The organism is Isoptericola sp. 178 (assembly GCF_030586525.1).
In the GTDB taxonomy this organism is placed as follows: domain Bacteria; phylum Actinomycetota; class Actinomycetes; order Actinomycetales; family Cellulomonadaceae; genus Isoptericola; species Isoptericola sediminis.
The window spans coordinates 342927-399641 of sequence record NZ_JAUQYN010000002.1 but is presented as its reverse complement, the minus strand read 5'-3'; the positions used below and the strand labels follow the sequence as shown (position 1 = coordinate 399641).

Sequence of the window (56715 nt, the reverse complement as noted above, 5' to 3'; positions counted from 1 at the left end):
GGGACTGTCGCCCTCCTCGTCGTCGGCCCCCACGACCGCGGGGTCGAGGGTCACCAGGGAGAACTCGCTGGCCACGAAGATCGCGGTACCGGCGGTGAGCAGCACACCGACACCGAGCATGAGCACGTCGGTCAGCACGGCAGACTCCAGCTGCTCGGCGGACCGGTATATCGACTGTCGTCCATCGTGACCAGATCGTATCGGCTCCGCGGCAGCGCCCGCCACGCCCGCCTCTGCCCAGCGAAACCTGAGGTTGTGCGTGCAAGATAGGGGTCATGACCACCACTGCGAGCGGGCCCGGCCAGGGCCAGCAGAACGCCACCGTCCTCGTCGTGGAGGACGAGCCGGCCATCGCGACGGCCATCGCACAGCGCCTCTCCGCCGAGGGATGGCGGGTCGAGGTCGCCCGCGACGGGCTCGCCGGCGTGGACGCCGCCGCCCGCCTGCACCCGGACGCCGTCGTGCTGGACGTGATGCTGCCGGGGCTCGACGGGCTGGAGGTCTGCCGCCGGATCCAGGCCGAGCACCCGACGCCGATCCTCATGCTCACCGCCCGGGACGACGAGACCGACATGATCATCGGCCTCGGCGTGGGCGCGGACGACTACATGACCAAGCCCTTCTCGATGCGCGAGCTGGTCGCCCGGGTCAAGGCCCTGCTGCGCCGCGTGGAGCGTGCCGCGCAGGCCGCGGCGTCGGCACCGGCCGAGCCTCCGCTCGTCGCCGGCGACGTGACGATCGACCGCGCCCAGCGGCGGGTGCACCGTGAGGGCGAGGAGGTGCACCTGACGCCGACGGAGTTCGAGCTGCTGGTCATGCTGGCCAGCGCGCCCAAGACGGTCCAGACCCGGGAGAAGCTGCTCGCGGAGGTCTGGGACTGGGCCGACGCCAGCGGCACCCGCACCGTCGACTCCCACATCAAGGCGCTGCGTCGCAAGCTCGGTTCGGAGCTCATCCGCACGGTGCACGGGGTCGGCTACGCGTTCGAGCCCCCGGCGGACTGAGCGTGGGAGCCGCTCACGACGACGGCGGTGACCGACGGCGCGAGCACCGCCTCCGGGACGTCCGCCCCCTCGACCCGATCCACTCGCTCAAGGCCAAGCTGGGGCTGCTGGTGGTCGCCAGCGTCACCGTCGGGGTGCTCATCACCTGGGTGGGTCTGCGCAACGACCTCGGCCCCAGCCGCACGTTCCCGCTGGCGATCATCGTCTCGCTGGTGCTCACCCAGCTCCTGGCCCGGGGCATGACGTCCCCCCTGCGCGAGATGACGGCCGCGGCACGGGCCATGGCGGACGGCGACTACTCGATCCGGGTGCGCTCGACCAGTCGCGACGAGGTCGGTCAGCTCGCCGAGGCGTTCAACACGATGGCGGGCGACCTGGAGTCGTCCGACCGGATCCGCCGTGACCTGATCGCGAACGTCTCGCACGAGCTGCGCACGCCCGTCGCCGCCCTGCAGGCACAGCTCGAGAACCTCGTCGACGGGGTCTCCGAACCCACCCCGGCGACGCTCGAGCTGTCGCTGCAGCAGACCGAGCGGCTCACGCGGCTCGTCACCTACCTGCTGGACCTGTCGCGCGTCGAGGCCGGCGCGTCGGCGCTGACGCTGACGCAGTTCTCGGTGGGCGACTTCCTCGAGGAGTGCGCGGAGTCCATGTCGATGGTGGACGCCGCCAAGGGGTTGGCGTACGTCGTGGACGTCACCCCCGAGGACCTCGTGCTGGAGGCCGATGTCGAACGGATCCGGCAGGTGGTGACCAACCTGCTGCAGAACGCGATCCGGCACTCGCCGCACGGCGGCACGGTGCGCCTGGACGCCTACCCGGAGCAGGACGACGTCGTCATCGAGGTGAGCGACGAGGGGCCCGGCATCGCGCCCGAGGACCGCGAGCGCGTCTTCGAACGGTTCGCCAGCGGCGCCCCGAGCGTCCGGTCGGTGGCGAGCACGAGCGGCGGCACCGGCATCGGTCTGGCGATCGTGCGGTGGGCCGTGGACCTCCACGGCGGTCACGTCGCGGTCGCCGACACCGAGTCCGGCGCGACGATGCGGGTGACCCTGCCGGCCGAGGCGCGGCCCGCTCCGGGCGTGACCACCGAGTAGGAGCACCCCGCCGATCGTGAGATCGGTCACACGGGCCGCCGTCCGACCCGCGGCCGTGAGCCGGTCATGACGCCGGACGAGACAACGACACCCGCACCTTTGACGACCGATTACCCACCCGTCACGCACGGGTGGGCAAGACCTTGTCCACCGCGCCAAGGCGCCGACCCCGGGCGCTGCAGAACCGGCAGGACGGCTTACGCTGGTGGGGTCCGACCATCGGACGGCAGTACCAAGCATGCAATCTGGGAAGTGGGCGATCCGGGCGTGGTGTCCCCCAAGGCAGGGTCAGAGTCGATCAGCGCCGAGAGCGCGTCGTTCGGAGCCAACGAGTGGCTCGTCGACGAGCTCTACGAGCAGTACCTGAAGGACAAGAACGCGGTCGACCCCGCGTGGTGGGACTTCTTCGAGGACTACACCCCGGGCGAGTCGGACGAGGCGCCGTCGAACGGCTCCCCGGCGCCGACCGAGACGACGGCGGCCTCGGCCGCGTCCGCCCCGGCCGAGGGGGAGACCGAGACCGAGGAGCCCTCGCGTGCTGAGCAGGGGACCTCCTCGGCCGCGGACGGGACCGCCGCGGCGGAGGTCTCCCAGGCGTCCGCGCCCGCCCCCGTACCGGCCGACCCGGAGATCTCCGCGGCCGACGCGCCGGTCGCCGAGGCGCTGCCCGCCACGGCTCCCTACGCCGAGGTCGCCCGCACCGAGCCGGCGTCCGACGAGGACGAGGCCACGGACGACGTGCAGAAGCTGCGTGGTCCCGCGGCGCGCGTGGTGACGAACATGGAGGCCTCGCTCGAGGTGCCGACCGCGACGTCGGTGCGCGCGGTCCCCGCCAAGCTGATGGTCGACAACCGCATCGTCATCAACAACCACCTCAAGCGCGGCCGCGGCGGCAAGATCTCGTTCACGCACCTCATCGGCTTCGCACTCGTCGAGGCGCTGGCCGACATGCCGGTCATGAACGCGCACTACGAGCACACCGACGGCAAGCCGCACGTGGTCCACCCCGCGCACGTCGGGTTCGGCCTCGCCATCGACCTGGCCAAGCCGGACGGCTCGCGCCAGCTGCTCGTGCCGAGCATCAAGAAGGCCGAGGAGCTCGACTTCGCGGGCTTCTGGGCCGCCTACGAGGAGCTCGTGCGCAAGGCGCGCGGGGGCAAGCTCGGCATGGACGACTTCGCCGGCACCACGATCTCGCTGACCAACCCCGGCGGCATCGGCACCGTGCACTCGGTCCCCCGCCTCATGCAGGGGCAGGGCACCATCATCGGCGTCGGCGCCATGGACTACCCGGCGGAGTTCGCCGGCGCCTCCGAGGAGCAGCTCGCCCGGATGGGCGTCTCGAAGGTCATGACGGTCACGTCGACCTACGACCACCGCATCATCCAGGGTGCGCAGTCCGGCGAGTTCCTCAAGATCCTGGCGGGCAAGCTGCTCGGCCTGGACGGCTTCTACGACCGCGTCTTCGCGGCGCTGCGGATCCCCTACGAGCCGGTGCGCTGGGTCCGCGACAACACGGTCGACGCCGACGTCGAGGCGGCCAAGCCCGCCAAGATCGCCGAGCTCATCCACTCCTACCGCTCGCGCGGCCACCTCATGGCGGACACCGACCCGCTCGCCTACCGCCAGCGCAAGCACCCCGACCTCGACATCCAGAACCACGGGCTGACGCTGTGGGACCTGGACCGGTCGTTCCCGACCGGCGGCTTCGGCGGTACGCCGAAGGCGACGCTGCGCGACACGCTCGGCCTGCTGCGCGACTCCTACTGCCGCTCGATCGGCATCGAGTACATGCACCTGTCCGACCCGACCCAGCGCAAGTGGTTGCAGGACCGGCTCGAGCACGGCTACGCCCGCACCCCGCGCGAGGACCAGCTGCGGATCCTGCGCCGGCTGAACTCGGCCGAGGCCTTCGAGACGTTCCTGCAGACGAAGTACGTCGGGCAGAAGCGGTTCTCCCTCGAGGGCGGCGAGGCCGTCATCCCGCTGCTCGACGCGATCCTGTCCAAGGCCGCCGAGAACGGGCTCGACGAGGTCGGCGTCGGCATGGCGCACCGCGGTCGTCTCAACGTGCTGGCCAACATCGCCGGCAAGAGCTACGGCCAGATCTTCAAGGAGTTCGAGGGCCAGATCGACCCGAAGTCGGTCCAGGGCTCCGGCGACGTCAAGTACCACCTCGGCACCGAGGGGACCTTCACCGCCGAGTCCGGTGCCACGACGAAGGTCTACCTGGCGGCCAACCCGTCCCACCTGGAGGCCGTGGACCCCGTCCTCGAGGGCATCGTGCGGGCCAAGCAGGACCGGATCGACCTCGGCGGCGACGGGTTCTCCGTGCTGCCGCTGCTCATCCACGGCGACGCGGCCTTCGCGGGCCAGGGTGTCGTGCCGGAGGTGCTCAACCTCGCCCAGCTGCGCGGCTACCGCACCGGCGGCACGATCCACGTCGTCATCAACAACCAGGTCGGCTTCACCACGGGCCCGTCCTCGTCGCGTTCGACGACGTACTCCACCGACGTGGCCAAGGGCTACCAGGTCCCCGTCTTCCACGTGAACGGTGACGACCCGGAGGCCTGCGTCCGCGTGGCCGAGCTCGCCTTCGCCTACCGCGAGCAGTTCGACCGGGACGTCATCATCGACATGGTCTGCTACCGCCGGCGCGGGCACAACGAGGGCGACGACCCCTCGATGACGCAGCCGCTGATGTACAACCTCATCGAGGCCAAGCAGTCGGTGCGCAAGCTCTACACGAAGAACCTCGTGGCCCGCGGCGACATCACCGTCGAGGAGGCCGAGCAGGCGCTCAAGGACTACCAGGCACAGCTCGAGCGGGTCTTCACCGAGACCAAGGGCTCGTCCTCGTCCGACCGTTCCTCCGGCACGGAGGAGATCGCCGGGCTGGAGCGTCCGGAGTCGCAGCGTGAGGACGCCGGCACGATGGTCGGCTGGAAGACGGCGATCCCGCACGCCGTCCTGGAGCGCGTCGGTGACGTCCAGGTCCAGCCGCCCGAGGGCTTCACGGTCCACCCCAAGCTCGGCAAGCTGCTCGAGAAGCGCCAGCTCATGGCCAAGGAGGGCGACATCGACTGGGGCTTCGGCGAGCTCGTGGCCTTCGGGTCGCTGCTCATCGAGGGCACGCCGGTGCGGCTCGCGGGGCAGGACTCGCGCCGCGGCACGTTCACGCAGCGACACGCCGTCCTGCACGACCGGCACACGGGTGCGGAGTGGACCCCGCTGCTGTACCTGTCGGGCGACCAGGCGAAGTTCTGGGTGTACGACTCCTCGCTGAGCGAGTACGCGGCCCTCGGCTTCGAGTACGGCTACTCGGTCGAGCGCCCGGACGCCCTGGTGCTCTGGGAGGCGCAGTTCGGCGACTTCGTCAACGGCGCGCAGACCGTCATCGACGAGTTCATCTCCTCCGCCGAGCAGAAGTGGGGCCAGAACTCCTCGGTCGTCATGCTGCTCCCGCACGGGTACGAGGGACAGGGTCCGGACCACTCCTCGGCCCGGCCCGAGCGGTTCCTCCAGCTCGCCGCGGAGAACAACATCAGCGTGGCGCAGCCGTCCACGCCGGCCTCGTACGCGCACCTGCTGCGCCGCCAGGCCTACGCCCGTCCGCGACGCCCGCTCGTGGTGCTGACCCCGAAGCAGCTGCTGCGCCTCAAGGCCGCCGCCTCCAGCGTGGAGGACTTCACCACCGGCACCTTCGAGCCGGTGCTCGGGGACCCCGCGGTGGCCCGCGGGGACGTCGACCCCGCCGACGTCCGTCGTCTGGTGCTCTGCACGGGTCGCGTCTACTACGACCTGGCCGCCGAGCGCAGCAAGCGCGGGGACACCAGCACGGCGCTGGTGCGCCTCGAGGAGCTGTACCCGTTCCCCGAGGAGCAGGTGCGCGAGCAGATCGCCACGTACCCGGACGCCGAGGTCGTGTGGGTCCAGGACGAGCCGCAGAACCAGGGTGCGTGGTCCTACCTGCACCTGGCGATGCCGGAGGACCTGCCCCGGGTCCAGGTCATCTCCCGACCGGCGTCGGCGTCCACGGCCGCCGGCACCGCGAAGCGGCACAAGGAGGAGCAGGAGATCCTGCTCGACCAGGTCTTCACCCGCTGACGGTCCGGCCAGGCAGCACGAGCACGAGAAGGGCCCGGGAGCATCCGCTCCCGGGCCCTTCTCGTGCGTCCTGCGCTATCGACTCACCACTTGTCGTGGACGTGCTCGCGGATCGACCCGTCGTAGAGCTCGCGCACGCGGGAGGCGAACAGCGGACCGAGGCTGTGCGCCCCGCCCGCGGCGGCGTTGAGCCGCGCCTGCTCCGGGGTGCGGGCACCGGGGATCACGGTGGAGACGCCCGGGCTCTGCCAGACCCACGCGAGCGCGGCCTGGGCCGGGGTGAGGTCCTGCTCGAGCCCCTCGGCCAGCTCGGTGAAGGACGCCGCGGCCTCGACGCCGACCTCGAACGGGACGCCGGAGAACGTCTCGCCGACGTCGAAGGCCTCTCCCCCGCGGTTGAACGTGCGGTGGTCGTCCTCGGCGAACGTGGTGTCCTTCGTGTAGCGGCCCGACAGCAGGCCGGAGGCCAGGGGGACGCGGGCGATGATCCCGACGCCCGCCTCGGACGCCGCGGGCAGGACCTTCTCCAGCGGCTTGTGCCGGAACGCGTTGAGGATGATCTGGACGGTCGCGACACCGGGCCGTGCGATGGCGGTCAGCGCCTCGTCCACGGTCTCCACCGAGACGCCGTAGGCGGCCGTCACGCCCTCGTCGACGAGGGTGTCCAACGCGTCGTACACCTCGTCGCGGGAGTACACCGGCGTGGGCGGGCAGTGGAGCTGCACCAGGTCGAGCGTGTCGACCCCGAGGTTGGCCCGGGACCGGTCCGTCCAGGAGCGGAAGTTCTCCAGGACGTAGTTCTCCGGCACCTGGTCCGCCCGGCGTCCCATCTTCGTGGCCACGGTGAGACCCTCGTCACGGTGGTCCGCCAGGAAGGCGCCCACCGCCTGCTCGCTGCGGCCGTCACCGTAGACGTCGGCGGTGTCGTAGAAGGTCACGCCGGCCTCGAGCGACGCCTCGAGCACGGCGCGCGACTCGGCGTCGCTCACCTCGCCCCAGTCCCCGCCGAGCTGCCAGGTGCCCAGGCCGACGACCGACACCATCCGGCCGGTCCGGCCGAGTACCCGCTTCTCCATCTGTTTCTCCAAGTCCGTGGGGTCGACCTTCCCACGGTACGCGGCACGCACCGATCGGGCTCGGCGACTACGGTGTGACCGTGAACACGAGCCAGATCCCCGCGACGGCGCCCGCGCCGTCCGGCACCCAGTACCGCCTGTCCGCCGGCACCCACCGCGCCACGATCACCGAGGTCGGTGCCATGGTGCGGGAGTACTCGGTGGACGGGCGTGACGTCTTCGTCCCCTTCGACGAGCACGAGCCGGCGCCGGTCTTCAACGCCGCCGTCCTGGTGCCCTGGCCGAACCGGCTGCGCGACGGCCGCTACACGACGGACGACGGGGAGACCCACCAGCTCCCGCTGAGCGAACCCGACCGGGGCACGGCGCTGCACGGCCTGGGCTGCTGGTACCGCTGGTCCGCCGTCGAGGTCGCCGACCACGCGGTGACGCTCGAGCTGGCGCTGCCCGCGCAGAAGGGCTGGCCGTTCCAGCTCACCACCCGGGTGCGCTACGCCCTGGACGCCGAGCAGGGCCTCGAGGTCCGCGTGACCACCCGCAACGTCGGCACCGGCACCGCGCCGTACGGGGTCGGGTTCCACCCCTGGCTCTCCGCGGGCGGGGCCGACCTCGACGACTGCACCGTCCGCCTGGACGCGACCGAGCACGTGACGGTCGACGACCGGCTGCTGCCCACCGGCGTCGAGCCGGTCGCGGGCGACCACGACCTGCGCACGACGCGCTCGTTGGCGGGGCTCGACCTCGACGACGCCTGGGTCGGCGCGACCCGTGACGAGCGGGGCCTGTCCTGGTGCCGGCTCGGCTGCCCGGACGGCCGGACCGCCGCCGTCTGGGCGGACTCGTCGATGGACTGCTGGCAGGTCTGCTCGGCCGACCACATCACCGGGCACGAGCGTCTCGGCCTGGCCGCGGAGCCGATGAGCTGCTACGCGGACGCGTTCAACACCGGCGACCGGCTCGTGCGTCTGGCCCCGGGCGAGGAGCACGAGGTGCGCTGGGGTGCCACCCTGCTGTGACGGACCACGCCCTGACCGCCGGTCCCCGGCACGACGTCACGAACCCGGCGGGGACGCCTCCCTGCCAGCGGGTGACCGCACGCCACGGCGTGGGATCATGCCGTGCCGTGCCAGGTCACGGAACAATGGCGGCGCAAGACTGGGACACGGCAGGGGACGGTGACGGCTCGTGACGGACCGCGAGGTGCGGATCTGCGTGGTGGGCGACGAGCTCGCCGTGGGCGTCGGCGACGGCCGCGCGCTCGGTTGGACCGGCCGGGTGCTGGCGCGGACCCGGTTCGACCGCCCGGCGATGACGTTCACCCTGGCGGTGCCGGGCGAGACGACGTCGACCCTCGGAGCTCGCTGGGAGGCGGAGACGGAGCCGCGGTTCGGCCCGGACGCGACCCATGACAACCGGCTCGTGGTGGCCCTGGGTCGCCACGACGTCGACTCGGGCCTGTCGGTGGCGCGCTCCCGGCTGAACCTGGCCAACATCCTCGACGTCGCCGACAACCGTCGGCTGTCGACCTTCGTCGTCGGTCCTCCGCCCGGCCGGCCGGAGGACGGGGACCGGATCGCCGAGCTCTCGGCCGCGTTCTCCGACGTCGCCAGCCGCCGCCGGGTGCCCTACGTGGACACGTACACGCCGCTGGCCCAGCACGAGCAGTGGCTCGCCGACCTGGCGACCACCGGGTCGACCTACCCCGGCCAGGCCGGCTACGGCCTGATGGCCTGGCTCGTGCTGCACACCGGGTGGCACGCCTGGCTCGGGCTGCCGCACGACACGGAGTAGCGACCCGGCCGCGGCTCAGCCGCGGGAGACGATCACCCGGGCGCTCGTCACGGCGGCGGTGACGTAGGCGATGCTGCGCCCGTCGGTCGGGGTCTCGCTGCGGTCGACGGACAGGGTGCGCGTGGTCGAGGGCAGCACCTCGCCGTCGACCACGGCCTGGCCCGCGGCACCGCGGACCTTGAGGCTGAGGGGGGTGCCCTCGTCGAGCCGGATCGCCACGTCGCCGGAGACCGACTTCGCCGACACCATCGGCACGGTGCCGGCCGCGGTGACGGCCACCGCACCCGACACGCTGCTCGTGGAGACCCTGCCGAGAGCCCCCTCGAGCGCCAGGGCACCGGAGACGACCTGGGCGGACACGTCGCCGGTGTGTCCCGAGGCGGCCACGTCGCCGGAGACGGACTTCAGGTACAGCGACCCCGACGTCCCCGCCGTGCGCACCGCCCCCGTGACGGTCTTGACCACGGTCCCGGCGGTGCCGCTGACGTCGGCGTCGGCCTCGATCGTGCCGACGTCGACCCGGACCCCGGGCGGGACCGTGAGGCGGACGACCGCCCGCTCGGAGCTGCCCAGCGACCGCACCCGGGCCACGAAGGCCTCCACCATCGAGCGTTCGTAGCCGATCCGCAGGCGGTCGCCGTCACGGTCGACCTGGAGCGGCTTCTCGCCGACCTCGGCGACCTCCAGCGTGACGTGCTCCGCGTCGGGGTCGACCACGACGTCGACCCGACCGTCCTGGAGCCGGACGGACAGGCCGCCCACCCCGGTGATCTCGACGGTCTGCGGGGCGGCGATCGCCCAGGACTCGGTGCTCATGCTGCCTCCGTTGGCCGGTGACGCGGGTCGACGTGCGGTTGTGGGATCATGGTGTGACCCCCGAACACCTTCTCGTGAGGAGAAATCATGAGCAAGCGCGGCAACAAGCGTCGTGCCCGCAAGGGCAAGAACGCCAACCACGGCAAGCGTCCCAACGCCTGAGGACGTCACCACGCACGACGGGCCGGCACCCTGGAGGGTGCCGGCCCGTCGTCGTCCCCGGCCCGTGCCTCGGCACGGACCCGGTGGTGCTCCGTGCGCTCAGCCGGAGGTGCGCATCACGGTGAGCTGCTCGTGGATGCGCAGCCGCAGCGTCGCCGGCGCCTGCTCGGCGCAGGACCGCTTCACGAGCTTCTTGACGAGCTCCTCGACGCTGAGCTCGGCCAGACAGGGCGAGCAGTGCGCGACGTGCGCGCGCATGCGGTCCTCGTCGGCCTCGGTCATCTCCGAGTCGAGGTACTCGTACAGGTGGTGCAGTGCGTGCTCGCACTCGCTCTCGCCCTCGGCGGGCTCGTGCGGGATGGGCGTCACGTCCCCGCTCATCATGATTCTCCTCCGCGTGCTCCGGCGAGTCCTCGGTCAGCCGCGTAGTCCGACAACAGGTCGCGCAGCTGCCGTCGTCCACGGTGCAGCCGGGACATCACGGTCCCGATCGGTGTACCCATGATCTCCGCGATCTCCTTGTAGGGGAACCCCTCGACGTCGGCGTAGTAGACGACCATGCGGCGGTCCTCCGGCAGCTCGGCCAGCGCCCGCTTCACGTCGGAGTCCGGGAGCCGGTCGAGGGCCTCGACCTCGGCCGACCGCAGGCCCTGCGAGGTGTGGGTCGCCGCCCGGGCGATCTGCCAGTCCTCGATGTCGTCGGTCTGCGCCTGCTGCGGCTGCCGCTGCTTCTTGCGGTAGTTGTTGATGAAGGTGTTGGTCAGGATCCGGTACAGCCAGGCCTTGAGGTTCGTCCCCGGCTTGTACTGGTGGAAGGCGGCGAACGCCTTGGCGAACGTCTCCTGGACCAGGTCCTCGGCGTCGGCCGGGTTCCGGGTCATGCGCAGCGCCGCGGAGTACAGCTGGTCGACGTACTCCAGCGCGTCGCGCTCGAACCGCGCGACCCGGTCGGTGGCCGACTCCTCGTCAGGAGCGCGTTCGGTGTCCTCGCCGACCTCGTCCTCGGCCGGCGAGGTCGTCTCCGCGTCGTCATGGGTGCTCATCGCTCTCGAGCCTAGCTCTCGCGGCCAGGCGGTGCGGCGTCCGTCCGACGTCGACGCCGCCGCCCCGCCGAGGTCGGAGGGGACGGAGAACAGGGTCACGTCGCGCGCCCCGGCCGGTGCGGGGGCTCCTCGGGTCATGCAGGCTTCCACACTGCGGTGCAACCGTCGGCGGCGGGCGTGCATTCCCACCGGATGAGCGCCGTCGTCGCGCCGCCGACGCCGCGGGTCAGGACGCGACGTCGGCGAACCGGCGGCGGTACGCCGTGGGGCTGGTGCCGAGCACCCGTGCGAAGTGGTGTCGCAGCACCGCGGCGCTGCCGAAGCCGACGAGCCGGGCGACCTCCTCCACCGGCACGTCGGGGTGCTCCAGGAGCTCCTGGGCCCGCGCGACGCGCTGCCGGGTGAGCCAGGCGCCGGGGGTGGTCCCGGTCTCCGCGCGGAACCGGCGGGCGAACGTCCGCTCCGACAGCGTGGCGCGGCGCGCCAGCGCGGGCACGCTGTGGTCCTGCTCGAGGTGCTCGCGCATCCACGCGAGGAGACCGGCGAGCGACTCTCCCGACTCGGGGACGGGATCGACGACGAACTGGGCCTGCCCGCCGTCGCGCTGCGGCGGGACGACCATGCGGCGGGCGACGGCACGGGCCACCTCGCCCCCGAGCTCGGTGCGGAGCAGGTGCAGGCAGGCGTCGATCCCGGCGGCCGTGCCGGCGCTGGTCAGCACCCGGCCGTCGGCGACGTAGAGCACGTCGGGGTCGACGTCGGCACGTGGTGCGGCGGCGGCGAGACGGGCCGCGAACAACCAGTGCGTCGTGCAGCGCCGACCGTCGAGGAGGCCGGCGGCCGCGAGCGCGAACGCGCCCGAGCACAGCGACACGACCCAGGCGCCGCGGTCGTGGGCCCGGCGGATCGCGTCGAGGTACGCGGGCGAGAGCTCGACAGGGTGGTCGTCGTCCAGGACGTCGTAGGCCACGGCGACGACGACGTCGGCGTCCTCGGTCGCCTCGAGCCCGGCGTCCACCTGGACGGCGAACCCGCCCCGGGTCGGCACCGCACCGGGGTCGGGGGTGCACAGCGTGAAGTCGAAGGCCGGCCCCCCGGTGTCCCGGCGGTCGATGCCGAAGACCTCGCAGGCGATCCCCATCTCGAACGGGGCGACGCCCGGGACGACGACCGCGGCCACCTTCTGGATCATCCGCCCATCGTCCCAGGACATTGGCAGAATGTCGATGGGTAGTGTCACCTCTGCCACTGGTGGCGCCATCTTGACGATCGCATGATTGCTGCCATGACCACGATCATCCTGCTCCTGCTGCTCCTGCTGACCGTCGCCGCGCTCGCGGCCTCCGCCCGGGCCGTCCGTCGTGACGGGCTCGGGCACCGCCGTCCGCCCCGTTCCCACCCCGACTGGTGGGAGGGCGTCGAGCTGCGCTGACGTCGGCCGCGGAGCGACTAGGGCTCGAGGAGCTGCACGACCTCGACGTCGCACTGCACGGGGTACGACTCCTGGCAGACCTCGTCGACCCACACCTCGACCAGGACCCCGGCCACGAGAATGTCCGGGTCCGCGGCGTCGCCGTCGGCCGCCAGCACCTCGGTGCCGTCGGTGAGCAGCGCCATCCCCTCGTAGTAGGGGTCAGAAGCCTGCACGACGACCGGCTGCGCCGCGCGGGCGTCGCCGTCGACCGAGCCGCCGTCGGCCACCACGCCCCGCACGTCGGACGGCTCGTCAGGCGCGAGCACGGTGCCGGCACACCCGGACAGGGCGACGGCGGCGGCGAGCAGGGCAGCGGGCGCCGCGCTGCGGCGGAGGGCCGAGGTCACGACGGTCATCGGACCGCACCCCTGCTCGCGGCGTCAACCATCACGTCTATCGGTGGGCATGTCAGCTGCGGCTCTGCCACAGTGGGGCCATGCTGCTGCGACGTCTCGCCCGACCCCTGCTGGCCGTCCCGTTCATCTACGACGGCGTGTCCACCGCGCTGCGACCGGCCGAGCACACCGACGCCGCCCGCGAGGGCGCCGACACGGTCACCGACACCCTGGGTGTCGACCGTCTCGACGACACCCAGGTCGCGTTGCTGGTCCGCGCGCACGGCGCCGTGACCGCGTTCGCCGGCCTGCTGCTCGCCGTCGGCCGGACCCCGCGGACCGCCGCCCTGGCGCTCGCCGCGTTGACGACGCCCCTGGCCGTCGTCAACCAGCCCTTCACCAGCAAGGGCGACGAGCGGAAGGCGAAGACCCTCAAGTTCGTCAAGAACCTCGGCGCGATCGGCGCCACGGTGATCGCCGGGATCGACCTCGAGGGCCGTCCCGGCATGAGCTACCGCATCGCGCAGAAGACGTCGTCGGCGTCGAAGTCCGCGCAGCACGCCGTCGAGAGCGCGGAGAAGACCGGGAAGTACGCGGTCCGCAACGCGGAGCGGACCGGTCGGTACGCGGTCCAGAACGCCAAGCGGTCCGCGACGACCGCGCAGAAGTCCGCCTCGACGTCGGCCCGACGCGCGCGCAAGCAGGTCGAGCGGGACCTGCGCTCCACCGCGAAGAGCGCACGGGCCGGCGCGAAGAGCGCACGGGCCGCCGCCGAGAAGGCCGCGGCGAAGGTGTCCTGACCTCCGGACACGACACCGCGCCGACAGGCCGTCAACTACCCTCGGGGACATGACGACTGCGCCGGCACCGACCGATCTGCCGCTCTGGGACGCCCCGGTCGCCGACGGCCCCCTGGACAGCACGGTCGAGGTCCCGGGCAGCAAGTCGCTGACGAACCGGCTGCTCGTCCTCGCAGCGCTGGCCGACGGGCCGGGCACCCTGCGCGGTGCGCTGCGCTCGCGCGACGCCGACCTCATGATCGCCGCGCTGCGGTCGCTCGGCGCCACCATCACCGAGGGTGAGACCGCCAGCACGCTGCACGTCACGCCCGGGCCGGTCACCGGCAACACCGCCGTCGACTGCGGGCTGGCCGGCACCGTGATGCGGTTCCTGCCCCCCGTGGCCGCGCTGGCCGACGGCGCCGTCCGGTTCGACGGCGACCCGGAGGCGCGGGTGCGGCCGATGCAGCCGGTGCTCGCCGGGCTGCACGGCCTCGGCGTCCGCGTCACCGGCGAGGGCGCCGAGGCCGGCGACACGCTCCCGGCCCACCTGCCCTTCACCGTGCACGGACGGGGCCACGTCGCCGGCGGCGCCGTCGACATCGACGCCTCGGCCTCCTCCCAGTTCGTCTCGGCGCTGCTGCTGGCCGCCGCCCGGTTCGACCGGCCGCTGATGCTGCGGCACATCGGCACCACGCTGCCGAGTCTGCCCCACATCGAGATGACCGTCGCGACCCTGCGCGAGGTCGGTGTCGCCGTCGACGACTCCCGGGACGGCATCTGGCAGGTCACCCCCGGTCCGATCGCCGCCCGGGACGTGCGCGTCGAGCCGGACCTGTCCAACGCGGCACCCTTCCTGGCCGCCGCGCTGGTCGCCGGAGGCACCGTGCGGGTGCCGGGGTGGCCGTCGTCGACCACCCAGCCGGGTGCCATGGTCCCCGGGCTGCTGGAACGGATGGGCGGCACGGCGTCGCTCGCCGACGGCGTGCTGAGCGTGACCGGCACGGGCGAGATCCACGGCATCGACGTCGACCTGCAGGCCGGCGGCGAGCTCGCCCCGACGTTCGCCGTGCTCGCGGCGCTGGCCGACTCCCCCACCCGCCTGCGCGGCATCGCCCACCTGCGCGGCCACGAGACGGACCGGCTGGCGGCGTTGGCCACGGAGATCACCCGGCTGGGCGGCCGGTGCGAGGAGACCCGCGACGGGCTCGTCATCACCCCGCGCCCGCTGCACGGCGGGACGTTCCGCACCTACGCCGACCACCGCATGGCCACCTCGGCGGCGCTGCTCGGCCTGCGCGTGCCGGGCATCCAGGTCGAGGACGTCGCCACCACCGCCAAGACCCTGCCCGGGTTCGACCGGATCTGGGCACGGATGCTCGATCTCGGCACGGGGGACCTGGCCTGATGGCGCGGGCCCGTGACGAGCACGACCGGTTCTCGCGTCCCTCCAAGCACGGGTCGCGCCCACGGTCCAAGCAGCGTCCCGAGCACGCGAACGCCGTCCCGGCGATGGTCACCGGGATCGACCGGGGCCGCTACACCCTCGTGGTCGACGACGGCGGCCCGGACGAGCGCGAGATCCTCGCCATGAAGGCCCGCGAGCTCGGGCGGACCCGCACCGTGGTCGGCGACCGGGTGGACGTCGTCGGGGACACCTCCGGCCGCGAGGGCACGCTCGCCCGGATCGTGCGCATCACCGACCGCACCTCGACGCTGCGCCGCACGGCCGACGACACCGACCCGTACGAGCGGATCGTGGTCGCCAACGCCGACCAGCTCGTCGTCGTCACCGCGCTCGCCCAGCCCGAGCCGCGCACCGGCATGATCGACCGCTGCGTCGTAGCCGCCTACGACGCCGGCATGGACGTGCTGCTGTGCCTGACCAAGGCCGACCTCGCCTCCCCCGACGAGCTGCGCGACCTGTACGAGCCGATCGGCGTGGACGTGGTGGTGACCAGGCGGGACGACGCGGAGTCCGTCGAGACGGTCCGCGAGCGCCTGCTGGGCCGGACGTCGGTGCTGGTGGGCCACTCCGGCGTCGGCAAGTCGACACTCATCAACGCCCTGGTGCCCGACGCCCTGCGGGCGACCGGCGTCGTCAACGACGTGACGGGTCGAGGGCGGCACACCTCGACGTCGGCGGTGGCGCTGCGCCTGCCGGTGGGTCCGGGCTCCTCGGTGGACGGCGAGGGGCACGACGGCTGGGTCATCGACACCCCGGGCGTGCGGTCCTTCGGCCTCGCCCACGTGGAGCCCGAGCACCTGCTGCGCGCCTTCGAGGACCTGGATGCCGCGGCCGAGGAGTGCCCGCGCGGGTGCACGCACCTCGCCGATGCCCCCGACTGCGCGCTCGACGAGTGGGTCGAGGCCGCCGAGGACGGCGACGGGCGGGCGGCACGTGCTGCCCGCCTGGCGTCGTTCCGCCGCCTGCTGACCTCCCGGACCGACGCCGGCTAGGAGTCGTCGTCGGCACCGCCCTTCGGGGCCCGCGATCGGCTGCGTCTGCTCTGCAGGTATCCCGACGTTCCCCTGGCCTCAGGGGCGACGAGGACACCCGGCCAGGCCCAGAGGAACTCCACGGCCGCCCAGAGCATCAGACCGAACTGGGCTGCCGACGACCACAGGAAAACCTCTCTGAAGTGCTCGTCAAAGCGTGGGCCGAGCACGCCGACACCGAGGAACAAGGGAATCCAGGCGACGAAGGCCAGCGCCATCGGAGCTTTGACCCTGGCAACCATCGATGCCATCAGGACGTCGCCGTCGTGGAGCTCGCTCGCGGCCTGCTTCAGATCCAGCGTCCCGACCTCCCGACCGAACAGGCGGAGAATCGTCCCCCCGATCACGTAGACGCCGACCCCTACGCACCAGACCGCGCACGCGATGGCGACGATCCGCGACACGGGCGAACCGAGCATCAGCTCGAACCGCGACATACTTCTCCTCATCCCCACCGGGGCCACGCGTCACTGCGGGTCGGCCCTGGTGCGATCTTGCTGATGCGCCAGAGTGCCACACTCTGTCGGAACAGCGCGTCGGCCCTCCGTGCCGTCCCCGGACCGGCGACACGCGCATCTCGCCTGGCGTCGTTCCGCCGTCTGCCGACCTCCCGGACCGCTACCGTGTGAGGGTGGCCACCTTCCAGCAGACACCCAGTCCCCGGGGGCACGGGCGCACGTACGAGGACGACCTGCGCCTGGCCCACGTGATCGCCGACCAGGTCGACTCGATGACGATGTCCCGGTTCCGCGCGGTCGATCTGCACGTCGAGACCAAGCCGGACCAGACCCCGGTGTCCGACGCGGACCGCGGCGCGGAGGAGTTCATCCGCGCCCAGCTGGCCCGCGCGCGCACGCGTGACGCCATCGTCGGCGAGGAGTTCGGCGAAGAGGCCGGCAGCGGGTCCCGCCGGTGGATCATCGACCCCATCGACGGCACCAAGAACTTCGTCCGGGGTGTGCCTGTGTGGGCGACGCTCATCGCGCTGGCCGAGGGCGACGAGGTCGTCATGGGCCTCGTCTCCGCCCCGGCGCTCGGCCGCCGCTGGTGGGCCGCCAAGGGTTCCGGCGCCTGGACCGGCAAGTCGATCGCCGCCGCCACCCGCATGCGCGTGTCCGGCGTCTCGTCGCTGGACGACGCCTCGTTCGCCTACTCCTCCCTGGACGGCTGGGAGGAGCGCGACAAGCTCAACGGGTTCCTCGACCTGACCCGCGAGTGCTGGCGAACCCGTGGGTACGGCGACTTCTGGTCGTACATGCTCGTCGCGGAGGGCGCGGCGGACATCGCCGCCGAGCCGGAGCTCGAGCTGTACGACATGGCGGCGCTGGTCCCGATCGTCGTCGAGGCCGGCGGGCGGTTCACCTCGCTGGACGGGTCGGACGGCCCCTGGGGCGGCAACGCGCTGGCCACCAACGGGCTGCTGCACGACAAGGCGCTCGTCTACCTCGGCTGACCTCCCGTGCTGTGGGCATGAGATCTGCAGCCCCTGGGTACCCGAGGGCTGCAGATTTCATGCCCACAGCGGACGGTGCGGTCTCAGGGGCGCGGGATCTGGCCGACCTCGCTCGGGTCGTACCAGAGCAGGTCCCGGTCGGTGACCCGCTGGACCGCCTCGGCGAGCGCCTCGTCGTCGTCGGCGTCCACGGCCGCCAGCACGGCCCGGACGTCGTCGGCCGCGGTGGGTTCGTCGACGTGCACGGCGGCCAGCGGGACGTCCGGGACGTCGCGCAGCAGCTGCACCGACGAGGCCGAGGCGCCCTCGGGGTCGACGCCCACGACGTCCTGCTCGACGTCCACCGAGACCACGACCCGCACGGGCGGCACGCCAGGACGGCCCGCGACGAGCGACAGGGAGTCGTCGGCGGCCGCGAGGAACGCCGCGTACTCGCGCCCCTCGTCGTCGGCGTCGGCGAGCTCACCGGCGAGCGCCCGCGTGACGGCGTGCGCACCGCGCGGCCCGACGGGCCAGCGGGTCACGCTCCCGACCACGGCGGTGTCCAGCTCGTCCAGGGTCGCGGGCACGTAGATGCGCATGGGGCCAGTCTGCCCGACGCCGCTCACGCCACCAGCGCGCGGACCCGGCCCGCCAGCTCCGCGAAGCCGTCCCGGGCGGACGACGAGGGTGCGTGCTCGGCCAGGCTACGGCCGGCGAGCACGGCGGCGTCGCACGCAGCAGCGTCGTCGGGCACCGGGTGCACGTCGTCCACCCCGGCGTAGCGGGCCAGCGCCGCCGCCACGGCCCCGGCCGGGTCAGGGCCCACCGCCGTCGAGCGCACGCGGTTCGCGACCACGAGCCGTCGACCGGCCACCGGGACCGGGACGTCGGCCAGGTCCTCCAGGGCACGCACCAGACGGTGGATGCCGACGGGGTCGGCGGCACCGACGACGACCACGACGTCAGCCGCCTCCAGGGCGGCGAGGGTCGCGCCGTTGCGCTGCGGGGCGTGGGTGTCGTACATGAGCAGCTCGTCGGCCTCCACGAGCGGCCCGCAGTCGACGACGGTCCAGCGTGCCAGGTCGCGCGCCCGGTCGAGGACGACCTCGAGGGCGCTGGCCGGCAGCTCGGGCCACCGGGAGGCCCGCGTGATGCCGGTCAGGACGCGGAGCCGTCCCGTGACCACGGGTGCGTGGCGGGCGAGCGTCGTCAGGTCCAGGCCGCCCCGGGAGGCGGCGCGCGCGGCGGCCGCGAGCCCGGGGGCGTCGTCGAGCAGGCCCAGCCGGGCGGCGAGGCACGAGCCGTAGGTGTCGGCGTCGACCAGCAGCGTCGTCTCCCCGGGCGCCGCGGGGGCGGGGCGACCGGCCCGGCCCCGCCGTCGACGTCCGCGGGTCCCGCCGATCCCGGCGAGCTCGGCCGCGACCTCGACGGCCGTCGTCGAGCGACCGGGGGCGCCGACCGGACCCCAGACCGCCACGACGTCACCACGACGCCCCGGCTCCGGCGAGCTTCCCTCGGCGTCGAGGACCGACGCCAGGTCGAGCTCCCCGGTGGCCAGCGGGTCGTCGATCGGTGCGGTGTCGCGCACGGCGTCGAGGAAACCCGGGTCGTGCGGGCCGGTGCGGACGGCGTCGACGCCGAGCGCCTCGGCCCGGTCGGCCCCGCCGACGTCCGCGAGGGCGACGACGCGGGTCCCGGCCGCGTGCAGACGACCGACGGCCTCCCGGTCGAGGCCCGGGAGGTCGGCGGTCACGACGGCCACCGTCCCGGCTCCGGCCGCGGCCGCGGCGAGCAGCTCGGTCACGTCACCGCAGCGGCGGGTCACCGTGGTGCCCGCTCCGGGAGCGCCGAGCGCGACCACGACGTCGGGTTCCTCCGGCCCCTCCACCGCGCACAGCACGGTGATCGGCGCCGCCATCAGGCGCCCGCCACGGGGACGACCGCGATCGACCCGTCGGCGCCGAGGGCCGACAGCACGGCCGGCAGGCGCTCGCTGCCGACGAGCACGTGCACCGTGCCGCCGTCGGCCACGACGAGACCGCTGTCCGAGACGTCGACCTGCTCGACGACGACGCCGGTCACCAGCGGCTCCGGCTCCGGGGCGCCGCCCTTCGACCCCGGCGCGACGTCCGGCACGAACCACAGGTCGACGAGCGCTCCGGCCCGGATCCGCTCGGACAGTCCCGCGCTGACCGGGACCGCCACCGCCCGGACGTCGACGCGCTCGGCCGGGCCGAGCGCCCCGGCGGCGACCAGCTCGCCGTCCTCGACGACGCGCAGGGCGACCTGGTCCGTCGGGGGCCCGACGTCCGCCCGCAGGTACCGGGCCGTCTCCGCACCGAGGTTGACGTCGACGACACGCAGGTCCTCCGCCGCCACGGGCTCTCCCGGCGTGAGCGTGCCGGCGGCGACGTAGACCGGCACCGTGCGGTCGGCGCCCGAGACCACCCAGGCCCCCAGCGCGACGGCGAGCGCCACGAGGAGCAGCCCGACGACGAGACGGGGGTCGCGCCAGGTGGGCCGGCGCAGGCGGGGCGCGACGGGAGAGGGCAGGGCGTCGTTGCTCACGGATCGGTCCTTCGGTTCGGCCGGTCGCGTCGTCGCGTCCGGCGGGCGGGGCCGTCGGTCGGTCGTCACCCTAGCGCTGCGACCAGCGACGATGCGGTGAGATCCATCATCCGGGACGAAGACGCCACCGCGCCACCATCCACCATCGCCTGTGGACAAGCGAGATCAACCGACGGCGCCGTGCGACCATGGCTGCATGGCTGGTCGCTTCCTCTCCCTCGCCGAGGTCCAGGAGATGCTGAGCATCTCCGCCGCCCAGGCGTACTCGCTCGTCCGCTCGGGCGAGCTGCCCGCGATCCAGGTCGGCCCGAAGAAGGTGTGGCGCGTTGAGGCGGTCAAGCTCGAGGAGTACATCGAGCAGCAGTACACCCGCACCCGCGAGCGCATCGCCTCCGGCGAGATGTGATCACGCCTCGCTGACGCGCAGCAGGGCGGAGAACGGGACGACCCGGTCGACCGGCCGCGCCCGGTCGACCTCCACGACGTCGAGGTGGTCCGCGCCCACCCGGGCGATCCGGCCGACGACCTGACCGGACGTCGTCCGCACCTGCACCCGGGCGCGGTCGCGCTGCAGCGCGCGCAGCGCCGTGCCGAGACCGAGCCGGTCCGTCCTCGCCTGCGACGCCAGCGCCTGGGAGCCCAGGCCCACGATCCCTGCCACCGCGGCGACGGGCACGACGTGCTGCACGCGTCCGCGGGGCCCTCCGGCGTCGAGCTGCATCCAGGTGTCGGCGAGGTGGGCGACCCGCCCCTCGAGGACCTCTCCGTCGGACAGCTCCACGCGCACCGGACCGCGCGTCGCCCGCAACCGGTCGGTCCAGCGGACGGCGGCCTGCTCAGCGCGGGTGAGCTCGGCGACGGCGCCCTCCCGCTCGGCCGCCTCCCCCGCGGCGAGCTGCGCCTCGAGGTCCGCGAAGAGCAGCGCCCAGCGAGACCTGTCGGACGACGTCATCACCCTCCCCCTTCCCACGTCCGATGGACCGCACCAGCATGCCCGCTCTGGACACGGCGATCGAACTCTGGTGAGATCAGTGCCACCAGAAGACACCAAAAGACATCAAGCGTCATGATCAGAGTGGATCAGATGACAGACGAGATCACCCAGCACCCTCGGCCGGCGCCGCGACCCGGCCTCTCCCTCGCAGGCCTCCTCGCGTGCGCCCTCGGGGGTGCCGCCGTCCTGGCGCTGCTCGGCCTGCGTGCCGAGTCGATCGTCCCGCGCGGGGTGGCGGAGGCCGCCCGCACCGACATCGAGCGATGGGTCGAGCTCGGCGTCCTGCTCGTCGGCGCCATCGCCGCGAGCCGGCTGGCCGTCGGAGCCGCCATCGCGCTGGCCTGCATCGCTCGTGCCCGCCGGGACGGCCGACACGTCCTGGACACGGCGCTGGGCCCCTGGGTCCCGCGGCTCGTGCACCGGCTCGCGCGTGGCGCCGTCGGCGTCGGGGTCGGCGCCGGTCTGGCTCTCACGCCGGTGGGCGCTCTGGCCGACGAGGCTCCCGGCGCTGACGCACCCGTCGTGCTCGACGTCGGCTGGCGGTCCACGACCGACCCGGCGCCCCCGGACCCCGCGGCGTCGGCACACCCGGTCGCGCCGGCGACGACGCACACCGCCGAGCTCACCAGCAGCCCGCTCGACACCGACGTCCCCGCGGGGTCCGCCGACAGCGCCGGCCGCGCCGAGGCGCGGCCCGGACCGCCCGACCGCGACGAGGTGGTGGTCGTACGAGGGGACACGCTGTGGGACATCGCGTCCCGCGGACTCCCGGACGCGGCCTCGGACGGCGACGTCCTGGCGGAGGTCGTCCGGTGGCACGCGGCCAACCGTGACGTCATCGGTGACGACCCCGACGAGATCCTGCCCGGGCAGGTCCTGCGCTCGCCCTGAGAACCCCTGCTCGACGCCGCCCACCCCGCCTCGTCCGTACGGAGCCCTTCATGACCCTTCCGCGCATCACGTCCGGTCCCGCCGACCCGCAGGACGACACGTCAGCTCGTCGGCTCCGCGTCGCGGCGACCCCTGGCGCCCGGCCACCCGCCCGGCCACCGCAGGCACCGGCACGGCGCGCGCCCGTGCGCCGGGTCCGGGTCGGCCGGGACGCACCGGTGACACCGGTCCCCGGGCGCCCCCTGGCCGAGGCGTCGTCCGGGCAGGTGGACGGACCGCACCCCAGCGACCCCACGGCCCTGTGCTGCTCCGTGGTCCGGGCGGCGGTCGAGGTGCTGCGAGGTGAACGGCCCGCCGCCCAGGTGGCGCGATGGGTCACGCCCCAGGTCCACGATCAGCTGGCGCACCGGGCACGGCTGCTGCGGGCGGCAGCGACCGCCCGCCCGGCCCGCCCCGTCACCGTCCGTCGGGTGCGCACCGTCCGGCTCGGCCCCGGGACGGCGGAGGCCACCGTCGTGCTCGAGGACTCCGGGCGCGTCCGCGCCGCGGCGGCCCGGCTCGAGGTGCACCGAGGAACCTGGCGGGTCACCGTGCTCGAGCTGGGGTGAGGACGTCCGGGAACGGACGCCCGATCACTCGTTGGCGCCGTGGCACACCTTGTACTTCTTGCCGGACCCGCACGGGCACTGGGCGTTGCGCGGGGTCCCCGGGAAGGTGCGCCCGTCGGCGTTCGCCGCGGTCGCCTCGCCGTGCAGCGCGCGACGGGCGGCCCGGGTGTCCCCGGTCCGGGTGGTGGACCCGTCCTCGCTGGGCGCCGAGTACTGCAGGTTCTGCGGCCGCTGCGGGGTCTCGAGACCCTTCGCCACGAGGGTCGGCTCCTCGGAACCGCCGAAGGCCGCCGGGATCTCCTGCTCCGTGGGAGCGGCGTCCTCCTCCGTCGGGGCGTCCTCGACGGCGTCGGCACCCGCGACCGAGGCCGCGCCGGCCGCCAGGCCCTGAGCGGCCGAGGAACCGGCCGTGGCCGCCGCGGACTGGACCGAGACCTGCGGCCCCGCACCGGCGGGCGCGTCCTCGCCGGGCTGCTTCACCTGCACCTCGAGGTTGAACAGGTAGCCGACCGACTCCTCCTTGATGGCCTCGGTCATCGCCTGGAAGAGCTGGTAGCCCTCGCGCTGGTACTCGATGAGGGGGTCGCGCTGGGCCATCGCGCGCAGCCCGATGCCCTCCTTGAGGTAGTCCATCTCGTAGAGGTGCTCACGCCACTTGCGGTCCAGCACCGACAGCACGACCCGACGCTCGAGCTGGCGCATCGCGGGCGAGCCCAGGGACTCCTCGCGCGCCGCGTAGGCGACACGGGCGTCGGACAGCAGCTCCTCGAGCAGCATCTCCTTGGTCAGACGGTCGCGCCCGCCCGCCTCGGCGACGACGTCCTCCACGGTGATCGACACCGGGAAGACGGACTTCAGGGCGGTCCACAGCGAGTCCAGGTCCCAGCCCTCGGCGTTGCCGTCGTCGGCGGCACCCTCGACGTAGGCCGTCACGACGTCGGTGAGGAAGTGCTGGACCTGCTCGTGCAGGTCCTCCCCCTCCAGGACGCGGCGGCGCTCGTCGTAGATCACGGTGCGCTGGCGGGCCAGGACGTCGTCGTACTTGAGGACGTTCTTGCGGATCTCGAAGTTGCGGGACTCGACCTGCGACTGGGCGCTCTGGATCCCGCGGGTGACCATCTTCGACTCGAGCGGCATGTCGTCCGGGAAGCCGGCCCGGCCCATCATCGACTCGGCGAGACCGGAGTTGAACAGCCGCATCAGGTCGTCCTGCATCGACAGGTAGAACCGCGACTCGCCGGGGTCGCCCTGACGGCCGGAACGACCGCGCAGCTGGTTGTCGATCCGTCGCGACTCGTGGCGCTCGGTCCCGAGCACGTACAGCCCGCCGAGCTCGACGACCTCGTTGTGCTCGGAGGCCACCGACTCCTCGGCCTTGGCGAGCACCTCGGGCCACGCGGCCTCGTAGGCCTCGGGGTCCTCGGCGGCGTCGAAACCGCGCTCGGCCATCTCGGCCACCGCGATGAACTCGGCGTTGCCGCCGAGCATGATGTCGGTGCCTCGACCGGCCATGTTCGTCGCCACCGTGACGGCGCCCTTGCGCCCGGCCTGGGCGACGACGGCGGCCTCGCGGTCGTGCTCCTTCGCGTTCAGCACGGCGTGCGGGACGCCTGCGCGCTGCAGGAGCGTCGAGAGCAGCTCGGACTTCTCGACGCTCGTCGTGCCGACCAGCACCGGCTGGCCCTTGGCGTGCCGCTCGACGATGTCGTCCACGACCGCGTTGAACTTGCCCTCCTCGGCCTTGTACACGAGGTCGGGCTGGTCGATGCGGATCATCGGCTTGTTCGTCGGGATCGGGACGACGCCGAGCTGGTAGGTGCCCTGGAACTCGGCGGCCTCCGTCTCGGCCGTACCGGTCATGCCGGCGACCTTCTCGTACTGCCGGAAGTAGTTCTGCAGGGTGATCGTGGCGAGCGTCTGGTTCTCCGCCTTGATCTGCACGCCCTCCTTGGCCTCGATGGCCTGGTGCATGCCCTCGTTGTACCGGCGACCCGCGAGGATGCGGCCGGTGTGCTCGTCGACGATCATCACCTCGCCGTTGAGCACGACGTAGTCCTTGTCGCGCTTGAACAGCTCCTTCGCCTTGATGGCGTTGTTGACGAAACCGATCAGCGGGGTGTTCAGCGACTCGTACAGGTTGTCGATGCCGAGGTAGTCCTCGATCTTCTCGATCCCCGGCTCGAGGATGCCGACCGTGCGCTTCTTCTCGTCGACCTCGTAGTCGGTCTCGCGCGTCAGTCGCTTGACGACCTTCGCGAACTCGACGTACCAGCGGTTCGCGTCCCCGGACGAGGGACCGGAGATGATCAGCGGGGTCCGCGCCTCGTCGATGAGGATGGAGTCGACCTCGTCGACGATCGCGAAGTGGTGACCGCGCTGGACCAGGTCGTCCGGCGACCAGGCCATGTTGTCGCGCAGGTAGTCGAAGCCGAACTCGTTGTTCGTGCCGTAGGTGATGTCCGCGGCGTACTGGCGCCGGCGCTCGTCCGGGTTCTGGCCGGAGACGATGATGCCCGTGGTCATGCCGAGGAACCGGTAGACACGGCCCATCAGCTCGCCCTGGTACTTCGCCAGGAAGTCGTTGGTGGTGATGACGTGCACGCCCTTGCCCGTCAGGGCGTTGAGGTACGCGGCGGTGGTGGCGACCAGCGTCTTGCCCTCACCGGTCTTCATCTCGGCGATGTTGCCCTCGTGCAGGGCGGCACCACCGATGAGCTGCACGTCGAAGTGGCGCTGGCCGAGGGTCCTGCGCGCGGCCTCACGGACCGTGGCGAACGCCTCCGGGAGCAGCTCGTCGAGCGTGGCGCCGTGCTCCAGGCGGTCCTTGAACCGCTGCGTCTCCTCCTGCAGCTCGGTGTCGCTCAGCTCGACGAAGCTGGACTCGAGCCGGTTCACCTGCTCGGCGAGGCCGGTCAGCTTCTTGAGGGTCCGCCCCTCGCCGAAGCGGAGGATCTTCTCGAGGATCGCAGGCACGCAGTACTCCCGGGTCGGTGGTGCCCGGGTGGCCCCGAGCCCGTTCGGTGGTGCCGACGGGATCTGCTGGCGTCGCCCTCGTCGCCCGTCGCACCGCCTGCCATCCTATTCGGTCTCACGGCCCCGGTGGGCCGGGTTCGCGACCGACGAACGACCCGCCCCGGCGCGGGAGGCCTCAGCGTCCCGTCGAGAGCACCTCGGCCGCCCGGTCGGCGAGCTCGGCACCGGCGGCCCCGTAGATGTGGAACACCGCGTGCGCCCCGTGGCGCCGCAGCTCCGCGACGTCGTCGTCGTACCGGGCGATCGCGGCGACGTACCCCTCGAAACCGGCCTCCTGCAGCCGCGAGAGGGCGATGAGGTTGGCGTTGTGGAACGGCATGGCCAGCACGGCGAGGCGGACGTGCCCGGCCCGTTTGACGCGGGCCCAGAACTCGACGTCGGTGGCGTCGGCGCGGACCACCTCGAAACCGTCGCCCTGCAGCGCCGTGACGCGTTTGAGGTCGTGCTCGACCCCGACGACGCGCAGGCCGTACTCGTCCCGCAGGCGGGCGCAGGTGGTCGAGCCGACCCGGCCCAGTCCCATGACGAGGGCGTCGACGTCGCCGATGTCCACGACGCGGTCGTCCATGTGCAGCCGGGACGGGTCCTTCGGCGGCAGGAACCGGGTGAGCCAGGAGGCGATCTCCACGCCCCGGCGGTTCACCGCCGCGGAGAGCGCGAAGCTCGCGGCGACCGCCAACGAGATGACGACGAGCCAGTCGTCGTCGACCATGCCCACCTCGACGCCGACGGCGACCACGATGATGCCGAACTCGGAGTAGTTCCCGAGCACGAGGCCGGTCAGGAACGACGTGCGACGACGGAGCCGCGCCATCCACAGCAGCACGGCGTACCCGGCGGCCTGCAGCGGCAGCATCAGCAGCAGCAGGAGCGCCAGGCCGACGTGCTGCGGCTCCGGCGTCCCGTGCAGCCCGATCTCGAGGAAGAACGCGACGAGCATGACGTCCTTGAACGTCATCAGCGACCGTGACATCTCGCCGGCGCTCGGGTGGGAGGCGAGGAGCGCCCCCATCACCAGCGCGCCGACGTCCCCGGACAGCCCGAGGTGCTCGAAGAGGTAGAACCCCGGCCCCAGCGCCACCGCGACGCCGAAGATGGCCTGGAGCTCGCCGTGGCCGACACGCGACCACACCGCGTGCAGCACCCGGCGCCCGGGGATGAACAGCAGCAGGGCCACCGCCCACGGGCTGGGCGGGCGCCCCTCGGCGATGGCCAGGAACGTCACGGCGACGACGTCCTGGATGACCAGGATGCCCACGGCGATCCGTCCGTACAGGCTCGTCGCGTCCGACCGGTCCTCGAGCACCTTGACCACGAAGACCGTCGAGCTGAAGGACAGTGCGAGCCCGATGAGCGCGATCGTGCCGAACCCGTCGCCGGCGACGAGCGCCATCCCCGCCGCGGCGAGCACACCCAGGAACCCGATGCCGAGGGCCACCGAGAACACCATGTGGCTGACCGTGGTCAGCCAGATCTCCGGGCGGACCAGCGAGCGCACGTCCAGCTTCAGACCGATGGTGAACAGCAGCAACGCCACACCGACCTCGGCGATCGTGCCGAGACCGGGCAGCTCCGGGGCACCTGCCGCGCCGAGGGCGAAGCCGGCCGCGAGGAAGCCGACCAGGGGAGGCAGCCGCACGAGGGTGGCGACGACACCACCCACGAACGCCACGCCGAGGTAGAGAGCGAGCGTCTCCACGGGCACCTCCTCCCCTGTAGCCGCCGATCCTACGGTCCGTGGCGGCCCCGTGGGTCGTCAGTCCGGCGTCGCGCCCCGGATCGTCGCCCGCAGCGCGTCGGACAGGTCGCCGGGCGGCTCGACGACGACGTCGTCGAGACCCGACCACCCGGCGAGCGTCCACAGCTCGTCGGCGAGCCGGCCAGGGGTGTCGGCTCCCGTGCCGCCCGTGCGGTGGCTGGCCGCCACGCGCAGCACCCGCCCGCCCCGGTCGGCCTTGAGGTCCACCATCGCCGAGATCCGGTCTCCCTCGAGGAACGGCAGGACGTAGTAGCCCAGTCGTCGTCGGTGCGCCGGGGTGTAGATCTCGATCCGGTAGAAGACGTCGAAGAGGGACTGCAGGCGACGCCGCTCCCAGACCAGCGGGTCGAACGGGCTCAGCAGCGCCGCACCGTCGGCGCGGCGCGGGACGACGGCGTCACGGTGGCGGTAGGTGGGCTCGCTCCAACCCTGCACGTCGACGGGCACGAGGGTCCCGTCGTCGACCAGCTCCGTCAGCGCCCGGGCGGCGGCCGGTCCCCGCAGCCGGAAGTAGTCGCGGAAGCACCGGGCGGTGCCGACACCGTGCGCCCGCGCGCCCAGCTCCAGCAGGCGACGCACGGCGACGTCGTCGGGGACGGGCGGGGCGTTCCGCACCGCCGGCGGGAGCACCCGCTCGGCCAGGTCGTAGCAGCGTTCGAAGGACTCGGTGCGCCGGGCCGAGAGCACCTCACCGGTGAAGAACATGTACTCCAGGCAGCGCTTCGCCACGGACCAGTTCCAGCCCCAGTCCTCCCGGGGCCGGGACCCCGCCCGTCCGGCGGACTCGAGCTCGGCGTGGATCCGACCCGCGGTGACGGGCCCGAGCTGGGTGACGAGCGACCGCACCAGGTCGAGCTCGACCGGGTGGGCGTGCGCGGTCGCGGCGATGACGCCCCAGGCCTCCTGCTGCGCCGCCCGGCGCCGCCACGCCAGCAACGGATACGTGCCGACCGGGACGTACGACGCCTCGTGGGCCCAGGTCTCGACCAGCCGCCGCGGTGAGCGTCCGCTCGCCCGGTCGAGCAGGCCGGTGTCGTACGGCCCGAGCCGGGAGTACAGCGGCATCAGGTGTGCGCGGGCGAGCACGTTCACCGAGTCGATCTGGAGCAGGTTGAGCCGGTCGACGGTGGCGGTCAGCCGGCGCATGGTCACCGGCGCGTCCCGGCGCGGCCGGTCCAGCGCCTGGGCGCGCAACGCGACCCGGCGCGCCTGTGCGTTGGACATCGTCTCCACGGTCGTCATCCTGCCCGTCGACCCCGACAGGCACACGCCGCGCCGTGCCGACCCGCCAGGATCCATCCTGACCCGGGGGAATCCGTCCTGACTCGACCAGACCCGCGAGAAGCGGCGGTGACCCGCCGCGGAGCGTCCCGCGCCGCGGGACCCGTCGAGATGCGGGGACGCGACGGGGCCCCGGGCACGATCGTCCTCGTGCCCGGGGCCCCGTCGGTCCCGACCGGTACCTCAGGTGAGCTGGGTGACCGGTGCGGCCGCCGCGCAGGTGGTGTCCAGCTCGATCACGCCGTACGACCACCCCCGGCGCCGGTAGACCGCCGCGGGCCGCGCGGACTCCTTGTCGATGAAGAGGAAGAAGTCGTGGCCGACGAGCTCCATCCGCTCGACGGCGTCGTCCACCGTCATCGGCTCCCCGTGGTGCAGCTTCTGACGGATCACGACCGGCGAGTCGCCCAGCTGGTGCTCGACGGAGTCACCGGGCGTCTCCAGGACGGCGGGCTCGGGCTCGGAGCGCTCGGCCAGCACCTCGTCGACGGTGCTCGGGTCGGCGAACGGCCGCGCGTCCTCCGCGCCGCGGCGGCGGTGGTCCTTCTTGTGCCGGTCGCGAGAACGCCGCAGACGCTCACTGAGCTTCTCCATCGCGAGGTCCAGGGCGGCGAACCTGTCGTCCGCCGCCGCCTCCGCGCGGATGATGGGCCCCTTCGACCGCACCGTGAGCTCGACCCGTTCGCTGACGTCCGACAGCCGGGGGTTGTTCTCGTGCGTGACCTCGACGTCCACACGGCGCGTGTTCGGCGAGAGCTGGGTGACCTTGGTGAGCTTGTCCTGGACGTGCTCCCGGAACTTGTCCGTCACGTCCGTGTGCCTGCCGACGACGGCGATCTCCATCGTGTCGCTCCACTTCATCAGATGGCCGCCGCGCCTCGCACGGTCGGCCGGATCGGGCTGTCTGGGCACCGTTGCCGGTGCCGGGTGGGCACCACCTCCCGGGTGCCGGGCCGCTGCCCGGTCCGCTCGTGCGATGCGACGTCCGTCCCGCTGGTGCGGTGGGGCGTCGTCGGGTTCTCACATTAACCCCAAGGTGACCCGAGGGTGAACTGCTGGCGAGGATCCGTCGTCGCACGTCGGTCGGAGCTTCCGGGCGGCGGTGTCGCCGCCAGCACGAACGCGCCGACGACGGCCCGGCCGGCCCGCTCGAGAACCTCCTCGGCCGCGGCGAGCGTCGCGCCCGTGGTGAGCACGTCGTCCACGAGGACGCACCGCCGGATCGCTCGTGAGGGCCGCTCGCGCAGCACCAGGGCGGACGCGAGGTTCCGCCCGCGCTCCCGCGCGCCGAGTCCGACCTGGTCGCGGGACGGGCGGCGACGCAGCGCGGCGACCGGCACCGCACGCACACCGCCGACGGTCAGCCCCCGGGCGACCGCCGCGGCGAGGGACCGCACCGGTTCCCGTCCCCGACGCCACCGAGCCCCTGGCGACGAGGGCACCGGCACCACGGCGAGGGGAGCACCCGTGGCGACGGCGTCGAGCCGCGGGGCGGTGCGCGCGGCCGCCCGCGTCAGGGCCGGCCGGAACAGCCCGTCGAGATCGGCCCGGCCGTGGTCCTTCCACGCCACCACGATCGCCCGGACGTCGTCGGTGCCGTCCGCGAGCGCCCAGACCGGCAGCGGAGCGCGGCCGTCACACCGGTCGAGCCGGGGAGCTCCGCCCTCGGCGCGCCACGGAGCGCCCCCCACGGCCGTGCGGGCGCACGGGTCGCACCAGCGCACGTCCTGTCTGCCGCAGCCGGGGCAGGCCACGGGGACGACCAGGCGGGCGAGGGCGGTGAGCACCCGGCCGACGATGCCACCCACGACGGCCCCGCCAGGCGGCGTCGGGGCGCGCAGCGGCGCCCCCGCGGACTCCCGGCTCCTGGGGGTGACCGGAGGGCGGCCTCAGCCCGGGTACGCGACCGCGACCACGTCGCCGGACACCGAGGGCCACAGCGCCGAGCTCTGACGCGTCTGCAGCACACCGCCGGTATCGAGGACCAGCATCGGGCTGGCCCCGACCGCGGAGGCCACGTGGACGGGTTCGCCCGGGGTCACCAGCTCGCGTGCCCCGGCGTCGGCGGTGCCCGCGAGTCCCCCGATGCCGGCGAGCGAGAGCACCTGGCTCCCGTCCGGGGCACGTCCGAGCAGCACGACGGTGGTCTCGTCGGACCAGTCCGCCGCGGAGACCGAGGGCACGGGTGCGCCGATCCGCCACGGCGTGGACAGCCCCGTCGGGACGTCCTCGGCGTCGCGCTGGATCGCCGCGGCCCACACCTCCCGGCCCTCCGGCCCCTGGACGACCAGCACGACACGTGCGCCCTCGGGCGAGACCCGCACGGAGCGCACCCGGCGGTCCACCAGCCACTCGACGTCCAGGCGGGATGAGGCACCGGCCTCCCGCACCACCCACAGCTCGCCGTCGACGGCCGTCCACACGGTCCCGAAACGGTCGACGGACGGTGGCAGGACGCCCTCGCCGCGCAGCAGCTGGACGGGCTCGGCGTCGGCGGCCACCCGCAGGAGACGGTCGTCGCCGTCCCGCACGACGACGGGGAGGTCCCCTGGGCCCGCGCCGACCGCCGTCAGGTCGAGGCCGGCGGTGACCGGCGGCTCGGTGAGCTCGACCAGCTCGGTGCCGGACACCCTGCGCAGCTGTGGTCCCTCGTCGCCCCGGTCGACGACGGCGAGGGCGTCGCCGATCGTGACGGGCCGGGACGGGGCGTCGCTCGCCTGGACGGCGAGCGGGTTGTTGCCGTCCGAGAGCTCGACGCTGCGCCCGTCGCCCTCCCGCAGGGTCTCCTCCAGCTGGGCCACGAGCAACGACCGGTCCTCGGCGGGCGCGGCGGAGATCGCCGAGGTGACCGACACGTCGATGACGCCCCGGTCGTCGACGCTCACCGAGTCGATCGCCAGCGTCGTGCCCTCCGGCACCACGGACACCACGGACTGCTGCAGCGGTTCGGGAGGACCGGCGAGGATCTCCTGGGTCGCGGCCGTGCGCCAGGACTGCTCGGGGGTACCAGCGCACGTCCGGCACCCACCAGCGGCGGTCCGGCGTCGGGTAGTACAGGGTCGTGCGGTGGAACGCCTCCGCGAGGAAGTTGGCCAGCACCAGCAGGCCGTCCTCGAGCCCGGTGATGCGCCACTCGCCGTCGGTGCCGCGGGACAGGTCGTAGGAGAGGTCGACAGCGCTCGGTTCGGGCAGCTCGGTGTACGCGCCGGTCTCGTCGATGCTGGCGGCGACCAGCGCCTCGCCGTGGACCGAGGTCGTCGCCGAGGCGTCGTCGTACTCCTCGACGGTCCAGTCGGGGTACTCCGTGAGCACCAGCACCGGTGCGCTGTGGTTCCACTGCGACCAGGCGACGGGCGTCAGGTACTCCCGCGCGACGGCGAACGTGTTGGCCGAGGCCGGGCCGAACTGCGCCACGGAGACGAAGTCCTGGACGATCTGCTGCGGGTCCGCGCCCGGTGACGGCCCCTGCACGTTGAAACCGACGTCGACCGGGGTGTCGACCCGGACCTCGCCCTGCATGACGTCGCCCGAGGTCGGCATCGACGCGCAGCCGACGAGGGCGAGCGCCGTCGCGACGAGGCCCGCCAGCGCGGCCGCGGCCCTTCGTGGTGTCCGGTGCACGGTCATGGGGTCTCCTCGTGGCTCGCCGAGAGGTCGGGGATCGCCGTCGGCGTCGGTCCGGTCGGCGGGTTGACCACCGGGACCTGCCCCGTCTCCAGCGGCCGCTCGCCCGAGCGGTCGGGTCCCTCGAGGGGCAGCGGCGACCCGGTCAGCCGGATGCCGGCCCGGCGCGGCAGCGTGAGGCGGAAGCTGGCCCCCGCGCCGGGGCTGCCCCAGGCCTGCAACCGGCCGGCGTGCAGCCGGGCGTCCTCCTGCGAGATGGCCAGGCCCAGCCCCGTCCCGCCCGTGGTGCGCGCGCGGGCGGGGTCCGCGCGCCAGAACCGGTCGAAGACCCGGTTGAGCTCGTCGGGGGTCAGTCCGATCCCGTGGTCGCGGACCACCACGGCGACCGCCTCGTCGTCGCCGCCCACCGTGACCTCGACGGGGTTGCCCTCGGCGTGCTCGACGGCGTTCACCACCAGGTTGCGCAGGATGCGCTCGACGCGGCGCGGGTCGATGTCGGCGCGGACCGGCTCCCCCGGCATGTCCACCGACAGGAACACACCCTTGCTCTCGGCCAGCGGGGCCGCGGTGTCGACGACGGCGGTCACGACGTCGCGCAGGTCCCGGTGCTCGACGTCCAGCACCGCCGCGCCGGCGTCGAACCGGCTGATCTCCAGCAGGTCGGTGAGGAGCTCCTCGAACCGGTCGAGCTGGGTCTGGAGCAGCTCCGCCGACCGCCGGGCGGCCGGGCCCAGGTCGTCGCGGGCGGCGTAGATGACCTCACCGGCCATCCGCACGGTGGTCAGCGGGGTCCGCAGCTCGTGCGAGACGTCGGAGACGAACCGGCGCTGGGAGGTCGACAGCTCCTCCATGCGCGCGATCTGGTCCTCGAGGCTGGCGGCCATCTCGTTGAAGGTCCGCGCCAGGGTGGCCATCTCGTCCTGCCCGCGGGAACCGGGCATGCGCACGTCCAGGTGTCCCTCCCCGAGCCGCGACGCGGCGGTCGCCGCGCGGCGCACCGGCGCCACGGTCTGGCGGGTCACGGTCCAGGTGAGCAGCCCGATCATCGCGATGATGACCGCCGCCCCGATCGCGAGGGTGCGCTGCACGAATCGCAGGGTCTCCTGCTGGGAGGCGAGCGAGTACAGCGCGTACAGCTCGTAGGTCCCCGCAGAGGCCAGCTCGACCGTGGTGCCGAACACGACACCCGGCTCGTCGGCCCCGGACTCGCTGTACGCGGCCGGGATGAGCACCGACTGCAGCACGGGACCGTCGGTCGTGAGCGTGGCCTCGCGCAGCGCGGGGCTGACGACGTCCCGCACGGAGAGGTCCTGCCGGGACGACGGGTCGACGAGCGGCAGGCTCTGGTCCGGCGCCTGGCGCAGGAAGTAGTCCTGCGCGCTCGAGCCGATCGCGCTGAGGCCGAGGATCACGTCGCGCAGCAAGGACTGCTGCTCCCCGATCGTCGTGGCCGTCGACGCGCTGAACCGCGACTGGGTCTCCTGGACCAGCGCGGCGTTCTCCGCCTCGATCTGCTCGATGCGCTGCTCGAACAGCCCGTCCCGGATGGAGTCCGACAGGAACAGCCCCAGGACCACGACCACCAGCACGCCGAGGGCGAGCGCGGTGGTGACCACGCGGACCTGCATCGAGGAGCGCCAGCGCTGCACGAGCGAGCGCACCCCGGCCACGAACGGGTTCTGCGGATCGCCGGAGGGGGCCTCCGCCGCGGTGACGTCGTCGGGCACGGCCGAGCGACCCGCCGGCTGTTCAGCGGGCGGCACCGGCCTTGTAGCCCACGCCCCGGACCGTCTGGACGACCTCGGGGTTCTCGGGGTCCTTCTCGATCTTCGACCGCAGCCGCTGGACGTGGACGTTCACCAGGCGGGTGTCGGCGCTGTGGCGGTAGCCCCAGACCTTCTCCAGGAGCACCTCACGGGTGAAGACCTGCCACGGCTTGCGGGCCAGCTCCACGAGCAGGTCGAACTCCAGCGGCGTCAGGCTGATGCGCTCGCCGTCCCGGGTCACCGCGTGCCCGGTGACGTCGATCTCGACGTCACCGATCTTCAGCCGCTCGGGACCCGGCTCGTCGGAGCGGCGCAGCCGGGCCCGGACCCGCGCGACGAGCTCCTTGGGCTTGAACGGCTTGGTCACGTAGTCGTCGGCGCCGGACTCCAGGCCGAGCACCACGTCGACCGTGTCCGTCTTGGCCGTCAGCATGATGATGGGCACGCCCGACTCGCCGCGGATCTCCCGGGCGATCTCGATGCCGTCCTTGCCGGGGAGCATCAGGTCGAGCAGGACCAGGTCGGGTTGCATGGACCGGAACTGGCCGATGGCCTCGTCACCGTCGGCGCAGAAGCTCGTCTCGAACCCCTCCGACTCCAGGACGATGCCGATCATCTCGGACAGCGCGGTGTCGTCGTCGACCACCAGGACACGGGACCTCATGGCGACAGTCTGCCAGGTGGCGCGGACAGGCACGTCGGGGCGCGCCCGTGGAACCCTGGAGGCTATAGGGTCGGTGGCGGTCCCGCACCGCCCGTGTCTCGTCCGAGGAGTCCACATGAGCTCGCCCGACCAGCCGACCCCGCCCTCGGGCTGGGGCGAGGCGCCGCGCCCGCCCGCGTACGGGCAGTACGGCCCGGGCCAGTACGGCGGCGGGTCCGGTCAGTACGGCAGCGGGACGCAGGCCACGCCGCCCTCGCCCTACGGTCCGGCGGCGAGCAAGCCGGGCGTGGTGCCGCTGCGCCCGCTGTCGCTCGGGGAGATCTTCGACGGGTCGTTCTCCTCGGTCCGGCACAACCCGGCCGTCATGCTCGGGCTGGTCAGCCTCGTCGTCGTCATCGCCACGGCGGTCGGCACGATCCTCGCCCAGGTCGCCGTCCCCTGGCTGACCGGCCAGATCGGCGCGCTGCCGGCCGAGGACCCGGAGCTCGGGATGCTGTTCCCCGACGCCGGTTCCCTGGCCCAGGTGATCGCGATCTCCGTCGGCATGTCGCTCACGCTCGTCGTGGCGCAGCCGATCGCCGAGGGCGTCGTGACCGTGTCCGTGAGCCAGTCGGTGATCGGCCGCAAGCTGTCGGTCGGGGAGGTCTGGACGCGGGTACGGCCCCGCCTCGGCGTCCTCATCGGCTGGATGGTGCTGCGCACGATCGGTCTCTTCGTCGGGTACGTCGCCGTCGTGGTGGTCGGCGTCCTCGTCGTGGTCGGCACGAACGCCGCCACCGGGTCGACGGGCGCCACGGTGCTCGTCGGCCTCGCCTGCCTCGCCGCGGTCGTCGCCGGGGCGCTGTGGCTGTGGGTCCGGCTGCTGCTGGTCGCCCCGGCCCTCGTCCTCGAGGGGCGGGGCCTGGGCCGCACGCTGGCCCGTGCCTGGCGACTCACGCGCGGCAGCTACTGGCGCATCCTCGGCACCATCCTGCTGGCCAGCATCATCGCCTTCCTGGCCGGTCAGGTCGTCGGTGTCCCGCTCGCCTTCGCCGGCCAGTCGATCGACGGCCCCCTCGTCTTCGGGTGGGGCTACCTCCTGGCCACGGTCCTCGCCTCGGTCCTGTCGACCCTCATCTACCTGATCTTCGTCTCCGGCGTGGTGGCACTGGTCTACACCGACGTGCGGATGCGCCGCGAGGGTCTCGACGTCCGCCTCGCGCAGGCGGCTGAACGCGCCGCGGCACCGGAGGGGACGGGCCCCGGCGGCCCGACGGCACCGGGCACCCCGCCTCCGGGGCCCGCCGGCCAGTGGTGACCGGCCACACCGCGGCGGTCCTTGCCGAGGTGCCCGTCGACCCCGACCGGGAGACGGCGCGTCGCTGGCTGGTCGAGGAGCTCGCGCGGCCCGAGTACGCGCAGGACCAGTCGTGGCTGATGCGCCTGCTGGAGTGGTTCCTCGGGCTGTTCGACGGCGTCGGTGCCGTCGACGCCGACCCCCTGGTGCTCGCCGCCGTGATCGTCGCCGTCGCCGGCGTGGTCGTGGGGGTCGCGTGGTGGGTCGCCGGCCCCGCCCGGCTCCGTCGCCGCTCCGCGGCCCGCTCGGTCGTCGTGCACGACGACGACACCCGCACCGCGGCCGAGATGCGCCGGGCGGCCGACGACGCAGCCGCCCGGAAGGACTGGGACACCGCCGTCCTGGAGCGTTTCCGCGCCGTCGTGCGCGTCCTCGAGGAGCGCGCCGTGCTGGACGAGCGCGCCGGCCGGACCGCCCAGGAAGCCGCACGGGACGCCGGCGACCGCGTGCCGGACCTCGCCGACCCGCTGGGCGCCGCCGCCCGGCTGTTCGACGCCGTCTGCTACGGCCACCGGCCGGCGGGCCGCGCCGACGACGACCGGCTGCGCACCCTGGACGAGCGGGCGTCCACCGCACGCCCCGCCCCGACGACGGCCGGTGCCTCGTGACCGTGCCCGCGACCGAGACCACCGGGACCTGGACGTCCACCGCCACCGGGGACGGCAGCACGCTCGGCTCCCGCACCCGGCGACGATGGCGCCGGGTCCGCTGGACGCTGCTGGTGCTGCTGAGCCTCGCGGCTCTCGTGGCCGTGCTGGCCCTGCTGCGCCCACCCACCTCGACCACGCCCTACGACGTCGAGAACACCCGGGACGACGGCTCCCGGGCGCTGGCCCAGGTGCTGCAGCAGCAGGGCGTCTCCGTCGTCCAGGTCGACCGTGTCGACGACGCGGTGGCCGCGGCCGGTCCGGGCACCACCGTGCTCGTCCCGCCGTCGCCCTTCCTGCGTCCCGAACAGGCGGAGCTGCTGGCCACGGCCGCCGGCGACGTCGTCGTCGCGGAGGCGGGGCGTGCCCTGCTGGAGGCCGTGTCCGGCGGGACCATCGCCCTGGACGAGCAGGCGTCGGCTCCCGAGGCGCCCCGACCCGCCGAGTGCGACGCACCGGCCGCCGTCGCCGCGGGGCCGTCCCGGCTGGCACCGGGACTCCTCGTCGCCGGCGACCTGGTGGCGGGCTGCTGGCCCGTCCCCGACGGACGCCAGGTGGCCCTGGCCACCACGGTCCGGGACGGCCGGTCGGTCACCGCCGTCGCCGACGCCGCCTTCCTGCGCAACGGCGACGTCCTGACCGACGGGAACGCCGCGCTCGCCCTGCACCTGCTCGGTGCCCAGGAGCGACTGGTCTGGCTGGTCCAACACCCCGCGGACGACAGCGCGCTCGGGGGCACGTCGCCGAGCGGCCCCGGCGCGCCCGGCGAGGGTGCCGGGCTGCTGGACCTCGTGCCGCCGTGGTTCGCGGCCGTGGCGTGGTGGGCCCTGCTGGTGGCGGCCGTCGCCGCGGTCTGGCGCGCGCGTCGCCTCGGCCCGCTGCTCGTCGAGGACCTGCCGGTCGTGGTGCCGGCCGCGGAGGCGACCCGTGGACGCGGGCGGCTCTACCGGCGGGCCCGGTCCCGCGGGCACGCGGCGGCGGCCCTGCGCGCGGCCACCGCCGACCGGATCGCTCGCCGCCTCGGGTTGCCCCGGTCCGCCGGGGGCGACACCGTGGTCGCCGCCGTGGAGCGTGCCACGGGCCGCGACCCGCACGACGTCTCCGCCCTGCTGTACGGATCACCCCCGGCCGACGACGTGGCGCTCACCGAGCTCGCCCGCCGGCTCGACACCCTGGAGAGCGAGGTTCACCGACCGTGACCCACCCCGACGAGAACCTGTCCGCCGGCACCCCGCGGGAGCACCCGGTCGAGACCGCCGAGCCGAGCCCGGACACCACCGGCACGGAGTCCCCGGCCCCCGGCACGGACTCCGACACCCTCGCGCCGGGCGCCGACCCCGGCGGCCGCGAGGTGACGTCCCCCGACGGGCCCGACGACGCCCCCACCCCGGACCGGGCCCCGGCCAGCGGCCCCGAGACCCCGGAGCCGTCGCTCGAGCTGCGCCGCGCCCTGGCGGCCGTGCGGACCGAGGTCGGCCGCGGCGTCGTCGGCCAGGACTCGGCGGTGACGAGCCTGCTGATCGCCCTGCTGTGCTCGGGCCACGTGCTGCTCGAGGGGGTGCCCGGGGTCGCCAAGACGCTGCTCGTGCGGTCGCTGGCCGCGGCGCTCGACCTGGACTCCAAGCGGGTCCAGTTCACCCCCGACCTCATGCCCGGCGACGTCACCGGATCGCTGGTGTACGACGCCCGCACCGCCGAGTTCTCGTTCCGCGAGGGGCCGGTGTTCACCAACCTGCTGCTCGCCGACGAGATCAACCGCACCCCGCCGAAGACCCAGGCCTCCCTGCTCGAGGCCATGGAGGAGCGGCAGGTCTCCGTCGACGGCACTCCGCGGCACCTGCCGGAGCCGTTCGTCGTCGTGGCCACGCAGAACCCCGTCGAGCACGAGGGCACGTACCCGCTGCCCGAGGCACAGCTCGACCGGTTCCTGCTGAAGGTGCTGCTCCCCCTGCCGGAGCGGGACAGCGAGATCGAGGTCCTGGCGCGGCATGCCGCCGGGTTCGACCCGCGCGACCTGGCCGCCGCGGGCGTGCACGCCGTGGCCGGCCCGGAGACCCTCGCCGCGGCGCGCGCGGAGGTCCGCCAGGTCGAGGTCGCCCCCGAGGTGCTCGGCTACGCCGTCGACGTGTGCCGCGCCACCCGGCAGTCGCCGTCCCTGCAGCTCGGGGTCTCCCCCCGCGGTGCGACCGCCCTGCTCGCCGCCTCCCGCGCCTGGGCCTGGCTGTCGGGCCGGATGTACGTCACGCCCGACGACGTCAAGGCCCTGGCCTTCCCGACGCTGCGGCACCGGGTCCAGCTGCGTCCCGAGGCCGAGCTGGAGGGTGTGACCGCCGAGTCCGTGCTCGGCACCGTGCTCGCCGCCGTCCCGGTCCCGCGCTGACATGGTGCTCACCTGGCGCGCCGTGGTGCTGGCGGCGGTGGGCGCCGTCCCGGTCGCGCTGTGGCCGGTGCCGGGGGTGGTGCTGGTCTGGCTGCTGGTCGTGGCCGCCGTGTGCGCTCTCGACGTCGCGCTGGCCGCCTCGCCCCGGCAGGTCACCGTGCAGCGCACGGTCCCGACGTCGGTCCGGCTGGGCACGCCGGTGGACTCACGCCTGGTGGTGACGAACGCCGCCGGGCGGCGGCTGCGCGCCGTCGTCCGCGACGCCTGGCCGCCCTCGCTGGCCGCGCGGGACGACAGCGGTTCGCGACAGACCCACACGGACCCGTCCCGGCCGGTCCGTGACGCCCGGCACCCGGTCGACCTCGCTCCCGGCGACTCCGTGCGGCTGCGCACGCCGCTGCTGCCCACGCGCCGCGGCGACCGGCACGCCGGACCGGTCACGGTCCGCACGCTCGGGCCGCTCCGGGTCGCCGGCCGACAGGCTGCGATCCCCGTGGGCGGCCGCGTGCGGGTGCTGCCGGAGTTCACCTCCCGCCGGCACCTGCCGAGCCGTCTGGCCCGGCTGCGGGAGATGGACGGTCGCGCCGCCGTCCAGGTGCGCGGCGAGGGCACGGAGTTCGACTCGCTGCGCGAGTACGTGGTCGGTGACGACGTCCGGTCCATCGACTGGCGCGCCACCGCGCGGGGCGGCGACGTGGTGGTGCGCACCTGGCGTCCGGAGCGGGACCGCCGTGTCGTCGTGGTGCTGGACACCGGCCGGACCTCGGCGGCGCGGATCGGCACCGTCGACGACGGGTCCGTGAACGTCGGCGGCACCCGCCTCGAGGCGAGCGTGGAGGCGGCCCTGCTGCTGGGCGCGCTGGCCGACCGGGCCGGCGACCGCGTCCAGGTGCTCGCCTACGACCGCACCGTGCGCGCCCGGGTCGCCGGGGCCTCGGGGCCGCGGCTGCTGCCCGCGATGGCCGACGCGCTGGCCGCCGTCGAGCCGGTCCTGCTCGAGACGGACTGGACCGGGCTGGTGGGCCAGGTCCGGGCTCGGGTGAGCCAGCGCTCGCTCGTGGTGCTGCTCACCTCGCTGGACCCCGCGGCGGTGGAGACCGGCCTGCTGCCCGTCGTGGACCGGCTCACCGGGACCCACCAGGTCGTGGTGGCGGCCGTCGCCGACGCCGACGTCACGACGCTGGCGGCCGGCCGGGACACCGTCGAGGAGGTGTACGACGCGGCTGCGGCCTCCCGGGGGGACCTGGACCGGTCCGCGGTGGCGGCGGTGCTGCGGCAGCACGGCGCCGAGGTGCTCGAGGCCCTGCCGGACCAGCTGGCGCCGCGCCTGGCCGACACCTACCTCGCGCTCAAGGCCGCCGGGCGGCTCTGAGCCGCCGGGTCAGCCGGCGGTGGGCAGCACCGCGCCGGCGCGGTCGGCGTCGAGGTCGCCCGTCTCCCCCGCGGCCACGGCGCGGCGCCCCAGGACGAGGAAGTACGCGAGGAAGGTCGCGAGCGCGAGCGCTCCGATCGTGATCTTCAGCCACCACGGCAGCGCGGAACCCGTCACGAAGCCCTCGACCAGTCCGGACAGGCCGAGCGCGGCGGCAAGGCCGACGACCACGGTGATCATCGAGCGCCCCTCGGCGGCGAGCGCCACGACCCGCCGCCGCGGGCCGGGGTCGACCCAGGTCCAGAACAGCTTGAGCCCGGCGGCACCGGCCACGAAGATGCTGGTCAGCTCGAGCAGGCCGTGCGGGGCGATGAGCTGCAGGAACAGCGGCAGCTCGCCGTGGGCGGCCATCATGCCGCCGGTGGCCCCGATCTGGACCGCGTTGTTGCCCAGCACGAACACCGGGAACACCCCGGTGATGCCGGTCGCGATCGTCTGGGCGGCGATCCAGGCGTTGTTGGTCCACACCATCGCCGCGAAGGAGAGCTGGGGGTCGTAGTAGGACGCGAACGCCTCGTCGACGTACTGCTGACGCTGGGAGGGCGTGCCCATCGCCGCGAGAGCGTCGGGGTCGACGGCGACCCAGACCCCGGCGGTGACGGCCACGGCGAGGAAGGCGACGGTGACGGCGAGGATCCACCACCGGATCCGGTAGAGCGCGGCCGGGACCGACACGACGGCGAACCGGACGACGTCCGACCAGGCCGGCTCGTGCGAGCCGGCGATCTTGGTGCGGGCCCGGGTGAGCAGCTCCGACAGCCGGGTGACGGTCGCGGGGTCCGGTGCCGCCGACCGCACCGTGGACAGATGGGTGGCGACGGCCTGGTAGAGGCGGACGATCTCGTCCGCCTCGGCACCGTCGAGCCGCCGGCGCTTCGACAGCTCCGCCAGGCGGTCCCACTCCGGGCGGTGCACGGCGGTGAAGGCGTCCAGGTCCACGGCCGATACCCTGCCACATGTGGCGACGCACCGAGCGGACGGAAGCACCGTGACCGACGGCATCCTCATCGGCGAGGGCGTGCTGCTCGACGCCCGGCCGGCCTCGTTCGCCTCCCGGTCGGCGGGGGCGCTCGTCGACGTGGCGGTGACGATCGGCGGGCTCGTGCTGGCGGTCTGGGTCGTCACGGGGATCCTCGTCTGGCAGTCCGACGTCGCGGCGGCGTCGCAGTGGGGACGGGCAGCCGTGATCGCGATCGTCGTGCTGCTGCTCGTCGTGCTGCCGACCACCGTGGAGACGCTCACGCGCGGACGGTCGCTGGGCAAGCTCGCCGCAGGGCTGCGCGTGGTGCGTGACGACGGCGGTCCGGTCCGGGTGCGACACGCGCTGGTGCGGTCCCTGGTGGGGGTCTTCGAGATCTGGCTGACGGCCGGCTCGGTCGCGGTGATCACGTCGCTGGCGAACCCCCGCGGCAAGCGGCTCGGCGACCTCCTGGCCGGCACCTACGCCGTCCGGGTCCGCGGTGCGCGCAGCTGGGAGCAGCCGCTGGTCATGTCTCCCGCCCTGGCCACCTGGGCCCGCACGGCCGACATCCGCCGCCTGCCCGACGGCCTGGCGCTGCGCGCCCGGCAGGTGCTCGACCGCGCGCCCCGGCTGGCCCCGGCGTCGCGCGCGCGGCTGACCGACGAGCTGGCCGCCCAGATGGAGGCCTACGTGGCCCCGGGGCCGCCGTCCGGCACCCCGGCCGAGTCGTTCCTGCACGCGGTCCTCCACGAGCGCCGCGACCGGGAGCTGGCACGGGGCCGCCAGGAGCAGGAACGGGCGACGGCGCAGGCGGCGTCCCTGCACCGGCTGCCCTACGGCGTCCCCGACCCCCGGAACTGACCCGGCCCGGCACCCGCCTCCGACCTGGGCGAGCGCGCCGCGCCGGGAGTACCGTCGCTGACAAGCGAGCAGTGACCGACAGGCGAGGAGCAGGCGTGTCCGACCCCGTGCTCGACATCTCCGGGCTCGTCAAGACGTTCGGCTCGTTCCGCGCGCTCGACGGGCTGGACCTCCGCCTCGACGCCGGGGAGGTGCGCGGGTTCCTCGGGCCCAACGGCGCCGGGAAGACCACGACCCTCCGTGTCGTGCTCGGCATGATCCGCGCCTCGGGAGGGCAGGTGCGGCTCTTCGGCCAGGACCCGTGGCGCCACGCGGTACGCCTGCACCGGCGGCTCACCTACGTGCCGGGTGACGTCGCCCTGTGGCCCGGGCTGACCGGCGGGCAGTGCATCGACGTGCTCGGCGCGTCCGGGCCGCCGCTGGACCCGGCGCGGCGTGCCGAGCTCGTCGAACGGTTCGACCTCGACCCCACCAAGCGGGTACGCGACTACTCCCGCGGGAACCGGCAGAAGGTCGCCCTCGTCGCCGCCCTCTCCGCACGGGCCGACCTCTTCGTGCTCGACGAGCCCACGGCCGGCCTGGACCCGTTGATGGACGAGGTCTTCCGCGAGTGCGTCACCGAACGGGTGTCCGACGGCGCCGCGGTGCTGCTGAGCAGCCACATCCTGTCCGAGGTCGAGGCCCTGTGCTCGACGGTGACGATCATCCGGCGCGGCCGGACCGTCAAGGCCGGGTCCGTCGCCGAGCTGCGGGGGCTCGCCCGCACCACGGTGCGCGCGGTCGTCCCGGGAACCCCGCCCGACCTCGAACGCTTCGACCTGCACGACCTCAAGGTCGCCCCCGTGTCCGACGGCGGGGCGGGTCGTGAGATCACCTTCACGGTGGAGCCCGACCAGCTGGACCGCGTGCTGCGCCCGCTCGTCGACGGGGGGCTCCGGGGGCTCACGGTCCGTCCGCCCAGCCTGGACGAGCTGTTCCTGTCCGAGTACGACGAGGCCCCGGCATGACGTCACGCACCGGCCAGGGCCTGGGCACGGTGCTGCGGCTCCAGCTGCGCACCGGCTGGAAGGCTCTGCTGGGCTGGGTCGGCGGCCTCGTCGGCACCTACGTCGCGACGATCGCCGCCATCGAGACCAGCTACGGGACCCCGGAACAGCTCGCGACCTACGACGCCACCGTGGGCTCGGACCCCACGATGGCGGCGATCAACGGCACGCCGTACGGCGCAGACACCCTCGGCGGCGTGGCCGCCAACGAGTTCGCGTTCATCGCCGGCATCGCCGTGCCGCTGATGGGCCTGCTGCTCGTCGCCCGCTCGACGCGGGCCGCCGAGGAGGACGGGCTGCTCGAGCTGCTGCGGTCGCGGGCGATCGGCTCCCGGGCACCCTGGGTGGCGGCGATGGTCGTCACGACGACGGCGCTGGTGCTGGTGGGCCTCAGCCTGGTCGCCGCGCTCCTGGCCTACGACGTCGACCTCGCCGCCGCGGCCCTCTACGGAGCCTCCGTCACCGCCCTGGGGCTCGTCTTCGCCGGGGTCGCGATGCTCGCCGGCCAGCTCCTGCGTCGGTCCGCCGGCGTCGTCGCCGTCGGTGTCGCCACGCTGCTCGTCGCCTTCGTCCTCCGTGCGGTCGGCGACGTCGAGGACAACGGCTGGAAGTGGCTGTCCCCGCTCGCCTGGCAGCAGGAGACCCGGCCCTTCACCGACGACCCGCGGGTCTGGCCCCTGCTCCTCGAGCTCGGCACCGCTGCGGTGCTGGTCGCGGCCGGGCTGGTGCTGGTCGGCCGCCGCGACCTCGGCAGCGCGGTCGTGCCCAGCCGTCCCGGCCCGGCGTCCGCCCGGTGGTTCCTGACGTCCGGGCCCGGCCTGGCGCTCCGCCAGCACGGCGCCGCGCTGCTCGCCTGGACGGCGGGCTCCGTCCTCGTCGGCGCACTGCTGGGCGTCTTCACCGACGACATCGCCGACATCGTCGCGGCCAACCCGGACCTGACGGTCACGGTGTGGCCGGGCGCCGCCGCCGACCCGACGAGCTGGTACGTGTCGTTCACGCTGGTGATGGTCATGCTCATGGCGTTCGGGGCGTCCGCGCAGGTCCTGGCTCGGACGCGGCGGGAGGAGACCCGCGGCCGGCTGGAGGCACTCCTGGCCCTGGCGGTGCGCCGCACCACCTGGCTCGGCACGCACGCCGCCGTCGCCGTGCTCGGCGGTGCCCTCGTCGCGCTGGCGGGCGGGGCCGCCCTGGCGGTGAGCACGGCACGAGCGACCGGTGACGACGCCGGCACCCTGGTCGCGACGGTCCAGTTCCTGCCGGCGGTGGTCGCCGTCGCCGCGCTGGGGGTGGCCTTGTTCGGCCTGGTCCCCCGGGCCCTGGCGCTGGTGTGGGTCGCGATCGCCTACGTCGCGGTCGTCGAGACGCTCGGCGAGACCCTGAGCATGCCGGACGCGGCGCTGCAGGTGTCCCCCCTGCACGCCATCGGGGCTCTGCCGGCCGAGGACCCGTCGGGCGGCGCGGTGGCGGTCGTCGGGGCCGTCGCGGTGGCGCTGCTCGGCGCCGGCCTGGCCGGCTTCCGCCACCGCGACGTGCCCCGCTGAGGCTCAGTACCGGTAGTGCTCCGGCTTGTACGGCCCCTCGACCGGGACGCCGATGTAGTCGGCCTGCTCCTTGCTGAGGTCGGTCAGTCGGACGCCGAGCGCGTCCAGGTGCAGCCGCGCGACCTTCTCGTCGAGCGCCTTGGGCAGCCGGTAGACCTGGCGGGCGTACTGGCGCTCGTCGGCCGGACGGGCCATGTCGGCGAACAGCTCGAGCTGTCCGATGACCTGGTTGGCGAACGAGTTCGACATGACGAACGAGGGGTGGCCGGTGGCGTTGCCCAGGTTGAGCAGCCGCCCCTCGGAGAGCACGATGACCGACCGCTCGGCACGGCCCTCGGCGGCGGGCAGCGTCCACTCGTGCACCTGGGGCTTGATCTCGGTCTTGACCACGCCCGGCACGGCCGCGAGGCCGGTCATGTCGATCTCGTTGTCGAAGTGGCCGATGTTGCCGACCACGGCCTTGTCCTTCATCGCCAGCATGTGCTCGACCCGGATGACGTCCTTGTTGCCGGTGGTGGTGACGAAGAAGTCCGCCTCGCCCACGACGTCCTCGAGCCGCGCGACCTGGAACCCGTCCATCGCGGCCTGCAGCGCGCAGATGGGGTCGACCTCGGAGACGATGACCCGGGCGCCCTGGCCGCGGAAGGCCTCGGCGGCGCCCTTGCCGACGTCACCGTAGCCGGCGACGAAGGCGACCTTGCCGCCGATGAGGATGTCCGTGGCGCGGTTGATGCCGTCCGGCAGCGAGTGGCGGATGCCGTACTTGTTGTCGAACTTGGACTTGGTCACCGAGTCGTTGACGTTGATCGCCGGGAACAGCAGCTCGCCGGAGTCCGCCAGGTGGTAGAGGCGGTGCACACCGGTCGTGGTCTCCTCGGTGACACCCCCGATCTGCTCGGCGACGCCGGTCCAGCGCAGGGGGTCGATCTCGAGGTCGCGGCGCAGGAGGTCCCGCACGACGTTCATCTCGTGCGTGTGGTCCGGCTCCCCGGGCAGCGTGTTCGGCGGCACGGCGCCGATGCGCTCGTACTGGAGGCCGAGGTGGACCAGCAGGGTCGCGTCCCCGCCGTCGTCGAGGATCAGGTTCGGGCCCTCGCCCTCGGGCCACACCAGGATCTGCTGGGTGCAGTCCCAGTACTCCTCGAGCGTCTCGCCCTTCCAGGCGAAGACGGGCACGCCCCGCGGGTCCTCCGGGGTGCCGTCGGGGCCGACGACGACGGCGGCCGCCGCCTCGTCCTGGGTGCTGAAGATGTTGCAGCTCGCCCAGCGCACCTCGGCGCCGAGCGCGGTCAGCGTCTCGATGAGCACGGCGGTCTGCACGGTCATGTGCAGAGACCCGGCGATGCGGGCGCCGGCCAGCGGCCGCGCCTCGCCGTACTCGGCGCGCAGCGCCATGAGGCCGGGCATCTCGTGCTCGGCGAGCCGGATCTGGTGCCGGCCGGACTCCGCCAGCGCGAGCGAGCGGACCTTGTAGCGGCCCGGCACCTCGTCGAAGCCGGCGGCCGGTCGGCCGGTGGTCGCAGCGGTGTCGGTCATGGGTGCCCTCCTGGGACGTCGTGGGTCTCGTGTCGCGCGCTGGGGGCTCCCGTCGGCGCTGGTCCCCAGCCTAGCGGCGACCGCTCCGGCCCTCTCGCTGGATTGTTACCCAAACGTGACCTAGAGTCCCGGGGATGGTCTCGAGCACCCACACGGCACCGCGCATGCACGTCCTGGACGTGCTGCGCTTCGGAGCGGCGCTGGCCGTGGTGCTCTACCACTTCACCGCGACACCGACGGCGGACCGGTACTGGGGCGTCGACGTCTCCGTCCTCTTCGCGGGCGTCAGCGAGGTCACCCGGTACGGCTGGCTCGCCGTCGAGACGTTCTTCGTCATCAGCGGTTTCGCGATCCTGTGGAGCGTCCAGGGACGCACGTTCGCCCAGTTCACCGGCTCCCGCGTCGGTCGCCTCTACCCGGCGTTCTGGGCCTGCGTGGCCGCCACCGCCGTGCTGCAGAGCCTCTGGGACGCCGGCCGTCACCTGAGCGCGGCCGAGACCCTCGCGAACGCGACCATGGCGCCCGACCTCTTCGGCGCCGAACCCTCCCAGGTCGTCTACTGGACACTGCTGGTCGAGCTGAAGTTCTACCTGCTCATCGGCGTCGCGCTCGCCGTCGGTCCCCTGACCCGCGGCCGGGCGATCGCGCTGGCCCTCGGCTGGCCCGCCGTCGGGATGGTGATCAGCGGTCTGGGCTACCCCTGGCTGGCCGAGCTCCTGTCCGCCCGGCACGCCGTCTACTTCGGCATCGGGATGCTGCTGTTCGTGCTCTGGCGGGACCTGACCGGCCGCAGCGAGGAGCCCTCCGTCGGACGACGTGCCCCGTCGACCCGGGCGGTCGGCGCGGCCCTCGCCGTCCTCGTCGTCGCCGGGGCGGAGCGGGTGGTGCACGCCGCCGGGCTCGCCACCGAGCTGCAGGGCGTCGAGGTGGACCCCGTGGTCTCCGTCGGCGTCCTCCTGGCCGGCATCGCCCTCGTCGCCGCCGCCACCCATCCGCGCGCCACCGTGCGCCACCGTGGCGCGGCGTCGGCGTGCGTCACCGCCGGCGCGCTGACGTACCCCCTGTACCTGGTGCACACGCAGTTCGGGTGGGCCGTCACCGAGTGGCTGAGCACGGCCGGCGTCGGCACGTGGCCGACCCTCGCCGCCGCCGTCGGCGTCTCCCTCCTGCTGGCTGCCGCGATCCATCACGGGGTAGAGCAGCCGTCCTCCCGGCCCCTGCGCCGTGCGGTCACCGAGCGCCTGCAGGACGCGGCCCCGCTCGCTCGCCCGGCCCTGCCGGACGATGGACGTCCCACGCCGCCCGGGGGCGCGGCGCACGACCACGGTCGCGTGGTCGCCGGCACGACCGCCGGGACGGCGCCGCTGCACGCGATGCTGCGCTGAGAGGTGCCCGCACGACGCAGCGCCCGCCCCGGCGGACCGGGACGGGCGCTGCGGTGCCCGACGTCGTCGGGCGGTGACGTGGAGGCGTCAGCTGTCGATCGAACCGACGGCGTCCCCGTTCTCCTCGAGCCAGGCCTCGACACCGGCGGCCGGGTCGTCCGGGTTGTCGTTGACGACGGAGTTCTCGAGCGTGCCGAACTGCTCGTCGTCCAGCGTCATGCCGCCGATCCAGTCAGCGACCTCGGGGTACTCGTCGGAGAACCCTTCGGTGGCGAGGAAGTGCAGGCCCTCGGAGTCGCCGAGCGCACCCTCCGGGTCCTCGAGGTCCTTGACCGGGTAGGCGGAGTTCGCCCAGAACGGCCGCCACAGCGTGACGACGATGTCCTCCTCGTTCTCCGTGGCCTGCTCCAGCTCCGTGAGCATCGCCGTGGTGGAGGACTCCTGCAGGGTGTAGCCGGCCTCGTCCAGACCGTAGGTCGGGATGACCGACTCCTTGGTCACGCGGGTCAGGCCGGCACCGGGCTCGATGCCCACGATGGTGCTGTCGAACATGTCCGCGTTGTCCGCGAGCTCGTCGATCGAGTCGATGTCCGTGTACTCCGGCACGGCGAAGGTCAGCTTCGCGTTGTCGTAGTACGTCGAGAGGTCCTCGATGGAGCCCTCGTACTGCTCCATGTAGTCCGCGTGGGTGACCTCGGGCCAGGCCGACGGATAGATGTCGACGTCGCCGTCGGCCAGGGCGGTGTACAGCACACCGGCCTCGCTGATCTCCTGGTGCTCGACCGTGTAGCCGGCCTCGGTCAGCTTCGCGTCGAGCAGGTAGGCGGTGCTCAGACCGTCGGTCCAGGCCGGGATGTAGCCCAGCGTGATGGTGCCCTTGTCGCCGCCCTCGGCGGAGGACTCCTCGCCGGAGCCGCTGCCGTCGTCGGAGCTGCAGGCGGCCAGGGTCAGGCCGAGCGCCGCGACGGAGGCGAAGGCGACGCCGTGGCGAAGATGCTTGCGATGGGTGCTCATGTGATGAGTTCCTTCCGTGTCGGGGGACGAGGTCCCCGGTCAGGGACGGTGTCCCGTGACGTGTGCGTCCCGGGCGGGACTGTCCTGCCCGGGCAGGACGTGCAGGGGTTCTGGGGGTGAGGGATCAGACCGTGGCGGGGGCGGCCCGGCGGTTGCGCACCATGGACACCAGCGAACGCCCCGTGGGCTGGCCGATCGCACCGGTCACCCGGTCGAGGAAGATCGCCAGGATCACGACCGACAGACCGGCCTCGAAGCCGAGGGCGACGTCGATGCGGGAGATCGAGGACACGACCTGCTGGCCGAGGCCACCGGCGCCGACCAGGCCGGCCACGACGGCCATCGACAGGGCCAGCATGATGACCTGGTTGACGCCGGCCATGATCGTGGGCAGGCCCAGCGGGAGCTGGATCCCGCGCAGGATCTGCCAGGGCGTGCCACCGAAGGCCTCGCCGGCCTCGACGGTCTCGGAGTCCACCCCGCGGATACCGAGCTCGGTGAGCCGGACCCCCGGGGGCAGGGCGAAGACGATCGTGGCGAACACGCCGGCCGCCACGCCGATGCCGAAGAAGATGACGACCGGCACGAGGTAGACGAAAGCAGGCATCGTCTGCATGAAGTCGAGGATCGGCTTGACCACCGTGCTCACGCTGTCGCTGCGGGCGGCCAGGATGCCCACCGGCACGGCGATGACCACGGCGATCGTGGTGGCCACCAGCACCAGGGCGAGCGTCTCCATGGCCGGCTCCCACATGTCCATGCTCACGATGAGCAGGGTGCCGAGCAGGGTGAAGAGCGCCAGGCCCCACGACCGCACCAGCAGCGCCAGCACGGTGAAGATCGCGACCCCCACCAGCGGCGGCCACGAGAGCAGGAGCTCGGTGATCGTGTCGACGAACGTGAACAGGAAGGTGCTGATCCCGTCCAGCACCCCGCCGAAGTTGTCGGTGATCCAGTCGATCCCGTCCTCGACGGCGTTGCCGACCGGGATGTTGGGGACGGCGGACATCGGGGTCATCACTTCGCTCCTGCCGGGTCGAGAACGGGCTCACCGTCGGCGGGGCCGTCGCCCTCGCGCTCGACGGACCCGTCGAGGTCGTCGGTGGTGGGTCCGGACAGCGCGCTGAGCAGCGTCACCCGCGGGATGATGCCCTGCAGGCGGCGGTTCTCGTCGACGACGGCCAGCGGGGCCTTGCTGGCCGCGGCGTGGTGGAACAGCTCGGCCAGCGGCGTGTCGGTGCCGACCTCGGCCACCTCCATGTCGCTGAGGGGCAGCCGGTCGCTCCCGGCCCGGACCGCCTCCGCGACGTCGTCCTCCCACACGATCCCCTGCACGCGCCGGTCGCGGCCGGTCACGAGCAGCGAGGAGGTCTGGTGCTCGCGCATCAGCTTGTGGGCAGCCTTCGGGCCGGACTCGCTGCCCACGACGGCGACGGGACGCTCCATCACCGCGCCGGCGCTGAGCACGCGGCTGCGGTCCACGTCCGCGACGAACTGGGCCACGTAGTCGTTGGCCGGCTCGTTGAGGATCTCCTCGGAGGTGCCGATCTGGACGACCCGGCCGTCGCGCATCATCGCGATGCGGTCGCCGAGACGCATCGCCTCGTTGAGGTCGTGCGTGATGAACAGGATCGTCTTGCCCAGCTCGGCCTGCAGCTCGAGGAGCTGGTCCTGCATCTCCTTGCGGATCAGCGGGTCCAGGGCGCTGAACGCCTCGTCCATCAGCATCACGTCGGTGCCGGCCGCGAGCGCACGGGCCAGGCCGACGCGCTGGCGCATGCCGCCCGAGAGCTGGCTGGGCATGGACGCGCCCCAGCCTCCGAGGCCCACCATGCCGAGGGCCTCCTCGGCCTTGGCCTCGCGCTCGGCCTTGTTCACGCCGCGCAGCGTCAGCGGGTAGGCGGCGTTCTCGCCGACGGTGCGGTGCGGCAGCAGGGCGAAGTGCTGGAACACCATCGACACCTTGCTGCGACGCACGTCGCGCAGGCCGTTCTTGGACAGGTGGGTGACGTCCTGCCCGTCGATCGTGATGACGCCGTCGGTCGGCTCGAGCAGGCCGTTGACCATGCGGATCAACGTCGACTTACCGGAACCGGACAGACCCATGACGACGAAGATCTCGCCGGGCTTCACGTCGAAGGTGGCGTCGATGACCGCGGCGGTCAGTCCCTCCTTGCGGAGCTGATCGCGGTCCGCGCCCTCTTTCAGCATCCGGACACCGCGTTGCGGTCGGCGCCCGAAGATCTTTGTCAGGCCACTTGCCTCGATGGCTGGCACAATTCTCCCTGGTCAGGGGGCATTTACTGGTCGTCGGACTCGGCCGGGGCCAGGCCCGTGCAGGCTGCGACCACCGGCTCGTCGGGCCGGTCGGTCACGAGTCGACACTCACGCACTACCCATCACACTAAGCGATATCTCGCGGGGACCGGCGGGGACCCCTGGAGCGGGCCGATGATCTTTATCACGATGTGTACCAATTTGTTATCGAGATGTGATCTGGCGCGCCTCGGGACAAGACATATCGGAAACATGGGCGCCCTTTGACCGGTGAGCGGCCTCACGATGATCCGGTCGGCCGTGTGCTCGACGTGCCCGCGTCGGGCCTAGGGTGGCGGCGTGCCTCGCGACCGCCTCCATCTCGGCCTCATGCTCGCCCTGACGTTCTCCACGGGGATCGCGGACGCCGTCGGCTTTCTCGGCCTCGACCGCGTCTTCACCGGCAACATGACGGGGAACGTGGTCATCCTCGGCATGGGCGTCGCCGGCGCCGACGACCTCCCCGTCGTCGGCCCGCTGCTGGCGTTCGTCACCTTCCTCGCGGGCGCCGGGCTCGGCGGCCTGGTGCTGCGCGCCGACGACGTCGGGTGGTCCGGACGCACGACGGCCTGCTTCGGCGCGGTCGGCGCGGTGCTCGTCGCCCTGACCGTGCTGCTCGGCGTCCACGACACCGACATGCCGCACGGCATCCAGCTCACGGTCACCGGGATGCTGGCGGGCGCAATGGGTCTCCAGGCCGCCGCGGCCCGACACCTCGCGGTCAAGGAGATCACCACCGTCGTGGTCACGAGTGCCATCACCGGGCTGGCCATGGACTCGCGACTCGTCGGGGGCCACGGACGTCACGTCGGCCGCCGGGTCGCGGCGATCGTCCTGCTCGGGGCCGGCGCCGGTGTCGGCGCCGCGCTGCTGCAGATCCACCTCGCCCTCGGCGTCGCCGTCAGTGCAGTGATCGCGCTGGCCGTGACCGTCGTCGGACACCTTCGCGGACAGGAGACCGCATGACCTTCACCCCACCACCCGCCTCGACCACCCGGCCCGACCTGCAGGGCACGTTCGGGATGGCCGCCTCCACGCACTGGCTGGCCACCGCGAGCGCCCAGTCGGTGCTGGAGCGGGACGGCAACGCCTTCGACGCCGCCTGCGCGGCGGCGTTCGTCCTGCACGTCGTCGAGCCGCACCTCAACGGACCCGGCGGCGACCTCGTCGGCCTGTTCAGCACCGCCGACGAACCCGACGACCCCCGCGTCCTCATGGGGCAGGGCCCGGCACCGGCGGGCGCCACGATCGACCACTACCGCGACACCGAGGGACTCGACCTCGTCCCCGGCTCCGGCGCCCTGGCCGCCGCCGTCCCGGCCGCGGTCGACGCCTGGCTCGTGCTGCTGCGCGACCACGGCACCTGGACCGTGCGCGACGTGCTGGCCTACGCCGTCGGCTACGCCCGCGACGGCCACCCCGTGCTGCCGGCCGTGGCCGCGACCGTCGAACGGGTCAGCGGGCTCTTCGCCGAGCACTGGCCGACGTCGGCGGCGCGGTGGATGCCGGACAGCCGGCCCCCACGCGCCGGCGAGACGGTCACGAACCCCGCCTACGCCGCGCTGCTGGAGCAGCTCGGTGACGCCGCCGACGGCGCACCCTCCCGGGGCGCCGGGGTCGAGGCCGCCCGAACCGCCTGGCGCGAGCTGGTCGGACCCGCCGTGGAGGAGTTCGTCGCGACGCCGCACCGGCACGCCGACGGGCGCGACCACGCCGGCGTGATGACGGCGGCCGACGTCGCGGGGTCGTGGGCGGGCTACGAGCAGCCCACGACGACGGAGTTCCGGGGCCGCACGATCGTCAAGACGGGCGCCTGGGGCCAGGGGCCCGTACTGCTGCAGGCACTGCGCCTGCTGGACGGCTTCGAGGACGACCGGCTGGACGTGGCCACCGAGCTCGGCGCGCACACGGTGCTCGAGACGCTCAAGCTGGCCCTCGCCGACCGGGACGCCTGGTACGGCGACACGGACGTGCCGCTGGACCACCTGCTGTCCGCCGCCTACGCGGCGGACCGTCGTGCACTCGTCGGCGACCGGGCCTCGCACGAGCTGCGGCCGGGCAGCGTCCCGGGGCGCACCGCTCCCCCGCTCCCGCCGCTGCGCACGGCCGGGGCCGCCGCCTCGGGCACCGGCGAACCGACCGTCCAGGTGAACGGCACCACCCGCGGCGACACCTGCCACCTCGACGTCGTCGACCGGTGGGGCAACATGATCAGCGCCACTCCCTCCGGGGGCTGGCTGCAGTCCTCCCCCACCATCCCGGCGCTCGGCTTCTGCCTCGGCACCCGGCTGCAGATGACCTGGCTGGACGAGTCCTCGCCGTCCCGGCTCGCCCCCGGCGTGCGGCCGCGCACGACGCTGTCGCCCACCCTCGTGCTCGACGGCGGCCTGCCGGTCATGGCCTGCGGCACGCCGGGCGGCGACCAGCAGGACCAGTGGCAGCTGCCGTTCCTGCTGCGCGTGCTGGTGGGCGGGTACACCCCGCAGGAGGCGATCGACGCCCCGACGCTGCACACCACCTCGATGGCCGACTCGTTCTGGCCCCGCGCCTGGACACCGGGCGGTGCCGTCGTCGAGTCGCGGCTCGGCGCCGACGTGATCGACGGGCTCGCACGGCGCGGCCACGTGCTCACCGAGGCGGGGCCGTGGTCGCTGGGCCGGCTGTCCGCGGTGACCCGGGACGCCGCCGGTGGCCTGCTCGGTGCCGCCGCGAACCCTCGCGGGGCGCAGGGATACGCCGCCGGGCGCTGAGCGCTGCCGACGCGTCGCGGTCCCCCGGTCTTCATCGACGTGCCCGACCGGAGGCTCTCGCGAGGATTCGTCGTCCGCGGCGCAGGACCGCGCGAGCGAAGCCCCGGACCGTGCGGCGCTCCAGCGCAGCCTCGAGCTCGACGACGCGCCGTCGAAGGTCATGCTGACGAGCCGTCGCGCGATCGAGACGACGCTCGAGCCGCGCGAACTCGGCACGATGGGAGGCGGCCTGACGACGCGCCGTCGCCGTCGCCTTCTCGAGCCGTCGGGCACGGCTCTCGGCACGACCCCTCTCGGCGCGCAGCTCGCGACTTGCGAGCGACAGGTCCGCGACGCGACGCCCCGCAGCCACCCGAGCCGCGACATCGCGGAAGGCGTCCTTGCTCCATGCCGTCCGGCGCTGCACCGTGCGATCGAAGTCCCACCACTCGCCGAAGCGTTCGAGATCGGCGGCGTAGAACTCCTCGAGCCGGGCCCGCACGGGCGGTTCGAAGACTCGCCCGGCGATCGCGAGGGGGGTGCCGTTCTCCCGCGCCAGCGACGGCCGGACCTCGACGCCGATCGTCCCGAGGTGGCGCCCGAGATCCTCGAGCATCTGCTCGAGCTCTGAGATGTCGTAGATCCGGCTGTACGGCACCGTCGCCTCGTGGAGCAGGTCGACTTGGGGAGCGAAGTGGGAGTCCGTGACCAAATCGAGGTCGGTCCGCGCCCCCAGTGCGTCGACGAAGCGGGCGAAGTCCTCCTTCACCTCGTCGCTCGTGGTGGGCACGCGCGGCAACCATGGCCGGTCGGGGAACTTGACGGTCGTGTGCAGCGGGTTGCCGACGAGGAACTTCGACTGCCATGCCGACCAGGCCCGGACGCGCGGGTCACGCACGACGGCGAAGACGAACCATCCGTCCGGGGAGATGCGAGCGCGCTCGGAAGCGGTGAGTTCGCTCAGCGAGCGCACGCCGCGCCACGCGGACCGCCGGTGGACCGTCTGCCACGGCGTAGGCGCCATACCAGTGCCCCGGTAGAACACCTCGGGATCCTGCCCGCTCAGGTCGGCGAGCATCCATTTGATACTCGTGCTGGCGTTCTTCGCCACGTCGACGAAGACGATCCGATGCTCGGTCAGCACCAGCGAGTTCTCCACGTCGGCCGCATCCGCGGCAGTTCGCGGCCCGCCCGGTACCGTGGGTCCGGCGTCTGGGGGATCCATCATCTGGTGCGCCGTCCTTCCAGGTGGCGAGGCCGCCTCGGGCTCCGCATCCTGTCCGGCAGTTCAGCTCTCAGGGCCGACGCCCGGCGGCGCCACGCACCCGTCGGCGGACGCGCCGGCCGAGCTCACCCACGAGCTCCTTCGCCGGGACGCTGTCCACACCGGCCGCCACCGGAGCCGGCCCCGCCTCCGCCGCGCGACGCTTCGCCCGCTCTCGACGGCCGATCGCGAACAGATCGGCGATCCGCTCGTTGTGGGCGACGCGCTGGGCGATGTCGGTCATGGTGGTCCGGTCCCACGAGATCGACCGGTCCAGGGTCGGTGTCAGGTCCCACAGATCCCCGAACCGCTCGAAGTCCCGGGCGTATATCTTCTCCAGCTGCTCGAGCACGCCGTGGTCGAACACTTCGCGCCCCGCGGGGAGCGGTGTGTCATTCTCCCGCGGCATGGCGAGCTCCTGGGCGATCCCCCGACGCTCGAGGTGGCCGCCGAGATCCTGGAGCATCTGCGGCAGCTCACGCATCTCGTAGATCCGGTCGTACGGGATGCTGTCCTCGCTGAGGCGGTTCGCCTGCGACCGGAAGTGACCGTCCCGCACTGGACCGTCACCCTGCTCCAGCGCGTCGACGAAGCGACGCCAGTCGTCCAGGACGTCGTCCGCGTCCTTCGGCACGCGCGGCAACCACTCAGCGCCCGCGAACTTGCGGTGCACGTAGACGGGGTCACCGACGAGGAACTTGGACTGCCACGCCGACCAGGCCCGCAGTCGCGGGTCACGGACGACCGCGAAGACGAACCAGCCGTTCTCCTGCGAGATCTCGGCACGGCTCTCCGGGGACATCTCGGAGAGCCGCCCCACCCCCTTCCACAGACGCCGGTTGTGCACGAGCATCCGACGGCTCTGCTCGTCGCTCAGCGCACGGCGGAAACCTTGCGGGTTCTGCCCGCTGACCTCCGCCAGCATCCACTTGATGCTGGTGCAGGCGTTCTTGGGCAACTGCGTGTAGAGGATCTTCTGGTCGGGGAAGACCCACGTATTGCGCAACGTGGCCGTCTCAGCGGTGGCTGGGCCCTGACGTCGGGTCATTCTCATCTCCAGGGGTGAACGATGCGGCCGGCCCCTCACTGGGGCCGGCCCCGGCCGATCAGGACGAGTGCGGCAGCCCGCCGATCATGCCCGCCGCCACCGTCCGGTTGGTCGACTCGTCCACGAGGATGAACGACCCCGTCTGGGGGTTCTGCTGGTACGGGTCGACGAACAGGGGCTGCGTCACCCGGAGCTGGATGCGGCCGATCTCGTTCAGCTTGATCTCGGTCGCCTCCTCGTCACGGTGCAGCGTGTTGACGTCGACGCGGTAGTTGATGTCCTTGACCATCGCCCGCGCCCACCGCGTGGTGTGCTTGATCGCGTACTTCTTGCCCTTGACCAGCGACGACTCGGAGTCCATCCAGCAGATCTGCGCGTCGATGTTCTGCAGGGCCGCCGGCGTGTTGTTC

At 73.3% G+C, this 56715-nt stretch carries 53 protein-coding genes (2 of these 53 running past the window's edge); 25 read left to right on the top strand and 28 right to left on the bottom strand.

The window, feature by feature from the left end; translation table 11 throughout:
* Positions 1-138 carry the 5' portion of a hemolysin family protein gene (locus tag Q6349_RS06400; RefSeq protein ID WP_304603371.1) on the bottom strand. It extends 1203 nt beyond the left edge of the window, so the window shows 138 of its 1341 coding nt (coding positions 1-138); the start codon lies at positions 136-138; the stop codon falls past the left edge of the window.
* A 137-nt stretch (positions 139-275) separates the two neighbouring features.
* Here Q6349_RS06400 and Q6349_RS06395 point away from each other — a divergent pair, with 137 nt between their 5' ends.
* From Q6349_RS06395 to Q6349_RS06385, 3 genes are all read left to right on the top strand, one after another.
* Positions 276-1004 carry a response regulator transcription factor gene (locus Q6349_RS06395; RefSeq protein WP_171247347.1) on the top strand — a complete coding sequence of 243 codons (729 nt, stop codon included), beginning with the start codon at positions 276-278 and terminating at the stop codon, positions 1002-1004.
* A gap of 2 nt (positions 1005-1006) precedes the next feature.
* Complete coding sequence (locus tag Q6349_RS06390; protein ID WP_304603370.1) at positions 1007-2101, top strand: cell wall metabolism sensor histidine kinase WalK; 1095 nt, start codon at positions 1007-1009, stop codon at positions 2099-2101.
* Between the two features lie 267 nt (positions 2102-2368).
* Complete coding sequence (locus Q6349_RS06385; protein ID WP_304603369.1) at positions 2369-6208, top strand: multifunctional oxoglutarate decarboxylase/oxoglutarate dehydrogenase thiamine pyrophosphate-binding subunit/dihydrolipoyllysine-residue succinyltransferase subunit; 3840 nt, start codon at positions 2369-2371, stop codon at positions 6206-6208.
* Positions 6209-6291: 83 nt separating this feature from the next.
* On the opposite strand, the gene Q6349_RS06380 is transcribed toward Q6349_RS06385, so the two are convergent.
* Positions 6292-7284, bottom strand: coding sequence for an aldo/keto reductase (locus tag Q6349_RS06380; RefSeq protein ID WP_171247349.1), 993 nt, complete (start codon positions 7282-7284; stop codon positions 6292-6294).
* A gap of 80 nt (positions 7285-7364) precedes the next feature.
* Here Q6349_RS06380 and Q6349_RS06375 point away from each other — a divergent pair, with 80 nt between their 5' ends.
* Entirely contained in the window at positions 7365-8300 is a 936-nt protein-coding gene (locus Q6349_RS06375) for an aldose 1-epimerase family protein (RefSeq protein ID WP_304603368.1), read from the top strand.
* Positions 8301-8469: 169 nt separating this feature from the next.
* A complete protein-coding gene (locus Q6349_RS06370; protein WP_304603367.1) occupies positions 8470-9075 on the top strand; it encodes a GDSL-type esterase/lipase family protein in 606 nt (201 codons plus the stop codon).
* A 15-nt stretch (positions 9076-9090) separates the two neighbouring features.
* On the opposite strand, the gene Q6349_RS06365 is transcribed toward Q6349_RS06370, so the two are convergent.
* The gene (locus tag Q6349_RS06365) at positions 9091-9891 is read right to left on the bottom strand and encodes a DUF4097 family beta strand repeat-containing protein (RefSeq protein ID WP_304603366.1); all 801 of its coding nucleotides are present in this window, start codon (positions 9889-9891) and stop codon (positions 9091-9093) included.
* An 87-nt stretch (positions 9892-9978) separates the two neighbouring features.
* Between Q6349_RS06365 and Q6349_RS15310 the strand changes: the two genes are divergently transcribed.
* Positions 9979-10053: a 50S ribosomal protein bL37 gene (locus tag Q6349_RS15310; protein WP_369810841.1), complete on the top strand. Its 75-nt coding sequence runs from the start codon at positions 9979-9981 to the stop codon at positions 10051-10053.
* Positions 10054-10152: 99 nt separating this feature from the next.
* Here the strand turns inward: Q6349_RS15310 and rsrA are convergent, their stop codons facing one another.
* The 3 genes from rsrA to Q6349_RS06350 are packed head-to-tail and all read right to left on the bottom strand — an operon-like array spanning position 10153 to position 12288.
* Positions 10153-10434, bottom strand: a complete 282-nt coding sequence (rsrA, locus tag Q6349_RS06360) for a mycothiol system anti-sigma-R factor (protein ID WP_171247352.1) — start codon at positions 10432-10434, stop codon at positions 10153-10155.
* Complete coding sequence (locus tag Q6349_RS06355) at positions 10434-11279, bottom strand: sigma-70 family RNA polymerase sigma factor (RefSeq protein WP_369810840.1); 846 nt, start codon at positions 11277-11279, stop codon at positions 10434-10436. The genes rsrA and Q6349_RS06355 overlap by 1 nt, the downstream gene beginning before the upstream one ends.
* A gap of 43 nt (positions 11280-11322) precedes the next feature.
* Positions 11323-12288 (bottom strand): helix-turn-helix domain-containing protein, encoded by a 966-nt coding sequence (locus Q6349_RS06350; protein ID WP_304603364.1) that lies wholly within the window; start codon positions 12286-12288, stop codon positions 11323-11325.
* A gap of 93 nt (positions 12289-12381) precedes the next feature.
* Between Q6349_RS06350 and Q6349_RS06345 the strand changes: the two genes are divergently transcribed.
* Positions 12382-12528 carry a hypothetical protein gene (locus Q6349_RS06345; protein WP_171247355.1) on the top strand — a complete coding sequence of 49 codons (147 nt, stop codon included), beginning with the start codon at positions 12382-12384 and terminating at the stop codon, positions 12526-12528.
* 17 nt (positions 12529-12545) lie between these two features.
* Here Q6349_RS06345 and Q6349_RS06340 read toward each other — a convergent pair whose 3' ends face one another.
* Complete coding sequence (locus Q6349_RS06340) at positions 12546-12926, bottom strand: hypothetical protein (RefSeq protein ID WP_304603363.1); 381 nt, start codon at positions 12924-12926, stop codon at positions 12546-12548.
* Positions 12927-13006: 80 nt separating this feature from the next.
* Between Q6349_RS06340 and Q6349_RS06335 the strand changes: the two genes are divergently transcribed.
* From Q6349_RS06335 to rsgA, 3 genes are read left to right on the top strand one after another with little or no spacing between them, the layout of a single operon-like run.
* Entirely contained in the window at positions 13007-13705 is a 699-nt protein-coding gene (locus Q6349_RS06335; protein WP_304603362.1) for a DoxX family membrane protein, read from the top strand.
* A 49-nt stretch (positions 13706-13754) separates the two neighbouring features.
* The gene (aroA, locus tag Q6349_RS06330) at positions 13755-15092 is read left to right on the top strand and encodes a 3-phosphoshikimate 1-carboxyvinyltransferase (RefSeq protein WP_304603361.1); all 1338 of its coding nucleotides are present in this window, start codon (positions 13755-13757) and stop codon (positions 15090-15092) included.
* On the top strand, positions 15092-16144 hold the full coding sequence (rsgA, locus tag Q6349_RS06325) for a ribosome small subunit-dependent GTPase A (protein WP_304603360.1): 1053 nt from the start codon (positions 15092-15094) through the stop codon (positions 16142-16144). The genes aroA and rsgA overlap by 1 nt, the downstream gene beginning before the upstream one ends.
* Here the strand turns inward: rsgA and Q6349_RS06320 are convergent.
* Entirely contained in the window at positions 16141-16620 is a 480-nt protein-coding gene (locus Q6349_RS06320; protein ID WP_304603359.1) for a hypothetical protein, read from the bottom strand. The two genes, rsgA and Q6349_RS06320, sit on opposite strands and share 4 nt — an antisense overlap.
* 194 nt (positions 16621-16814) lie before the next feature.
* Here Q6349_RS06320 and hisN point away from each other — a divergent pair, with 194 nt between their 5' ends.
* Positions 16815-17636, top strand: coding sequence for a histidinol-phosphatase (gene hisN, locus Q6349_RS06315; RefSeq protein ID WP_304603358.1), 822 nt, complete (start codon positions 16815-16817; stop codon positions 17634-17636).
* A gap of 83 nt (positions 17637-17719) precedes the next feature.
* Here hisN and Q6349_RS06310 read toward each other — a convergent pair whose 3' ends face one another.
* Genes Q6349_RS06310 through Q6349_RS06300 form a run of 3 tightly spaced genes read right to left on the bottom strand, consistent with a single transcriptional unit; the run spans position 17720 to position 20186 of the window.
* Positions 17720-18217, bottom strand: coding sequence for a hypothetical protein (locus Q6349_RS06310; protein WP_304603357.1), 498 nt, complete (start codon positions 18215-18217; stop codon positions 17720-17722).
* Positions 18218-18240: 23 nt separating this feature from the next.
* On the bottom strand, positions 18241-19536 hold the full coding sequence (locus Q6349_RS06305) for a hypothetical protein (protein ID WP_304603356.1): 1296 nt from the start codon (positions 19534-19536) through the stop codon (positions 18241-18243).
* A complete protein-coding gene (locus tag Q6349_RS06300) occupies positions 19536-20186 on the bottom strand; it encodes a hypothetical protein (protein WP_304603355.1) in 651 nt (216 codons plus the stop codon). The genes Q6349_RS06305 and Q6349_RS06300 overlap by 1 nt, the downstream gene beginning before the upstream one ends.
* Before the next feature lie 196 nt (positions 20187-20382).
* Between Q6349_RS06300 and Q6349_RS06295 the strand changes: the two genes are divergently transcribed.
* Entirely contained in the window at positions 20383-20592 is a 210-nt protein-coding gene (locus Q6349_RS06295) for a helix-turn-helix domain-containing protein (RefSeq protein WP_171247363.1), read from the top strand.
* On the opposite strand, the gene Q6349_RS06290 is transcribed toward Q6349_RS06295, so the two are convergent.
* Positions 20593-21138, bottom strand: coding sequence for a hypothetical protein (locus Q6349_RS06290; protein WP_304603354.1), 546 nt, complete (start codon positions 21136-21138; stop codon positions 20593-20595). It lies immediately after the preceding gene.
* Between the two features lie 132 nt (positions 21139-21270).
* Here Q6349_RS06290 and Q6349_RS06285 point away from each other — a divergent pair, with 132 nt between their 5' ends.
* Together Q6349_RS06285 and Q6349_RS06280 are read left to right on the top strand one after the other, a co-directional pair.
* Positions 21271-22071: a LysM peptidoglycan-binding domain-containing protein gene (locus Q6349_RS06285; RefSeq protein ID WP_304603353.1), complete on the top strand. Its 801-nt coding sequence runs from the start codon at positions 21271-21273 to the stop codon at positions 22069-22071.
* Positions 22072-22121: 50 nt separating this feature from the next.
* A complete protein-coding gene (locus Q6349_RS06280) occupies positions 22122-22679 on the top strand; it encodes an Rv3235 family protein (protein WP_304603352.1) in 558 nt (185 codons plus the stop codon).
* 24 nt (positions 22680-22703) lie between these two features.
* Here the strand turns inward: Q6349_RS06280 and secA are convergent, their stop codons facing one another.
* The 8 genes from secA to mtrA all read right to left on the bottom strand — a co-directional run bounded on the left by secA (position 22704) and on the right by mtrA (position 34806).
* A complete protein-coding gene (gene secA, locus Q6349_RS06275; protein WP_304603351.1) occupies positions 22704-25652 on the bottom strand; it encodes a preprotein translocase subunit SecA in 2949 nt (982 codons plus the stop codon).
* A 175-nt stretch (positions 25653-25827) separates the two neighbouring features.
* Complete coding sequence (locus Q6349_RS06270; protein WP_304603350.1) at positions 25828-27411, bottom strand: cation:proton antiporter family protein; 1584 nt, start codon at positions 27409-27411, stop codon at positions 25828-25830.
* Between the two features lie 57 nt (positions 27412-27468).
* Complete coding sequence (locus Q6349_RS06265; protein ID WP_304603349.1) at positions 27469-28695, bottom strand: winged helix-turn-helix domain-containing protein; 1227 nt, start codon at positions 28693-28695, stop codon at positions 27469-27471.
* Between the two features lie 240 nt (positions 28696-28935).
* A complete protein-coding gene (gene hpf, locus Q6349_RS06260) occupies positions 28936-29595 on the bottom strand; it encodes a ribosome hibernation-promoting factor, HPF/YfiA family (protein WP_171247416.1) in 660 nt (219 codons plus the stop codon).
* Between the two features lie 182 nt (positions 29596-29777).
* Positions 29778-30539, bottom strand: a complete 762-nt coding sequence (locus Q6349_RS06255) for a ComF family protein (protein ID WP_304603348.1) — start codon at positions 30537-30539, stop codon at positions 29778-29780.
* Positions 30540-30641: 102 nt separating this feature from the next.
* A complete protein-coding gene (locus Q6349_RS06250) occupies positions 30642-31679 on the bottom strand; it encodes an LpqB family beta-propeller domain-containing protein (RefSeq protein WP_304603347.1) in 1038 nt (345 codons plus the stop codon).
* 696 nt (positions 31680-32375) lie between these two features.
* Entirely contained in the window at positions 32376-34103 is a 1728-nt protein-coding gene (gene mtrB / locus Q6349_RS06245) for an MtrAB system histidine kinase MtrB (protein ID WP_304603346.1), read from the bottom strand.
* Between the two features lie 22 nt (positions 34104-34125).
* Complete coding sequence (gene mtrA / locus Q6349_RS06240; RefSeq protein WP_171247370.1) at positions 34126-34806, bottom strand: MtrAB system response regulator MtrA; 681 nt, start codon at positions 34804-34806, stop codon at positions 34126-34128.
* A 115-nt stretch (positions 34807-34921) separates the two neighbouring features.
* Between mtrA and Q6349_RS06235 the strand changes: the two genes are divergently transcribed.
* The 5 genes from Q6349_RS06235 (at position 34922) to Q6349_RS06215 (ending at position 40541) form a co-directional block, all read left to right on the top strand.
* The gene (locus Q6349_RS06235) at positions 34922-36103 is read left to right on the top strand and encodes a glycerophosphoryl diester phosphodiesterase membrane domain-containing protein (protein ID WP_304603345.1); all 1182 of its coding nucleotides are present in this window, start codon (positions 34922-34924) and stop codon (positions 36101-36103) included.
* Between the two features lie 29 nt (positions 36104-36132).
* Positions 36133-36750 carry a DUF4129 domain-containing protein gene (locus Q6349_RS06230; RefSeq protein ID WP_304603344.1) on the top strand — a complete coding sequence of 206 codons (618 nt, stop codon included), beginning with the start codon at positions 36133-36135 and terminating at the stop codon, positions 36748-36750.
* A 2-nt stretch (positions 36751-36752) separates the two neighbouring features.
* Complete coding sequence (locus tag Q6349_RS06225; RefSeq protein ID WP_304603343.1) at positions 36753-37988, top strand: DUF4350 domain-containing protein; 1236 nt, start codon at positions 36753-36755, stop codon at positions 37986-37988.
* 152 nt (positions 37989-38140) lie between these two features.
* Positions 38141-39169: a MoxR family ATPase gene (locus Q6349_RS06220; RefSeq protein ID WP_304603788.1), complete on the top strand. Its 1029-nt coding sequence runs from the start codon at positions 38141-38143 to the stop codon at positions 39167-39169.
* A 1-nt stretch (position 39170) separates the two neighbouring features.
* Positions 39171-40541, top strand: a complete 1371-nt coding sequence (locus Q6349_RS06215; RefSeq protein WP_304603342.1) for a DUF58 domain-containing protein — start codon at positions 39171-39173, stop codon at positions 40539-40541.
* A 9-nt stretch (positions 40542-40550) separates the two neighbouring features.
* Here Q6349_RS06215 and Q6349_RS06210 read toward each other — a convergent pair whose 3' ends face one another.
* Positions 40551-41540, bottom strand: a complete 990-nt coding sequence (locus tag Q6349_RS06210; RefSeq protein ID WP_304603341.1) for a stage II sporulation protein M — start codon at positions 41538-41540, stop codon at positions 40551-40553.
* Positions 41541-41559: 19 nt separating this feature from the next.
* On the opposite strand from Q6349_RS06210, the gene Q6349_RS06205 reads away from it, so the two are divergent.
* The 3 genes from Q6349_RS06205 (at position 41560) to Q6349_RS06195 (ending at position 45013) form a co-directional block, all read left to right on the top strand.
* Entirely contained in the window at positions 41560-42423 is an 864-nt protein-coding gene (locus tag Q6349_RS06205) for an RDD family protein (RefSeq protein WP_304603340.1), read from the top strand.
* A gap of 95 nt (positions 42424-42518) precedes the next feature.
* On the top strand, positions 42519-43430 hold the full coding sequence (locus Q6349_RS06200; RefSeq protein WP_304603339.1) for an ABC transporter ATP-binding protein: 912 nt from the start codon (positions 42519-42521) through the stop codon (positions 43428-43430).
* Positions 43427-45013: an ABC transporter permease gene (locus Q6349_RS06195; RefSeq protein ID WP_304603338.1), complete on the top strand. Its 1587-nt coding sequence runs from the start codon at positions 43427-43429 to the stop codon at positions 45011-45013. Before Q6349_RS06200 ends, Q6349_RS06195 begins: the two co-directional genes overlap by 4 nt.
* A 3-nt stretch (positions 45014-45016) precedes the next feature.
* On the opposite strand, the gene ahcY is transcribed toward Q6349_RS06195, so the two are convergent.
* Positions 45017-46549 carry an adenosylhomocysteinase gene (gene ahcY, locus Q6349_RS06190; RefSeq protein WP_304603337.1) on the bottom strand — a complete coding sequence of 511 codons (1533 nt, stop codon included), beginning with the start codon at positions 46547-46549 and terminating at the stop codon, positions 45017-45019.
* Between the two features lie 134 nt (positions 46550-46683).
* On the opposite strand from ahcY, the gene Q6349_RS06185 reads away from it, so the two are divergent.
* Positions 46684-47934, top strand: coding sequence for an acyltransferase (locus tag Q6349_RS06185; protein WP_304603336.1), 1251 nt, complete (start codon positions 46684-46686; stop codon positions 47932-47934).
* An 87-nt stretch (positions 47935-48021) separates the two neighbouring features.
* Here Q6349_RS06185 and Q6349_RS06180 read toward each other — a convergent pair whose 3' ends face one another.
* The 3 genes from Q6349_RS06180 to Q6349_RS06170 form a co-directional block, all read right to left on the bottom strand.
* Entirely contained in the window at positions 48022-48948 is a 927-nt protein-coding gene (locus Q6349_RS06180; protein ID WP_171247379.1) for a glycine betaine ABC transporter substrate-binding protein, read from the bottom strand.
* A gap of 124 nt (positions 48949-49072) precedes the next feature.
* A complete protein-coding gene (locus Q6349_RS06175; protein WP_304603335.1) occupies positions 49073-49966 on the bottom strand; it encodes a proline/glycine betaine ABC transporter permease in 894 nt (297 codons plus the stop codon).
* Positions 49966-51159 carry a glycine betaine/L-proline ABC transporter ATP-binding protein gene (locus tag Q6349_RS06170; RefSeq protein ID WP_304603334.1) on the bottom strand — a complete coding sequence of 398 codons (1194 nt, stop codon included), beginning with the start codon at positions 51157-51159 and terminating at the stop codon, positions 49966-49968. Before Q6349_RS06170 ends, Q6349_RS06175 begins: the two co-directional genes overlap by 1 nt.
* 405 nt (positions 51160-51564) lie before the next feature.
* Between Q6349_RS06170 and Q6349_RS06165 the strand changes: the two genes are divergently transcribed.
* Together Q6349_RS06165 and Q6349_RS06160 are read left to right on the top strand one after the other, a co-directional pair.
* Positions 51565-52230 (top strand): YoaK family protein, encoded by a 666-nt coding sequence (locus tag Q6349_RS06165; protein WP_304603333.1) that lies wholly within the window; start codon positions 51565-51567, stop codon positions 52228-52230.
* Complete coding sequence (locus tag Q6349_RS06160) at positions 52227-54014, top strand: gamma-glutamyltransferase family protein (RefSeq protein ID WP_304603332.1); 1788 nt, start codon at positions 52227-52229, stop codon at positions 54012-54014. Before Q6349_RS06165 ends, Q6349_RS06160 begins: the two co-directional genes overlap by 4 nt.
* A 31-nt stretch (positions 54015-54045) precedes the next feature.
* Here Q6349_RS06160 and Q6349_RS06155 read toward each other — a convergent pair whose 3' ends face one another.
* From Q6349_RS06155 to cysN, 3 genes are all read right to left on the bottom strand, one after another.
* Entirely contained in the window at positions 54046-55152 is a 1107-nt protein-coding gene (locus tag Q6349_RS06155; protein ID WP_304603331.1) for a sulfotransferase family 2 domain-containing protein, read from the bottom strand.
* A 136-nt stretch (positions 55153-55288) separates the two neighbouring features.
* Positions 55289-56263 (bottom strand): sulfotransferase family 2 domain-containing protein, encoded by a 975-nt coding sequence (locus tag Q6349_RS06150; protein ID WP_304603330.1) that lies wholly within the window; start codon positions 56261-56263, stop codon positions 55289-55291.
* Positions 56264-56363: 100 nt separating this feature from the next.
* Positions 56364-56715, bottom strand: the 3' end of a protein-coding gene (gene cysN, locus Q6349_RS06145) for a sulfate adenylyltransferase subunit CysN (RefSeq protein WP_171247384.1). The gene runs 959 nt beyond the window's last position; 352 of the gene's 1311 nt are visible here — the last part of the coding sequence; its start codon lies off the right edge, out of view — the gene reads right to left on this strand; its stop codon occupies positions 56364-56366.

Bases quoted from the DNA above. Each gene is read 5' to 3' on its own strand.
- Q6349_RS06395 (WP_171247347.1), top strand. From the start codon at position 276: ATGACCACCACTGCGAGCGGGCCCGGCCAGGGCCAGCAGAACGCCACC.
- Q6349_RS06380 (WP_171247349.1), bottom strand. From the start codon at position 7,284: ATGGAGAAGCGGGTACTCGGCCGGACCGGCCGGATGGTGTCGGTCGTC.
- Q6349_RS06365 (WP_304603366.1), bottom strand. From the start codon at position 9,891: ATGAGCACCGAGTCCTGGGCGATCGCCGCCCCGCAGACCGTCGAGATC.
- rsrA (WP_171247352.1), bottom strand. From the start codon at position 10,434: ATGAGCGGGGACGTGACGCCCATCCCGCACGAGCCCGCCGAGGGCGAG.
- Q6349_RS06355 (WP_369810840.1), bottom strand. From the start codon at position 11,279: ATGCACGCCCGCCGCCGACGGTTGCACCGCAGTGTGGAAGCCTGCATG.
- Q6349_RS06350 (WP_304603364.1), bottom strand. From the start codon at position 12,288: ATGATCCAGAAGGTGGCCGCGGTCGTCGTCCCGGGCGTCGCCCCGTTC.
- Q6349_RS06345 (WP_171247355.1), top strand. From the start codon at position 12,382: ATGACCACGATCATCCTGCTCCTGCTGCTCCTGCTGACCGTCGCCGCG.
- Q6349_RS06340 (WP_304603363.1), bottom strand. From the start codon at position 12,926: ATGACCGTCGTGACCTCGGCCCTCCGCCGCAGCGCGGCGCCCGCTGCC.
- Q6349_RS06335 (WP_304603362.1), top strand. From the start codon at position 13,007: ATGCTGCTGCGACGTCTCGCCCGACCCCTGCTGGCCGTCCCGTTCATC.
- aroA (WP_304603361.1), top strand. From the start codon at position 13,755: ATGACGACTGCGCCGGCACCGACCGATCTGCCGCTCTGGGACGCCCCG.
- rsgA (WP_304603360.1), top strand. From the start codon at position 15,092: ATGGCGCGGGCCCGTGACGAGCACGACCGGTTCTCGCGTCCCTCCAAG.
- Q6349_RS06320 (WP_304603359.1), bottom strand. From the start codon at position 16,620: ATGTCGCGGTTCGAGCTGATGCTCGGTTCGCCCGTGTCGCGGATCGTC.
- Q6349_RS06310 (WP_304603357.1), bottom strand. From the start codon at position 18,217: ATGCGCATCTACGTGCCCGCGACCCTGGACGAGCTGGACACCGCCGTG.
- Q6349_RS06305 (WP_304603356.1), bottom strand. From the start codon at position 19,536: ATGGCGGCGCCGATCACCGTGCTGTGCGCGGTGGAGGGGCCGGAGGAA.
- Q6349_RS06295 (WP_171247363.1), top strand. From the start codon at position 20,383: ATGGCTGGTCGCTTCCTCTCCCTCGCCGAGGTCCAGGAGATGCTGAGC.
- Q6349_RS06290 (WP_304603354.1), bottom strand. From the start codon at position 21,138: ATGACGTCGTCCGACAGGTCTCGCTGGGCGCTGCTCTTCGCGGACCTC.
- Q6349_RS06285 (WP_304603353.1), top strand. From the start codon at position 21,271: ATGACAGACGAGATCACCCAGCACCCTCGGCCGGCGCCGCGACCCGGC.
- Q6349_RS06280 (WP_304603352.1), top strand. From the start codon at position 22,122: ATGACCCTTCCGCGCATCACGTCCGGTCCCGCCGACCCGCAGGACGAC.
- Q6349_RS06265 (WP_304603349.1), bottom strand. From the start codon at position 28,695: ATGTCCAACGCACAGGCGCGCCGGGTCGCGTTGCGCGCCCAGGCGCTG.
- hpf (WP_171247416.1), bottom strand. From the start codon at position 29,595: ATGGAGATCGCCGTCGTCGGCAGGCACACGGACGTGACGGACAAGTTC.
- mtrA (WP_171247370.1), bottom strand. From the start codon at position 34,806: ATGAGGTCCCGTGTCCTGGTGGTCGACGACGACACCGCGCTGTCCGAG.
- Q6349_RS06235 (WP_304603345.1), top strand. From the start codon at position 34,922: ATGAGCTCGCCCGACCAGCCGACCCCGCCCTCGGGCTGGGGCGAGGCG.
- Q6349_RS06215 (WP_304603342.1), top strand. From the start codon at position 39,171: ATGGTGCTCACCTGGCGCGCCGTGGTGCTGGCGGCGGTGGGCGCCGTC.
- Q6349_RS06195 (WP_304603338.1), top strand. From the start codon at position 43,427: ATGACGTCACGCACCGGCCAGGGCCTGGGCACGGTGCTGCGGCTCCAG.
- ahcY (WP_304603337.1), bottom strand. From the start codon at position 46,549: ATGACCGACACCGCTGCGACCACCGGCCGACCGGCCGCCGGCTTCGAC.
- Q6349_RS06185 (WP_304603336.1), top strand. From the start codon at position 46,684: ATGGTCTCGAGCACCCACACGGCACCGCGCATGCACGTCCTGGACGTG.
- Q6349_RS06180 (WP_171247379.1), bottom strand. From the start codon at position 48,948: ATGAGCACCCATCGCAAGCATCTTCGCCACGGCGTCGCCTTCGCCTCC.
- Q6349_RS06175 (WP_304603335.1), bottom strand. From the start codon at position 49,966: ATGACCCCGATGTCCGCCGTCCCCAACATCCCGGTCGGCAACGCCGTC.
- Q6349_RS06170 (WP_304603334.1), bottom strand. From the start codon at position 51,159: ATGCTGAAAGAGGGCGCGGACCGCGATCAGCTCCGCAAGGAGGGACTG.
- Q6349_RS06160 (WP_304603332.1), top strand. From the start codon at position 52,227: ATGACCTTCACCCCACCACCCGCCTCGACCACCCGGCCCGACCTGCAG.